Genomic DNA, 56,314 nt, shown 5'->3' on the forward strand with positions numbered 1-56,314 from the left:
GACATGATCGTGCAGGTCATTCTGATGGTCGGCGTCTTCCTCGCGGTCGGCTTCTCCTCGGTCGTCTCCGACCCCGCACTGGCCGGCGCGGTGTCGATCCTGATCAGCGTGCTGGTGATGGCCGGCTACCCGGTGATCTTCGAGACGGCGACGCGGGGACGCAGCCTCGGCAAGCTGGCGCTGGGCCTGCGCGTCGTGAGCGACGACGGCGGCCCCGAGCGCTTCAGGCAGGCGCTGTTCAGGGGGCTGGCGGGGGTCCTGGAGTTCTGGACCTTCTTCGGCGCGCCCGCGCTCATCGCCTCCCTGATCTCGCAGCGGGGCAAGCGGCTCGGTGACGTGTTCGCGGGCACGATCGTCATCTCCGAGAGGGGGCCGAGCGGGAGTTCGCAGCCCGTGCTGATGCCTCCCGCGCTGGAGGGATGGGCTCGCACGCTGGAGCTCTCGCAGCTGCCAGGAGAGGTGGCGGGGGCGGCCAGGCAGTATCTGGTGCGCTGGCACGACCTGTCGCCTGCCGTCCAGCACGAGATGGGGGTGCGCATCGCCACGCAGGTGGCGGCCTATGTGACGCCACCGCCGCCGCCCGGGGTGCCCGCGCACGCCTATCTCAGCGCGGTGCTGGCCGAGCGCCGGCGGCGCGACCAGGCACGTTATCCACAGGCCCCGCAGGGCCACGGCGTTCGTCCACAGGCTGTGCCCCACCCTCAGCCCGGACCGTACGGCCAGCCGTACGCTCAGCCCCATGCCCCGCAGGTCTCACCCCCGCAGGTCTCACCCCCGCAGGCGGCTCCGCCGAGCTCCTCCCCGCCGCCGCCCCCCGCTCCGCAGCCGCGCACCACGCCGGGAGGGTTCGCGCCTCCGCAGTGAGCACCTTCGCGGAGACCACCTCCGAGGAGACCGTCTCTGTGGTGAGCGCCTCCGTGGTGAGCCGCGCGCCGCTCTCATGGAGACGGCGCGCGGCCCCGCGTCAGAACGGCAGCTGCGTCTGGGTGTTCAGGATGCTCAGGCGCACCTTGGCCGCCGGGTCGGTCAGCTTGTCCGAGATCCGCAGCACGTCGAATCCCTTCTGGATGTCGCTGCTGTAGATGAACCCGTTGTAGTAGTACGCCGACCACGAACCGCCGACGGAGCGCGGCTTCAGCGGTCCCCTCTCGAAGTAGCCGATCTCCTTGGGCGCCGAGGAGTCGGTGAAGTCCCAGATCGAGACGCCACCCTGGTACCACGCCTGCACCATGATGTCCTTGCCCTTGACCGGGATCAGCGACCCGTTGTGCGCGACGCAGTTCTCCGACGAATCCTGGTGCCTGGAGATCTTGTAGTAGCTCTTGTGGACCAGCTCGCCGTCCACGATGTCGAAGACGGCGTCAGCGCCGCGCTTTGCACCGATCGTCGCGTTGCAGGTGGCCGAGGCGCCGCCGCCGAGCTCGTCGGTGAAGACCACCTTCGTGCCCGTGTTGTTGAAGGTCGCCGAGTGCCAGAAGGCGAAGTTCTCGTCGGTCACGGTCGCGGTGACCTTGGGCCGCTCTCGGTCGGAGATGTCCATGAGCACGCCGTCACCCATGCAGGCGCCGGCGGCCAGGTTCTTGGAGGGGAAGACCGTGATGTCGTGGCAGCCGCTGGTGGGCAGGAGCAGGCCGCTCTGCTGCTCGTTTCCGCCCTCGGGGAAGAGCACGGGCCTGGAGACCACCTTGGCGTCCTTCGGCTTCTTCAGCGGCACCTTGACGATCGAGATCCGGTCGTGCGGCGGCTTGCACTCGGGGTAGATGTCGGCCGGCATGTACGACGAGACGTACAGGTACACCGACTTGCCCGACTTGTCCGGCACCAGCGTGTGGGTGTGCGACCCGCAGGCCGTCTCGACCGCCTTGATGTACTTCGGCCGCGACTTGTCGCTGATGTCGAAGATCCTGATGCCCTCCCACGACTTCTTGCTCGTGGGCGTGCCGTAGTCGCTCTTGCAGGAGTCGCTGTCGCGAGGGTCGTCCACCGACAGGAAGAGCAGGTCGCCCTTCACCGAGACGTCGTTCTGCGCGCCCTCGCACGTCACCTGACTGACGACCTTGGGCTTGGCCGGATCCTTGATGCTGTAGATGGTGAAGCCGTTGTAGTTGCCCTGGTAGGCGTAGTCGCCCTGGAAGGCCAGGTCCGAGTTGAACGCGTCCGGGCCGGTGAACGCGCCCTTCTTGGGCAGGTTCGCCACGTGCTCGACGTTGGCACTCTTGAGAATCTTGTCAGCCGACTCCGCCTGTGCCGGCATCGTCGCCGCCACCAGAGTCAGGGCCGCACCGGCCAGCACGAGCACACGGCCGAGTCTGGACGCCACCGGGACCTCCCATCGTGGGTTGATGATCAGACTCGACCCACTATGTCACTACGTGTCCCGGAGCATGTCGCTTGATACCTTCCTGATACACCTGCCCTACTTGACCTTCCTGTACTCCAGGTCGAAGTCGTGCTGCCATGACGTGCCGTCCTGCGACATCTCCCATGAGCAGGTGATGGAGGCGCCGTCCTCGCTGAGCGCGCCGGTGAACCGCTGGTTGAAGCCCGGCGCCTCGCGCCAGATCCGCCACACGCCGTCGGCGAAGGTCATCCGGTAGACGCGGTGGACGCCTCGGCCGTCGGCGTAGAGCATGGTGAACTCCTCCGACGCGTCGTCCAGACCGATGATCGCCGAGACGGGGAAGGGCGAGTTGGCCAGCCATTCGGACGGGGCGTCCTCGGGGAGCTCCGCGTCCGTGCGCTGGAGCAGGAAGGCGCCGCCCTCCATCCACTCGACCACGCTTCTGCCGCCGGCGGTGGGTGTGTCACCCACGGTCGCCCAGATCTCCCATTCGCCCACGAGGGCGTTCAGCCGCTGGAGGGCGGGGTGAGGTTCGCGCATCGCTTCGACTCCCTTCGTCGCTCCCATTCACGCCGCTCCCCCTCACGATGTCGACCCCTGCGGCACGCACATCGGCCGCAGGGGTCGTCAGGTCACACCGCTGGATCAGCGGCCGTGCTCGGGGTACGAAGGCTGCGTCTGGGCGTTCAGGATGTCGAACTTGACGCTCTTCGCCTGGTTGGTACGGGGATCGTTGATGCGCAGGACGTCCAGGCCGAGGTTGAAGTCGGACCCGTAGATGTAGCCGTTGTAGTAGTAGGCCGACCAGAACCCGCCGCTGAGCGGCGGAGCGGTGGTGTCAGGTCCACGCTCGAAGTAGGCGATCTCCTCGGGACGCGACGAGTCGGTGAAGTCCACGACCGAGATGCCGCCCTGGTACCACGCCTGCACCATGATGTCCTTGCCCTTGACCGGGATCAGCGAGCCGTTGTGCGCGACGCAGTTCTCGGTGTCGGCCTGGTGGCGGGCGATCTTGAAGTAGCTGCGGAACTGGAGCTGGCCGCCGACGAGGTCGTAGTAGGCGTTGGCGCCGCGGTTCGGGCCGATCGCCTCGTTGCAGGTGGCGCGGGAGCCGCCGCCGAGCTCGTCGGTGAAGATGACCTTGGTCCCGGCGTTGTTGAACGTGGCCGAGTGCCAGAAGGCGAAGTTCACCTCGTCGCGGACCGTGGTGGTGACGACCGGGCGCTCGCGGTCGGAGATGTCCATCAGGATGCCCTCGCCCATGCAGGCTCCGGCGGCGATGTCCTTCTCCGGGTAGGCGGTGATGTCGTGGCAGCCGGAGGTGGCGGACTTGCCGTTCGGGTACGGCAGCGGCACACCGGCGAAGCCGCCGTCGTCGGGCACGCCGTCGCCGTTGGTGTCACGGGTGGGCGGGAACAGCACCGGGGTGCTCAGGACCGTGGCCCCTGCGGGGTTGTCCAGCGGCACCTTGACGATGGAGATCAGGTCGTGCGGCGTCTTGCAGTCGGGGAAGTCCGCCGCAGGACCGTAGGAGGAGATGTAGAGGTAGACGTGCTTGGCCGCGTCGGCGCCCTTGCCCGGCACGATGGTGTGGGTGTGGGAGCCGCAGTTGGTCTCGACGGCCTTGACGTAGACCGGGTTGGCCTTGTCCTTGACGTCGAAGATGCGGATGCCCTCCCACGACTCCTTGATCCGCGCGCTCTGGCCGGTGCTCTGGCAGGAGTCGTTGTTCCTTGAGGAGTCGACGGAGCCGAACAGCAGGTCGCCGTAGACGGAGACGTCCATCTGGCCACCGGGGCAGACCACGCTGCTCACCAGGGAGGTGCGCTTCGGGTGCTTGATGTCGTAGATGGAGAAGCCCTGGTAGTTGCCGACGTAGGCGTAGTCGCCCTGGAAGGCCATGTCGGTGTGGATGTCGGCCAGGGCGGCCGGCTTGGGCACGTTGGTGACGTGCTCGATGTTGGCGCTCTTGGAGATCTGGCCAGGGGCGGGGATGTCGCTGGCCTGGGCCGGCAGGGCGGTGATCGTTAACGCGACGGCGGTGCCGAGCAGGACGAGGGCTCTACGGGGGATGAACACTCACGTTCCTCCGATAAGGGGGACATAAATGTAAAAATGGTGACGCCCCGATCTCACTCTCAGCTAGCACGCAGTACGTCAAATGTTATTGCGCTTTGCCATCTGTTAGATGATCACGATTCTGGTTTACAGTTCGCTCTCTCGACTCACGGAGGTCAGGTGCGCGCCGCGCTCGTTGTCATCACCTGTACGGTGGTCGCCCTCTCGGGCTGTAGCGGAGACAGCAGGGCCGCCGCGCCCACGGCCGACTCGACGGCTCCGGTGATCGCGCCGGGCAGACCGGGCGAGCCCGCCAGGACGCTGTCGCCGGGCGAGGCCGTCACCGCGGTGCCCTCCCCCACCGCGAACGCGGTGGACGTGTCGTTCATGCAGAACATGATCATCCATCACCGCCAGGCGCTCGACATGGCGATCCTCGCGCCGACGAGGGCCAAGTCGGAGAAGCTGAAGGGGCTGGCCTCCCGCATCAAGGACGCGCAGGGCCCCGAGATCCAGTACATGACCACCTGGCTCCAGGAGCAGGGCCAGAAGGTGCCCGAGCACCACGCGGCGCACGAGGGGATGCCGGGCATGGCGACGCCCGAGCAGATGGAGGCGCTCAAGGCCGCGTCGGGCGTGGAGTTCGACCGGCTCTTCCTGACCATGATGATCGCCCATCACCACGGAGCGATCACGATGGCGACCAAGGTGCTCGGAGAGGGCGCCCACCAACGGATCTCCGAGCTCGCCAGCGACATCGGTGTCGAGCAGACCGCGGAGATCCGCCGCATGCAGGAGATGCAGGCGGCCCTGTAGACGCCCCGCGGGGCCTGCGAGGGCGAAGGCGGCTCCCTGGTGCGGGAGCCGCCCCGAGGACCTCAGTGACCGCGTTCGCGGTACCTGGACTGGGTCTGGACGTTCAGCCGGTCGAACTTCACGCCTCGCGCCTGGTTGACGCGCCGGTCGTCGACCCTGAACACGTCGAACCCGCGGAAGATCTCGCTGCCGAAGATATAGCCGTTGTAGTAGTAGGCCGACCAGTAGCCGCCGAGCCTGAGCTGGGTGTCGGAGATCGGGCCCCGGTCGAAGAAGGCGATCTCCTGCGGGTTGGCCGAGTCGGTGAAGTCCCAGACCGACAGCCCACCCTGGTACCAGGCCTGGACCATGATGTCGCGGCCCTTGACCGGGATCAGCGAGCCGTTGTGGGCCACGCAGTTCTCGGTGTTCGTCTGGATCCTGGAAATCTTGTAGTAGCTCTTGAAGACGAGCTTCTTGCCGACGATGTCGAGGATCGCGTCGGCGCCCCTGGTCGGGCCCTCGGCCGCGGTGCAGCGGGCCTGGGTGCCGCCGCCGAGCTCGTCCGTGAAGACCACCTTGGTGCCGGCGTTGTTGAAGGTCGCCGAGTGCCAGAACGCGAAGTTCGTGTCTCTGACCGTGTCGATGACCTTGGGATTCTCCCTGTCGGAGATGTCCATGAGCACGCCGTCACCCATGCAGGCGCCGGCGGCGAGGTCCTTCTCGGCGTAGACGGTGATGTCGTGGCAGCCGCTGGTGTCGGCGAGCAGGTTGGGCTGCTGGGTCCTGTCGTTGCCGCCCTCGGGGAAGATCACCGGCATGTTGACCACGGCGGCCGCGGTCGGGTTGCGGACGGGGACCTTCACCACCGAGATGCGGTCGTGCGGCGGCTGGCAGTCGGGCAGGTTCGCGGCGGGGAAGTAGGAGGAGACGTAGACGTAGAAGGCGTCACGCGACTTGCCGGGCACCAGCGTGTGGGTGTGCGAGCCGCAGTTCGTCTCGACCGACTTGACGTACTTCGGGTTGGCCTTGTCGCTGACGTCGAAGATCCGCAGACCCTCCCACGAGCTCTTCACACTCGGTGACTGACCCGTGCTGGCGCAGGAGTCGTCCTTCATCGAGTCGTCGACGGAGGTGACGAGGATGTCGCCGTAGATCGTGACGTCCATCTGGCCGCCGGGACAGCTGACCGTGCTGACCAGCCTGGGGCGCTTCGGGCGGCTGATGTCGTAGATCGAGAAGCCGGTGTAGCTGCCCACGTAGGCGTAGTCACCCTGGAAGGCGATGTCGGTGTTGATCTGCACACCGGCGGGCAGATCGAGGTGGGCTTCGTGCCGGATGTTGTCACTCTTGGTGATCTCGTCGGCGGCCGAGGCGGGGACGGGGACCAGGGCGATCGCCACCACGATCCCTGCCACGAGGGAGGATAAGCCACGCAATCTCATGGAGCCTCCAGAGACGGAAATGCCCTGGATTATCCATGTCGTTCAGCGATCAACCAAGTGATTGTCCGGGAACTGTCACGCGAAATCCGGTACGTCAGGAGCCCGTGCGCCAGGAGTGCAGGTAGTCCTCCTGGTCCGCGGTCAGCCGGTCGATCTCGATGCCCGTCGCGGCCAGCTTCAGCCGTGCCACTTCGACGTCGATGTCCTCGGGCACGTCGTAGACGCCCGGCGCCAGGTTCAGCCGCTCGGCGGCCAGCCAGGCGACGGCCAGGGCCTGGGCGGAGAAGGACATGTCCATGACGGCGGCGGGATGCCCCTCGGCAGCGGTCAGGTTGACCAGCCGTCCTTCGGCCAGCAGCAGCAGGCGGCGGCCGTCGGCGAGCACGTACTCGTCGGTGTTGGGCCGCACGCCCTGGTTGAGCGAGACGGCCATCTCCTCCAGCGCGCGTACGTCGATCTCCACGTCGAAGTGGCCCGCGTTGGCCAGGATCGCGCCGTCCCTCATCAGCGCCAGGTGCTCGGCCCTGATGACGTCGCGGTTGCCGGTGACCGTGATGAACAGGTCGCCGACCAGGGCCGCGGACTCCATCGGCCGCACCTCGTAGCCCTGCAGCGAGGCGTCGAGCGCCTTGACAGGGTCGATCTCGGTGACGATCACGCGGGCGCCCAGGCCCTTGGCCCGCTCGGCGACGCCGCGCCCGCAGTAGCCGAACCCCGCGACGATCACCGTGCGCCCCGCGAGCATGAGGTTGGTGGCGCGCATGATGCCGTCGAGCGTGGACTGGCCGGTGCCGTACCTGTTGTCGAACATCCGCTTGGTCCGGGTGTCGTTGACCGCGACCATGGGGAAGCGCAGCGCGCCTTCGGCGGCCATCTGGCGCAGGCGGATGATGCCGGTGGTGGTCTCCTCGCAGCCGCCGCTGACGCCTCCGAGCAGGTCGGTGCGCTCGGTGTGCAGGATGTTGACCAGGTCGCAGCCGTCGTCGAGGACCAGGTCGGGTGCCAGGTCGAGCGCCTGGTGGATGTGGCGGTAGTAGGTGGCCCTGTCGACGCCCGCGCGCGCGTGGACCGCGATGTCGTAGGACCTGAGCGCCTCGGCGACGTCGTCCTGGGTGGAGAGCGGGTTGGAGGCGGCCAGCGCGATCTGCGCGCCGCCGGCCTTGAGCGCGCCCATCAGGACGGCGGTCTCGGCGGTGACGTGCAGGCACGCGGCGATCCTGAGCCCCTCGAGGGGGCGCTCCCTGCCGAACCGCTCCCCGATCGCCGTCAGCACCGGCATCGCGCGGCCGGCCCAGGCGATCCTCCGCTCTCCCACAACCTCTCCTCCATCCTCTACGGCACAGCCAAGTCGAGCCCACCGTGGTCACCGGTGACCGTCGGTCCATCACGCCACTCCAGCGCGACTCTGGTCCTCGCCGTCACGCCGCCCCGCCCCCTCGTCGAGCGAGGGCGTCATGGGCACGTGACGGCGGGCCAACCGCACCCCCGCTGGGCGGCGCGCCTTCGACGGAAGGACCACACGACCGCGCAGGCGTGGCCGCGGCCTGCCGTCACGGACGTGGTGGGCCGGACGGGGTGGGCCGGATGTGGGCCGCCGGATGTGGGCCGGATGTGGCACGGCGGCGGGCGACCAGAGGACGCCCGCCGCCGCGATGATCGAAGGGATCAGTACCGGTAGTGCTCCGGCTTGTACGGGCCCTCGACGTTCACGCCGATGTACTCGGCCTGCGCCTTGGTCAGCGTGGTGAGCTTGACGCCCAGCGCGTCGAGGTGCAGGCGGGCGACCTTCTCGTCCAGGTGCTTGGGCAGCGTGTAGACGCCGATCGGGTACTCCTCGGTCTTGGTGAAGAGCTCGATCTGCGCGATGACCTGGTTGGTGAAGGAGTTGGACATCACGAACGACGGGTGGCCGGTCGCGCAGCCCAGGTTCATCAGGCGGCCCTCGGCGAGCACGAGGATGGAGTGACCGTCCTCGAAGACCCACTCGTCGACCTGCGGCTTGATGTTGTTCCTGACGATGCCGGGCGTCTTGGCCAGGCCGGCCATGTCGATCTCGTTGTCGAAGTGGCCGATGTTGGACACGATCGCCTGGTGCTTCATCCTGGCCATGTGGTCGGCCGTGATGATGTCGAAGTTGCCGGTCGTGGTCACGAAGATGTCGGCGATGCCGACGACCTCGTCGAGCGTGGTGACCTGGAAGCCGTCCATGGCCGCCTGCAGCGCGCAGATCGGGTCGATCTCGGTGACGATGACGCGGGCGCCCTGGCCGCGCAGCGCGTCGGCGCAGCCCTTGCCGACGTCGCCGTAACCGCAGACCACGGCCACCTTGCCGCCGATGAGCACGTCGGTGGCGCGGTTGAGGCCGTCGATGACCGAGTGGCGGCAGCCGTACTTGTTGTCGAACTTCGACTTGGTCACCGAGTCGTTGACGTTGATCGCGGGGAAGAGCAGCGTGCCGCTCTTGAACATCTCGTAGAGGCGGTGGACACCGGTGGTGGTCTCCTCCGTCACGCCCTTGATCTGCTCAGCGATCTTCGTCCACTTCTTCTCCTCGCCGACCGTGCGGGTGAGCAGGTCGATGATGACGTGCCACTCCTCGGGGTCGCTCTCGGTGGCGGAGGGGACGGCGCCGGCCTTCTCGTACTCGGCGCCCTTGTGGACCAGGAGCGTGGCGTCGCCGCCGTCGTCGAGGATCATGTTCGGGCCCTCGCCGCCCGGCCAGGTGAGCGCCTGCTCGGTGCACCACCAGTACTCCTCCAGCGTCTCGCCCTTCCAGGCGAAGACGGGGACACCCTGCGGGTTGTCGACGGTGCCGTTGGGGCCGACGGCGACGGCCGCGGCGGCGTGGTCCTGGGTGGAGAAGATGTTGCAGCTGACCCAGCGGACCTCGGCGCCGAGCGCGACGAGCGTCTCGATGAGGACGGCGGTCTGGATCGTCATGTGCAGCGAGCCCATGATCTTCGCGCCGCGGAGGGGCTGGGAGGCCGCGTACTCCTTGCGAACCGCCATGAGGCCGGGCATCTCGTGCTCGGCGAGCCGGATCTCCTTGCGGCCGAAGTCGGCAAGTGAAAGGTCGGCGACCTTGAAGTCCATCTGTTTACCCCTCGCGAAACGAAGTTGTCGCCGTCGAGTCTAGGTGGGGCCGTTTCGTGTCGCATCCCGAGGGGGTGGAATCTTCCACAAGAATGTAAGGATGCGCATCACAGAGGCAGCCAGGCGGTTGGGGATGTCCCCTCGCATGCTCCGTTACAGGGAGGCGCTCGGGCTCCTGCCGCCGGTCAGGGAGCGCGGAGCGCACCGCAGGTTCAGCGAGGACGACCTCACGGCGGTGGCCCAGGCGGTGGAGCTGGAGCGGCGTTTCGACGTCTCGCCCGCCGAACTGGCCTTCGCGCTACGGGCGCTGAGCGAGCCTGGGGTGGCGCAGGCCGTACGGGATCTGGGGCTGCGGATCGGGCGGCTGCAGGCTCCGAGGCGGGCCCTCGACTTCGAGAAGGAAAAGGCGCTGCGATTGCTGCAAACCAGAGGCCCTCGCAGGCCGTCCAACGGAGTATGAAAGAGCTCATCCTCGCCACCGCCCTCGCCCTGACGCCCGCCACGGCCGCAGGCCCCACCGTGAAGGTCTACTTCTCCGCCGACCTCGGCATTCCCGGCAAGGTCGTCGCCGTCAGCAGGAAGGCCCCCGACACCGGGGTCGCCAAGTTCGCCGTCCAGCAGCTCATCAAGGGCCCTACCAAGGCCGAGCGCAAGCGCGGGTTGCACTCGGAGCTCGGCCGTCAGATCAAGGGCAGATCGGACTGCGGCGCCGACTTCCAGCTGAAGATCAAGCACGGCACCGCGACACTGCGCTTCTGCCGCACGGTGATGGGGCTCGGCGTCGGCGGCGACGCCCGCATCCTGCACACGATCGACAGGACGCTGCGCCAGTTCGCCAGCGTGAAGAAGGTCGTCACCCTGGACAAGGGCGGCCGCTGCCTGTTCGACCAGACCGACGCGGGCACCTCCTGCATCACCGGCCACGAGTAGGGCCTCGTGGCCGGGCTCGCCTGACGGGGCCTACTTGACGGGGGCCCTGTCGAGGTCGGGTTCGAGGTAGATGACCCGCGCGATCGGGACCGCGGCGCGGATGCGCTGCTCGGCCTCGTCGATGCCGCGGGCCACGTCGGCCGCCGTGTCGTCGTGGTCGACAGCGATCTTCGCCGCCACCAGCAGCTCCTCGGGGCCCAGGTGCAGCGTGCGCATGTGGATGACGCGCGACACATCGGGCGTCCCTTCGAGCGCGGACCTGATCTGCGTCTCGACGTCGGGCGAGGCGCCCTCGCCCAGCAGAAGAGACTTGGTCTCGATGGCCAGGATGATCGCGATGATCGCGAGCAGGACACCGATCATCAGGGTGCCGATGCCGTCCCAGACGCCGTCTTCGGTGATCACGGCCATGGTGACGCCGAACAGGGCGAAGATCAGGCCGAGGAGTGCGCCCAGGTCCTCCAGCAGGACCACCGGCAGCTCGGGCGACTTGGAGTGGCGGATGAACGAGACCCAGCCCTGGTTGCCGCGGACGTGGTTCGACTCCTTGATGGCGGTCCTGAAGGAGAAGATCTCGGCGATGATCGCGAAGATCAGTACGCCGAACGCCCACTGCGGCGACTCCACCTTGTGCGGGTCGCTGATTTTGTGGATGCCCTCGTAGAGCGAGAAGACCGCGCCGATCGTGAACAGCACGACCGCGACGACGAAGGCGTAGAAGTAGCGCTCACGGCCGTAGCCGAACGGGTGCTCCTTCGTGCGCGCCCGCTGGGCGCGCTTGCCGCCGAGCAGCAGCAACGCCTGGTTGCCCGAGTCGGCCACCGAGTGGATCGACTCGGCCAGCATCGAGGAGGAGGTGGTGAACAGGAAGGCGACGAACTTCGCGATGGCGATCGCTAGATTCGCTACCAATGCCGCAACGATCGCTTTGGTCCCACCGCTCGCGCTCAACGCATATCTCCACTCGTGCCACTGAAAATCCCGGGAAGGGGATCCTATTGGGAAGTTCGCGACTTTAGCTCTGTGATAGCCGTCACCGGCGTCGGATCGATGCCATACCCAAGAGCGAGGTAAGCACTCGCATAGTCGCCGAGCTCGATGAGGGTGGCCAGCCTTTCGAGCGGATGGGCGCCCTCCGCGGCCAGCTCGCTGACCGGCACGTCGCGGTCCTCGACCACCCTGAGCAGGGAGATCGGCCGCTCCTCGGGCTCGCGCAGCACGACCAGCCTGATGGTGCGGCCCGCGCTCTCGGCGAAGATGTCGCGCTCGGCCAGCGGCCCTTCGACCACGCCCAGCTGGTTGTGGCCCGCCTCGGGAAGCGCGCCCCACTGGGCCGGGTACTTGGCGTTCTCGTGCAGCTGGAGCGCCAGCCGGTGCGCCGCGACCGCAGTCAGCGGTGTGGCGCCCCAGATCACCGGCACGCTCTCGGCCAGCTCCATCGCCAGCGCCTTGCCGGGGTTGACGAACGACTCGCTCGAGGGACGGCAGCGGTTGGCCATGTCCTCCAGGCCCTTGGCCACGCCCTCGAACAGGTCGGGATCCGTCTGGACCAGCCCCAGCGCGCCCGCCGCCGCGACCAGCGGCACCGCCATGCCCCAGAGGTTGGCCCGCGAGGGCCCGTTCGCCTCCACGGGGACGAACAGCGCGGACGCCTGCGTGGCGATGGCGTGCAGCGGTGAGTCCTGCGCTCCGACCGCGAGCAGCGAGGAGCCCCGCCGTACGGCCTCGGCCGCCACCGCGAGCGTCTCCGCGGTGCGCCCCGAGCACGACACCGCCATGACCAGGTCGGTGGCGCCGACCCAGCCAGGCAGCCTGCCCGACCGCACGGTGATGACGGGAAGCGGCGCGCCGTACCCGCAGATCACCGCCAGGATGTCGCCGGCGAGCGCCGCCGAGCCCATGCCGGTCACCACGATCGCGCGCGGCCTGCCGTCCTGGGCCAGCCGCGCGATGTCGGCCTCGCCGGCGTTGCGATGAGCGGTGCGCACCTGGGCGGCCGCGGAGGCGACCACGGGCAGCATCGCGCCCGGGTCGCCCGCCGACAGCAGAGCCTGGTCGTCGAGCCGCTCGGGCTCCCAGATCACGGCTTCCGCGCCTCGTCCACGAGCAGGACGGGAATGTCATCCCTCACCGGGTAGACCAGGCCGCAGCCGGTGCAGGCCAGCTCGTCCGCGTCGAGCTCCGCGCGCAGCGGGGACTTGCACGCCGGGCACGCCAGGATCTCCAGCAGCCAGTCGTCGATCTTCACTGTTCAGCTCCTCACAGCAGCGAGGACTTCGTCCCTGATCGCTGCCATCTGGCTCTCGTCGGCCGCCTCGGCATTCAGCCTGAGCAGCGGCTCGGTATTGGACGGACGGAGATTGAACCACCAGCCTGACCCCGTCACTGTCAGGCCGTCGAGCTCGTCGACCTCGCCACGGCCCGCGAACTGCTCGCGAACCTTCACCAGGGCCTCGCGCTGGTCGGCGACGGTGCTGTTGATCTCGCCGCTCTCGGTGTAGCGGGAGTACGGCGCCAGCACCCGCGACAGCGGCTGCTCCTGCTCGCCGAGAGCGGCCAGCACGTGCAGCGCGGCCAGCATGCCCGAGTCGGCGAACCAGAAGTCGCGGAAGTAGTAGTGGGCCGAGTGCTCCCCGCCGAAGACCGCTCCCGTGCGGGCCATCTCGGCCTTGATGAAGGAGTGGCCGACGCGCGTGCGCAGGGGCACGCCGCCGTGCTCGGCGATGATCTCGGGGACGGCGCGCGAGGTGATGAGGTTGTGGATGACCGTCGAGCCGGGATGCTTGGCCAGCTCGCGAGCGGCGACCAGCGCGGTGATCGTGGAGGGCGAGACCGACTCGCCGCGCTCGTCGATCACCCAGCACCTGTCGGCGTCGCCGTCGAAGGCCAGCCCCAGGTCGGCGCCGCCCTCGAGCACGGCCCTCTGCAGGTCGCGCAGGTTCTCCGGCTCGATCGGGTTGGCCTCGTGGTTGGGGAAGGTGCCGTCGAGCTCGAAGTAGAGCGGCGTCACCTCGATCGGCAGCCCCTGGAAGACGGCGGGCACGGTGTGGCCGCCCATCGCGTTGCCCGCGTCGACGGCCACGCGCAGCGGCCTGATGCCCGACAGGTCGACCAGCGTGCGCAGGTGCTCGGCGTAGCCGGTGAGCAGGTCTTTCTCGATCGTGCTGCCCGGCTTGCCCGCGGGGATACCGTTCTCGAGATAGGCGGCGGCCCTGTCGCGGATCGCGGTCAGCCCGGTGTCGGTGCCGACGGGCACGGCCCCCGCGTGGCACATCTTCATGCCGTTGTAGCGCGCGGGGTTGTGGCTCGCGGTGAACATGACGCCCGGCAGGTCGAGGCTGCCGCTGGCGTAGTAGAGCAGATCGGTGGAGCCGAGCCCCGCGTCGATCACGTCGGTGCCCCTGCTGGTGGCGCCGCGGATGAACGCGTCGGCCAGCGCGCGCGAGGAGACGCGCATGTCGTGGGCGAGGACGGCCTGGGCCGCACCCGTCACGTCCGCGAACGCCGCCCCCACGGCCTCGGCGGTCTCCTCGTCTAGCTCCTCAGGCACCACGCCGCGCACGTCGTACGCCTTGAAGATCTTGGAGAGATCGCCCACTCGCCCGTCCCTTGGTGGTCGCCTGTCTGACTGAGACGAGCCTACTAGCGCTCCCGGTGGGGTTGGGCGGAGCGAAGGACACGCAGGTGACCTCGGCGGCCCACCTCGACGCCCTGACCGACCGGCTCCGTGCCGCCGGACGGCGCGGGGCGCGCCGCCTCACGGACGGCGTTGGCCAGCGCTTCGAGATCGTCGGTGCTCGGGCTGCCGCCGTCCGTCGGCAGGCGGACGACCTCCCACCCCCTGGGGGCGGTCAGCCGTTCGGCGTGTTCGGCGCACAGGTCATAGCAATGTGGCTCGGCGTACGTCGCCAGTGGGCCGAGAACCGCGGTCGAGTCGGCGTATACGTACGTGAGCGTGAAGACGGCAGGCTGACTGCAAGCAGTGCGGGAACAGCGACGGACGGGGCTCACGGAGGGACCGTATCCGGTAAGAGTGCGAGGCGCCACTACCTGAGCGCTCTTAACGAGCGTGTCGCCACAATTCGGACACCTGTCACAGCGTTTACACCCACCTGTACCGATGGGGGCCCTGATTGGGTGCGTCCGAAAGCTTAAGCTTGAGTGGTGACACCGACGCGTGGTCCCCGGCGGCGTGACCGCCATGGTCGCGGGCTTCGCGGTCCGCTGGCCCCCTCCTACGTCCCCATCGCCCGCTCACGCAGCGAGCGCTTCGACGACCTGGTGCTCGACGCGGTCGACAGGCTCAAGCCGCAGTGGGGCAAGCAGTTGGCGGCCGTGGAGTTCGCCGTGGAGGAGGTGCCTCCGGTCAGCGAGCTCGGCGACGGCCCCGGCCGGCTCGGCTCCGAGCCGATCCCGTTCGGCAGGGCCGACACCGCCTCGGGCGCCGATCCGGCCTCCGTGGTGATCTACAGGCGACCGCTGGAGGCTCGGGCCCGCGACCGCGACATGCTGGGCGCGCTCGTCCACGACACGGTCGTCGAGCAGGTGGCCACGCTGCTCGGGCTGTCGCCCGAGACGGTCGACCCCGGCTACGACGAGCGCGGCTGAGCGCCGGGCAGGCCGCCCGTCAGGGCAGCACGACGGCGGGGTCGTCGGTGTAGGTGGGCAGCAACGTCCAGATCCTGCCCTGCGACAGCGGCTGGGCGGTGATCAGCGTCCCCGCCCGGGTCCGTTCGCTCGTCACCCGCCCGCCGTAGACCTGTCCCGACACCGGCGTCACCACCAGGCCCGTGCCCGCCTTGACCTTCACCACCTTGGTGCGCGAGGCCGGGACGTCCACCGTGGCCGTGCCCACCTTCACCCGTCCGGGACCGCCCACGGCGGTGAGCACCAGCGACGAGCCCTTGCCGTTGTCGGCGACGGCGCCGCCCAGGTCGAGCGGCGGCGTCCCCGCGCTGAAGGCCACGTCCACCGAGGTGGAGATCACCATCCCGGCCACCACGGGCACGTCCGAAACGAGCTCCACCGCGGCCGCCTGGCCGTCGAGACCCTTGGTCAGCTCCATGACCGCCACGGTTCCGGCGATCACATCGAGCGTTTCACGCCCCTTCATCGCATAACTGCCGTCCGTGGTCACCGCCCGCACCCGGACGACGGCGTCCAGGTTTCCCGGCGCGGCCACCAGGAGCTCCCGCTTCCCCTCGCCCGAGGGGATCCCCGGCACCACGACCCGCGTGGCGGGAGGGGCCGAGGCTGGCAGCCAGTCCACCCCTCGCCCGTCCATCACCGCTCTCGCCGCCACCGCGAGCCTGCCGGTGCTCGTGGTCACGCCGACCGCGACCACGGTGGCCGAGGGGGCGAGCTGGTTCAGGTCGAGTTCGACGTGTGCCCCGGGCTTGACGGTGATCCCCCGCCCCGCGTCGCTGGGCACGGGTCCCTCGGCCGAGTAGACCAGCACGTCGGCCAGCGCGGGCGCGGCGTCGGCGTTGGTCAGGTGCAGCGTGACCCCTGCGGCGGAGGGGCCCGGCCCGATCAGCCACGTGGTCCCCGCCGGCTCGGTGCAGCGCACCCCGGCCAGGCCGCGCGAGCGCCCCTTGGCCGTCTTCGTGCCGAACGACGCCTCCAGGCCCTGCGCCGCCTTCCCCGTGGCCTTCACCACGACGGGCCCGTCTCCCTTGACCGGCTCGCGCCAGAGCTTGCCCGGCTCCTTGACCTGGGCGGACCCGACGGTCACCGTCCCCTCGCCCGGCGCGCTCAGCACGGCCACCTCGGCGCCGCGAGGCGCGGGGCACACGGCCACCACCGACTCCACGGCGACCTTCTGCGGGCCCTTCGCGAGAGGCGCCTCCTGTGCGGGGCGCGTCAGGAAGGCCAGGCCGTACAGCGCGCCGAGCGCGATCAGGACCAGCGCCACGAGGCCGAACCTGTTCTCCACGAACCCCTTCATCGGGCCACCGCCACCACGAGCGGATCGGCCGTGCGGGCGCCGGGCGCGGCCAGGACGAGCACCAGAGCGGTGAGCGCGGCCTGCGCCCACAGCATGGGCACGCGCAGCGGATCCTCCGGCGGCGCCTTCACCCGTGCGGGCGGCTCGACCAGGCGCCACACCCCTTCACCCTCCGTCAGGCTCAGATGGGTGAGCTGCGGCTGGGAGTCGAGCGCGCTGGTCACCTCGGGCGCCGGTCGCACGACGGCCACGTGGGTGATGCCGAGGGCCGCCAGGGTGGCGGCGTCGGTGCCGCCGCGCCCTGCGACCAGGCCTGCCGCCGCCCTTGCCACCTGGTCACGGGCCTGCCGCGGCACCGGGAGCTCGGCCTCGCCCAGCAGGGGCGTACGGCGGTGCAGCACCGTGAAGGAGTCGCCACGCAGCAGGAGGGTCCTCGACCCCTCGGCCAGCGCGGGCATCGGGTCGGGCGTCGAGCCGCTCAGCGGGCCGCGCGTGCCCGAGGCGATCCAGAAGCCGGCGGCCAGCACGGGCGTGCTGAAGGCGACGGCGACCGCGACCACCGCGACCAGCCTGCGCAGCCCACCCGCCGCCCGCAGTTCGGCCAGCCGGTGCGCGGTCAGCGCGACCAGCACGAGCAGCCCCGTCGCGGCGAAGGCCAGCGGGATGCCCGGCCACGCCCTGGCCGCCTCGCCTCCCGCTGCCGAGGTGACGGTCACCCGGCTGACCAGGATCGCGGCGAGCACGCCGTACACGGCCACACCCCAGCCGATGGCGACGATCATGCGCTGGCGGCGGAAGAGCAGGGCGGCCAGCGCCGTCGCGATGAGCCCCGCGGTGACCCAGAACGGCGGCAGCCCAGGCCCTCCGGGGCTGAAGGTGAGCAGCGCGTGCGGCGGCAGCGCGGGGTCGATCAGCGACGACCTGTGCAGCCCGGCCTCCAGGAGCAGCTGGCCGGGGTGGTCGGCGAAGCCGCGAAGCCAGGGGTAGAGCAGCACCGGTGGTACGGCCAGCGCCGTGGCCAGCTGCCGCACCCTGCCGAAGGCGATCATGGCCAGCACGCCGAGGACCGCGAGCAGCACGTAGACCAGCGGAGCGAAGGCGGTGCCCACGGCCAGCAGCAGGCCGAGCCCCCAGCCCGCGCGGCGGGCCCGGCGCGGCTCGGCCGACAGCAGCTGCACGCCGAGGCCCGCGTAGACCGGCAGCAGCACGAAGACCACGGCGGTGCCGAGCCTGCCCGCCGCGATCGCGCCGGTGGCGACGGGGAGCAGCGCGTAACTGGCCGCCAGCCAGATCCTCGCAGGAACGGCGGGGATGATCGTGCGGGTGGCGAGGTAGGCGGAGGCGCCGGCCAGCGGGACCGAGCCGAGCAGCAGCACCGAGACCCCCAGCCACGTCTCGCCGAGGAACAGCGTGGACACGGCCGCGACGACCGCCACGTACGGCGGCGCCCACGCGCTCGACCCCAGCCCCGTGTCGTGGAAGCCCTCCAGGTAGAAGCGCCACAGGTCGGCGGCCTGTCCGACGACCGGCACCAGCGCGCCGCCGCCCAGCAGCGGGCCGCCGAGCACGTCGCGCTCGGCGACCAGCGCGACCACGGTCAGCGCCAGTGTGAGGAGCACGCCGGGACGGCTGAGGAAACGCCGGAGGAAGCCCGCGTCGTCCGGGATGAGGTCGTCCTCCTCGCTGGGCGGGGCGACGACCGCGTGGTGACGGCCGGCCGACTCCACGGGGCCCTCCCCCGCCAGGAAGCCCTGCACCAGATCGGACAGGCGGCGATAGGCGGCTCCGCGCGGAGTCAGCAGCTTCTTTATCGCGAAATATCCCTGTTTTCGGCCGTGTTTGCGGGCGCGTCTCGCCTTGATCAGGCGCCCCGGATGCAGCAGCACCGAGCCGAGGGCCGCCACCTCGTCGTAGGCGTTGGCCGGCTGCTTGGCCACGACGAACAGCAGCGTGGCCATCATCGAGCCGAGCACGTTGCGCACCAGCGCCCAGAGCATCGCGGTGAACGGCAGGTTCGCCATGACGACGAACATCGCGTTGCGCCGGTCGAGCCGTCTCGGGTGGTCGCCGCTGGCGGTGATGCGCCGCCTCCTGCGCGCCGCCGCCTCGGCGTGGTACGCGACCGCACGCCGGACGTTGACGACGCGATGGCCGGCGTTGCGCACCCGCCAGCACAGGTCGAGATCGTCACGGAACAGTTCGAGTGAGGGGTCGATGCCGCCGACCCGCTCCCACACGTCGCGGCGCACGAGCATGCCCGCCGACGAGACCGACAGCACGTCGCGGTCGCCGTCGTACTGGCCCTGGTCGTACTCACGCGCTTCGAGGCCCGTGTCACGCCTGCCCGACCTGTCGACGGTGACGCCGACCTCGACCAGCAGCTTGCGGTCCATCCAGTCGCGCAGCTTCGGGCCGAGCACCGCCGCCTTGGGGTCGCGCTCGGCGGCCATCAGCAGGTGCAGGAGCGCGTGCGGATCGGGGGCGCAGTCGTCGTGGAGCAGCCAGATCCACTCGTCCTCGGCCGCCTCGAGCTTGCCGAGAACCTCGGCGACCGCCGCGCCGAAGCCGGTCGAGCGGGAAAGGCGCAGCACGTTGCCCGCGCCCAGCGCGCGTTCGAGCAGGTCGGCCGAGCCGTCGCGGCTACCGTTGTCGGCGCCGACCACCCGGTCGGCGGGGCGGCTCTGCCCCAGCACCGCACCCAGCGTCTCACCCAGCCAGCGGGCTCCGTCGTGAGCCACGACGATGGCGGTGACGAGCGGTGCGGACATCGGCGCGGCTCCAACCAGGGGGATGATCAGCGCCGGACACCATAACAGTCGAAAGGGTCACGCGGCAGACAGCAGCCGCCGCGTGACCCTTGTGAATATTCCTAGACGGCCGCCTTCTTGATCCTTCGGCGTTCCCGCTCGGACAGCCCACCCCAGATGCCGAACCGCTCGTCGTGCTCGAGTGCGTATTCAAGACACTCGGCCCGCACCTCGCAGGAACGGCACACCTTCTTGGCCTCTCTGGTGGAGCCACCCTTCTCCGGGAAGAACGCCTCAGGGTCAGTCTGCGCGCACAGTGCACGCTCCTGCCAGCCGAGTTCTTCAGCGTCAAGCTGTTCCTGTGCGATGACCACCAACTCGGTCACTGCACACCTCCCTGCCGCCCGCCCGCAATGGAGCCCCCCATGAACGCCTCCTTCATACCCACCCTGGAGGCGTAACAACATGGCTGTAATTACACGCGCGTGCCGTAGGTAACGTCAAGCGGCATGCCGGTATCCGGGGAAAGACCCTCTCGCCCCGGTGTGCTTGCCATGTGCTGTTCGGGACCGGCCGAAACCGGATTCCATGGCCTTGACGTGACTTCATCAACGCTGTCAGCGGTCGGAACCGTACCAGGGCAGGCTTGACGCCCGCCCAGGGCCCACCTTCTCTCTATCCCGTGTTGACCGAAGTCTTACCGGCGCGGATCGTTCGGCGTGTAGATCGCCGTGGGGTCGATCGGGTCGTCACCAGGGCGGTAGCCGCTCTGGTCGAACCTGAGCGTCGAGTCCGCGTGCGGCCCCTGCTGGTAGGGGGTCGCCGGCGGGGTCTGCGGGTGGCCGAACGGGTCGTCGTACGACTGCTGGTACGGCTGCGCGGGGTCGAAGTGCAGTTGCGGATGGGTGCCCGCGGTGGACTGCTGGTAGGTCTCGGCCTGCTGGTAGGCGTGCAGCATCTGCTGCGAGCGCGGGTCCACGGGCGGGTCGGGCTCGCCGTAGTGCGGCTGGGCCTGCTGGGCGTACTCCTGAGCCGAGTAGCCGGTGAAGGGGCTGCCGCCCTGCGGTTCGAAGGCGGGAGGCTGCTCGTAGTAGGGCTGCTGAGACTCCTGCGGCTGGTACGGCGACCCCTGCCCCGCCTCGGACGGCTGGTAGCCGTCGGCCGCCCGGTAGGGCTCGGACTGCTGCTGGTAAGGCTCGGGCTGCTGGTAGTGCTCGGGCTGCTGGAAGGACGAGCCCGGCGCGGTGTCGGCCGGCTGGTAGGGCTGCGGCTCGTAGACGTTCGGCGTGCTGTGCGACGGCGTGTAGGCGTTGGGCAGGCTGTCGGCGGGCACGTAAGGGGCCGGCTGGTACTCCTGCGGCGGCGCGTACCCGTTGCTCGGCAGCGTCTCCGAGGGGGTGTAGCCGCTCGGCTCCTGCTGACCGTAGGAGCCCTGCTCCTGCGGCGCGTACGAGCTCTGCTCCTGCGGAGCGTACGGGTTCGGGTCCGCGGCGTAGGCGTTCTGCGGCGTCTCGGCCGACGTGTAGGCGGCAGCCTGCGGCTCGGGCTGCTGCACCGGCGTGGGCGCGGCGGGCAGGGCGGGCAGCTCGTGCCTGGGCGGCTGGTAGGCCCCCTGCTGGGGCGCCTGGGGCGCCTGGGCCTGGGACGAGTGTCCCTGGGCGGCCTGGTGGCCCTGCTGGTGCGCCTGGGAGTGCTGCGGCGGCTGGTAGGCCTCGTTGCCGTAACCGTGCTGCTCGTAGCCCTGCGGGGCCTGGCTCTGCGGCTGCTGCTCGTAGCCCTGCTGCTCGTGACCGCGCTGGTCGAAGCCCGGCTGCTGCTCGTAGCCCGGCTGGCCGCCGTAACTCGGCGGCTGCTGCGCGTAACCGGCGCCCTGCGGTGCCTGGCTCGGCGACTGCTGGCTCGGGGGCTGGTGACCCGGGGCCTGCTGGCTCGGGGCCTGCTGGCTCGGCGGCTGCTGGCCGTACTGCGGCTGTGCGGGGGGCTGCTGGCCGTACGGCTGGCCGCCCGTGGCCGGCTGCTGCACCGGCGGCTGCTGGGCGTAGCCCTGCTGGGGGTACTGCTGGCCGTACCCGCCGAACGCGGGGGCGGCGGGGCGTGCGGTGATCACCTGCGGCAGGAGGTAGACCAGCGCGAGGGCGGTGAGCGCGAGGGTCGGCACGCCCTGCACCACGAAGGAGAGCAGGCTCATGAAGCCCATCCCCGAGAACAGACCGAGGAGCAGCGCGATCGCGCCGAAGAAGGCGCCGGCGGCCAGCGTGCCCGCCGCGCCGTAGGCGACCGTCTTCGCCTTGGGCGTCGGGTCGCCGAACCTGGTGACCAGCACCACGGCGCCGACCGCGAGGGCGGCGGCGACCGGACTGGTCAGCTCACCCTGCACCAGGCGCGCGCGCACCAGCAGGGAGGTCATGGTCCCCGACTCCGCGACCAGCATCTGCAAGAGCGCGATGAGAACGTTTCCCGCCGCGACCGCAAGCATGATCCATGCAGCCGGCTCTCTGAGTCGGCTGACGTCTATTTTGCTCACTCGTTACCCCCAGCTGGTGGCTTACCACCCGAGGGGAGTTTGCCACATACCTGACTTTGGTGGCGGGAGTCCCAGCAAGCTCATCTATCCCAATAGTCCCCGATCAGCTCTAATACACGGAAATTTCAGGACAACAGGAAGGGAAGGCTGCCTCTCCAGACAGGTTGTCGGAGGGGGGTGGAAGACTGGCCGCATGCGTATCGTGTCCCTAGCCGGTGGCATCGGCGGAGCCCGCTTCCTGCGCGGCCTGCGTGCCGCCGTCCCCGACGCCGAGATCACCGTCATCGGCAACACCGGTGACGACATCACCCTCTTCGGCCTGCGGGTCTGTCCCGACCTCGACACCGTGATGTACACGCTCGGCGGCGGCATCAACGAGGAGCAGGGCTGGGGGCGTGAGAAGGAGAGCCACGTCGTCAAGGAGGAGCTGGCCGCCTACGGCGTCGAGCCGCAGTGGTTCGGCCTCGGCGACCGCGACTTCGCCACCCACATCGTGCGCTCGCAGATGCTCGAGGCGGGCTACACCCTCTCCCAGGTCACCGAGGCCCTGTGCGACCGGTGGCAGCCGGGGGTGCGGCTGCTGCCGATGAGCGACGACCGCTGCGAGACCCACGTCGTCATCACCGACGAGCAGGGCCGCCGCGCCGTCCACTTCCAGGAGTGGTGGGTGCGCCTGCGCGCCTCGGTCCCCGCCGAGTCCATCGCGCTCGTCGGCGCCGACACCGCCGCACCCGCCCCCGGCGTGCTGGCCGCCATCGAGGCCGCCGACTTCGTGATCCTCCCGCCGTCCAACCCGGTGGTGAGCATCGGCACCATCCTGCAGATCCCCGGCATCCGCGAGGCTCTGACCGGCAAGACCGTCGTGGGCGTCTCCCCCATCATCGGCGGCGCGCCCGTGCGTGGCATGGCCGACGCGTGCCTGACGGCGATCGGCGTGGAGACCAGCGCGCAGGCGGTGCTGTCGCTCTACGGGTCCGACCTGCTCGACGGCTGGCTCGTCGCCCCCGAGGACTCCTCGGTCGCGCTCGAGGGGGTGCGGGTGGAGGCCCGTCCGCTGCTCATGAGCGACCCCGACGCCACCGCGGAGCTCGCCCGCGCCGCCCTCGCCCTCGCCCAGGAGCTCAGCCGATGACCCGCCCCGCTTCCTCCTCCCCCCAGGGCTTCCAGGTCTTCGGCGTCCACGGCATCGGCGAGGTCCGCCCCGGCGACGACCTCGCCGCGCTGCTGAAGGCCGCGCTCCCGCCTGGCGAGGAGCTGCGCGACGGCGACATCCTCGTCATCACCTCCAAGATCGTCAGCAAGGCAGAGGGGCGCGTCCGCCAGGGCGCCGACCGCGCCGACGCCATCGCCGAGGAGACCGAGCGCGTCGTCGCCAGGCGTGGCGACACCGTCATCTCGCAGACCCGCCACGGCTTCGTCATGGCCGCCGCGGGCGTCGACGCCTCCAACACCGAGCCCGGCACCGTGCTGCTGCTGCCCGACGACTCCGACGCCTCCGCCCGGCGCGTCAGGGCGGCGCTCGGCGGCCGGGTCGGCGTCATCATCTCCGACACCTTCGGCCGCCCGTGGCGGCACGGCCTCACCGACGTGGCCATCGGCGCGGCGGGCGTGCGCCCCCTCGAGGACTTCAGGGGCGGCACCGACACCCACGGCAACCCGCTCAGCGCCACCGTCACCGCGCTGGTCGACGAGGTCGCCGCCGCCGCCGAGCTGGTCAAGGGCAAGCTCGACGGCGTGCCCATCGCGGTCGTGCGCGGCCTCGGGCACCTGGTCACCGACGACGACGGGCCCGGCGTCAGGCCGCTGATCCGCCCCGCCGACGAGGACATGTTCCGCTACGGCTCGCGCGAGGTCGTCTTCGCCCGCCGCACGATCAGGCAGTTCTCCGCCGACCCCGTCGACCCCGAGGCCGTACGGCGGGCGGTGGCGGCCGGCATCGCGGCCCCCGCGCCGCACCACACCACACCGTGGCGTTTCGTCCTGGTGGAGTCGGCCGACACCCGGCTGAGGCTGGTCGACGCCATGCGTGAGGCCTGGATCGCCGACCTGAAGGGCGACGGGTTCAGCGAGGAGTCCATCGCCAAGCGGATCCGCAGGGGCGACGTGCTGCGCGAGGCGCCGTACCTCGTGGTGCCGTGCCTGGTGATGGAGGGCTCCCACACCTACCGCGACGACCGCCGCAACGCCTCCGAGCGGGAGATGTTCGTGGTGGCGATGGGGGCGGGCGTGGAGAACTTCCTGGTGCAGCTGGCCGTGGAGGGGCTCGGGTCGGCGTGGGTGTCGTCCACGATGTTCTGCCGTCCGGTGGTCAGGCAGGTGCTCGACCTGCCCGACTCGTGGGACCCGATGGGGTGCGTCGCGGTCGGCCACGCCGCCGCCCCTCCCCGCGACCGCGCCCCCCGCGACGCCGCCGACTTCATCCTCACCCGCTGACACGCCGAATGCCCGCCGCCGTACGACGGCGGGCATTCGGCTCATCCGCGTCCGGGGTCCGCCTCACCCGGTGGCACCACCCATTCGGTCGGCTGCTGTGTGACTTCGGCGATCGTCTCGAAATCACGGTCGTAGTGCAGCACGGTCAGCTCCCAGGCCTCAGCGGTGGCCGCGATGAGCAGGTCGGCGATCGACGGGCCCCGATGCTTCCCGCTCTTCGCCAACGACTCCTGAATCTCACATGCACGCTGCCAGCCCCTGTCGGGAATCGGCATCCACGGAAACCCGGCGTCGAGTTGGCTCTTGATCTGCGCGTAATCGGCCGGACCGCGGGCAGAGTAGAGCAATTCGAGCTGGGTGGGCGCGCAGATCGACACCAATCCCTTGGTGATCAGGGGCTCGAGCCGGGCCCTGACCGGGGCCAGATGCAGCCGGGCCAAGGCACTCTTGTCACCGAGATAGGGGGTCACTTCCACAAGGCCTCCTCGGTCGCCGGGTCCAGCAGGTCCGCGAAGGCGCCTGCCGCGGCGAACTCGACGAACTGCTCCCTGGCCCGCTCGGCGATGATGTGCTGGAGGGCGGCGTCAACGGTGCTGCGGAGGCTGTCGGTGCCGAGGATGGCCTGAGCCTTCGCCGCCTTCGCGGCATCGATGTCAATCGTGGTCTTCGCCATCGAGACGTCCCTTCTCACCCGGCTGGGATATCCATCATACCCGGCCCCATATTCCCGAAGATGTGATTTCTGGATATCCAGCGAGCCGGTCAGACGACGGGGAGGGTGCGGCGGACGCTGCGGCAGACGCCGTCGCTGGCCGCCGAGGCCGCCAGCCGTTCGGCCGTCGGCGTGCCGTACTCCGTGGTGCGCTGCCGGAGTGGGCGGCCCGTCGGGGCGACCATCTCGGCGATCTCCGAGATGGTCTTGTACGAGCCGTTCTCCGACCCCGCCATGCGGCTGATCGTCTCCTCCATGAGCGTGCCGCCGAGGTCGTTCACCCCGCCCTGGAGCACCTCGCGGCACAGGTCGTCGCGGAGCTTGACCCAGGAGCACTGGATGTTGGCGATCGCCCCGTGCAGCAGGATCCTCGCCAGCGCGTGCACCGCGCGGTTCTCCCTGGCGGTCGGCCCGGGACGGGCGACGCCCGCCAGGTAGATCGGCGCGCTGTGATGGACGAACGGCAGCAGCACGAACTCCGAGAAGCCGCCTGTCTGCTCCTGCAACCGCCTGATCAGCTTGATGTGCTGCACCCAGTGCAGGTGGGTGTCGACGTGGCCGTACATCATGGTCGAGGTCGTCGGGATGCCCACGCGGTGCGCGGTGGTGATGACGTCGATCCACTCGCGGGTGGGCAGCTTGCCCTTGGTCAGCACCCAGCGCACGTCGTCGTCCAGGATCTCCGCGGCGGTTCCGGGCAGCGAGTCCACCCCCGCCTCCTTGGCGGCGGTCAGCCAGTCCTCGACGGACAGGTTCGTCCGGCTCGCCCCGTTGATGACCTCCATCGGCGAGAAGGCGTGGACGTGCATGTCAGGCGTCCTGGCCTTCACCGCGCGGGCGATGTCGAAGTAGGCGGTGCCCGGCAGGTCGGGGTGGATGCCGCCCTGCATGCACACCTCGGTCGCCCCCGCCTCCCAGCCCTCCTGGGCGCGGTCGGCCACCTGGTCGAGGGAGAGGGTGTAGGCGTCGGCGTCGGTCCTGCGTTGGGCGAAGGCGCAGAACCTGCAGCCGGTGTAGCAGACGTTGGTGAAGTTGATGTTGCGGTTGACGACGTAGGTGACGTCGTCGCCCACGCTCTCGCGCCTGAGGTGGTCGGCCAGGCGGGTGAGCTCCTCCAGCGCGTCGCCCTCGGCGGCGAGCAGGGCGACGGCCTGGGCGTCGGTGAGGCTCGCGGGGGCGCGCTCGGCCTGCCGCAGCGCCTCGGCGACGTCCCCCATGACCCCGACGCCAGGGGCCGGGGTCCGAGACGCCCCGAGGCCGCCGGCCGCCGTGGACAAGGCGGGCGTCTCCTGGGAGCCGCCTACCGCCGAAGAGGTGGGCGTCTCCTGCGGGAAGCCGTCCGCCAGGAGGGCGCCGGGGGCGGCGGGCGCGGCGAGGCGGTCACGCAGGGCGTCCCAGTCGCCGTAGACGTTGTCGAAGTCGTCGCGCCTGTCGTTCGTCCGCCCCGAGGTGTCCACCTCGACGTGCAGGTCCGTACGGCCGGCGGCCGCGAACCCCCCGTCGGGCTCCTGCCACGGACGGCCAACGAGCGGCGCGTCCTCGAGGGCGAGACCCGTCGCCGGGTCGGCCAGCGCCTCCACGTGCGCGAAGAGCCTGGGGTCGAGCCAGGGCTCCCCGGCCAGCACGTACTCCGGGTAGATCGTCAGCCGCTCCCTCAGGACGAACCCGGCCTCGGCCGTACGGGCGGCCAACTCGTCGATGTGCGGCCAGGGGCGCTCGGGGTTGACGTGGTCGGGCGTGAGGGGCGAGACGCCGCCCCAGTCGTCGATCCCCGCCCTGATCATGAGCGCGTACTCGGAGTCGACCAGGTTGGGCGGCGCCTGGACCCGCATCTTCGGCCCGAGCACCAGGCGCGTCACGGCGATCGTGGCCGCCAGCTCCTGGAGCGAGGCGTCGGGCAGCCCGCGCATCGCCGTGTCCTGCTTGGCGCGGAAGTTCTGGACGATGACCTCCTGGATGCCGCCGTACTCACGCGCCACCCGGCGGATCGCGAAGATCGACTCGGCCCTGTCCTCGATGGTCTCCCCGATGCCGATGAGGATGCCGGTGGTGAAGGGCACGTTGGAGCGCCCCGCGTCCTCCAGGACGCGCAGCCGTACGGCGGGGTCCTTGTCGGGAGAGCCGTAGTGGGCCGCGCCCTTGGTCTCGAACAGGGCGCGCGAGGTGGTCTCCAGCATCATGCCCATGGACGGCGCGACCGGCTTGAGCCGCTGGAAGTCGCGCCAGGTCAGCACTCCGGGGTTGAGGTGCGGCAGCAGGCCGGTCTCCTCCAGCACCCTGATCGCCATCGCGCGCACGTACGAGAGCGTGTCGTCGTAGCCGTGCGCGTCCAGCCACGTGCGGGCCTGGTGCCAGCGGTCCTCCGGACGGTCGCCAAGCGTGAACAACGCCTCCTTGCAGCCCATGGCCGCACCCTGCCTGGCGATCTCCAGCACCTCGTCCGGGCTGAGGAAGGCGTCGGGCAGCTTGCCTGGCGCGGTGGCGAAGGTGCAGTAGCCGCAGCGGTCCCTGCACAACCTGGTCAGAGGGATGAAGACCTTCTTGCTGTAGGTGATGACGCCGTTGCGACCGTTGGCGTCACGCACGCGTGAGGCGTGTTCCAGCAGGGCGTCGAGGTGCTCGTCCCTGGCCTGGAGCAGCACGGTGGCCTCGGTGAGGTCGAGCGCCTTGCCGTCACGGGCCCTCGCGAGAGCGCGGCGGAGGGCGGAATCGCTGACATAGGTCATACCGGCACATTAGCTGTTAAGCAAAGCTGAAGGGTGCTCCGTAGAAAGTCTCGATAGACGTAAATAGATGCAAGAGCAGATAATAAGAGGGAACGAAGGAGCACACCATGTCCTGGATCTTCATCCTCAGCCTGATCGCCGTTCTCGCCCTCGTCGGCCCGTTCTTCGGCAGCGACACCCGCGATGGAAGGGACTGGCGCAGGTCGCCGTTCAGAAGGAACGGTAGTCACGGGCGGACAGCCTAGGCCCGCGTGCGGGCGGCCTCAGCCCACTGAGCCCGACCAGCACGCAGGCCCTGTGCCTGTGCCCTCTGTACGGCTCCAGCAGCCGCATCATCTCCGCGTCGTCGGCCTTCTCGCCTGTCAGCGCCCAGCCCACGATCTTGGCCAGGTGGAAGTCCCCGACGCTCACCGCGTCAGCGTCACCGAAGCAGCGCTGCCGAACCTCCGCCGACGTCCACACCCCGATGCCGGGCAACGCCCGCAGCAGGCGGTCGAGCGAGGCGGAGTCGGCGGCGGCCTCCAGCTTGGCCGCGTGCCAGGCGGCCGTCGCGATCGTCCTGGCGCGCACGGCCTCGGCCCCCGCCCTGTGCCAGTCCCATGCCGGGATCTGACGCCACACCTCGGGCTCGGGCATCACCCTCATGCCCTCGGGTGCGGGGCCAGGGGGCTGCGTGCCGTACTTGCGCAGCAGGTACCGCCACGCGCGCCACGCCTCCCTGCCGACCACCTTCTGCTCGAGAACGGCTGGCACGAGCGCCTCGAACACCAGCCCGCTCCTGCCGATGCGCGGCACGGCGAGCCCCTTGAGCACCTCGTGGTGCACGGTGAAGCCCGACAGGTCGTCGTCGGCGCCGACGAGGCCGGGGAGTGAGTCGAGCAGCCACGAGGCCCCCGCGCCCCACGCCTGGCCGCCGTGCCTGGTGAGGCGGAGCGTTCCTGGGCCGTCGGGCGTGCGTTTGGTCATCCAGAACGCGCCGTCGCCCGTTCGCCGCCAGGTGGGGTCGTATCCGCCATGCTGGTGGGGGCCCAGCAGCGCGGCCAGGTCGACGGGCATCTCGTAGCGGCGCTCGCGCACGTTTCCAGTCTGCCCGCCGTACCGCATGAGCAGGTCAGGCGTCGCTGGAGAAGCGCACGGCGCACTCGGGCAGGATCACGCCGGGCCAGACGCGCGCGCCCGCCTTCAGCTCGTTGCCCGCGCCGACGGTCGCGCCGTCGCCGATCACCGCGTCGCGCACCTCGGCGCCCTTGGAGATCCTGGCGCCGAGACCGACGAGGGAGTCGACCACGGTCGCCCCCGCCTCGATCACGCAGTCGTCGCCGAGCACGCTGCCGCTCACCGTGGCTCCGGCCTCGACCACGGCCCGCGCCCCGACCACGGAGCCGCCGTCGACCTTGGCCTCGGGCGAGACGACGGCGCCTTCGAGCGCCAGGCGTTCACCGGTGGGCCCGGGGAGCGCGGGCGAGCTCAGCCTGCCCAGCACCAGGTCGCGTGAGCCCTTGACGAAGGCGGCGGGGGTGCCGACGTCGAGCCAGTAGCTGCTGTCGGCGTATCCGAGCACGAGAGCGCCCGAGTCGATCAGCGAGGGGAACGTCTCGCGCTCGACCGACACGACCTGCCCCTCGGGGATCGAGTCGATCACCGAGCGGGTGAAGACGTAGCACCCGGCGTTGATGCGGTTGGTCACGGGATGGGGGGTCTTCTCCAGGAAGGCGGTGACCCGCCCGGAGGCGTCGGTCGGCACGCAGCCGAAGCGCGTGGGGTCCTCCACCTCGGTCAGGTGCAGCGTGACCGCGGCCTCGCGGACGACGTGCTGCCTGACCTGGTCGCCGACGTCGTGCCCCGAGAGGATGTCGCCGTTGAGGATCAGCACAGGATCGCCAGGGCCCGCGCTCAGCGCCTGCGCGGCGTTGCGGATCGCCCCACCCGTGCCGAGCGGTGTCTCCTCGGTCATGTAGACCAGCTCGAGACCCAGCGAGGATCCGTCGCCGAAGACCGGCTCGAACATCGAGGCCTTGTAGGAGGTGGCGAACACGATGCGCCGCACGCCGAAGGAGCGGGCCTGCGCGAGCTGGTGCGCCAGGAAGGGAACCCCCGCCGTGGGCAGCAACGGCTTGGGCGTGCCCAGCGTCAACGGACGCAGGCGAGTGCCCTGGCCCCCGACCAGGAGAATCGCCTCGAGGTCTGGCAAAGAGCTCTCCATCACCCCGTGAGGTTACCCAACTATTCGATCGCGCGTTGATACGACTGCAGATGTGCCTGGGCGGAGGCGTCCCAGCTGAACTCTCTCGCCCTCGCGAGACCCGCCGCGGCCAGCTGTTCGCGCCGGTCGGGCGCGGCCAGGAGCTGCCCGAGCGCGGCGGCGATGCTGTCGGGATCGGGCTCGGTGTAGGCGACCGCGTCGCCCCCCACCTCGGGCAGGGAGGTGCGGTGCGTGGTCAGCACGGGCGCGCCGCAGGCCATCGCCTCCAGCACCGGCAGCCCGAATCCCTCGCCGCGCGAGGGGAAGGCCACCACCAGGGCGCCGCCCAGGAAGCCGGGCAGGTCGGCGTAGGACAGATAACCGGGGCGGACCACCTTCACCGTGGCCTCCACCTCGCTGACGGCCGCGTCGACGTCGTCCTCGTGGATGCCGCCGACGATGACCAGCGCGGGTGGGTTCTCCAGGCGCTCGACCGCTCTGGCGAAGCCTCTGATCAGGTTCGGCACGTTCTTGCGCGGCTCGAGCGCGCCGAGGAAGGCGACGTACGGCTGGCCGTGCAGGGCCAGCCTGTCGGCCACCCTTCTGCTCTCCAGCTCGGTCGGCGCGTGGAAGATCTCGTGGTCGACGCCGTGGTAGGCGACGTCGATCCTGGTCGGGTCGGCCGACAGCACCCTGATCAGCTCGTCCCTGGTCGCCTTGGACGGCACGATCACCCGCTGCGCGTGCCGTACGGCGGTGCGGGTGGCCGACCTGAAGAACGACGCCTTGACCGTGGCGTGCCGCTCCTGCTCGGTGAACCAGGTGACGTCGTGGACGGTCACCACGGTCGGCACCCCGGGGCGCAGCGGCATGGAGTAGTAGGGCGTGTGGATCACCTGCGCGCCCACCCGCTGAGCGATCACCGGCAGGCCTGTCTGCTCCCACGCCAGCCTGGCGCCCGTGTTGGCGATGGAGACGGGACCTTGCACCACCCTCGCGGATGGGGCGATCCTGCTGTACCTGTCGGCGTCGGCCCGCTGGCAGACCACACTCACGTCGGCGCCGGCCCGGTGGAGCCCGCCGACCAACCCATCGACGTATCGGTTGAGCGCGCCGCGGTCGGCGTGTACGGCCGCCGCGTCGATGAGCACTCGGGGCATCACGAAAGATCCCTCCCCAGAAGACCCTCGTCCGACTCCAACCCTACGACCCGGTGGGGCAAATCACACGGGATTACGGTCCACTGTGGCTCTCGCGGCGGCTCCAGCCGCGGCGGCGCAGATGAGGTCGGCCAGGATGATCACCATGCGGGAGCACAGCGCGAGGGCGATCGCCGAGCCGCGGTCGAGGACGGGCGACAGCACCGCCACCATGGCCGCCTCGCGCACCCCCGCCCCCGCGGGCACGACGAAGGTCATGATGCCCAGGCACCACGTCAGCGCGAACGCGCCGATGGCGAACAGCAGCCCTCCCGAGGCCCCCATGTCGGCGGCCAGGAGGAACAGGTGCACGCCGTAGGCGCCCCATCCGGCCAGCGCCCACGCCAGCGCCGTGAGCATGCCCCTGCGGCTGAGCGGCCTCTCGAGCGGCTCGCGCCTGAGCCTGCGCAGCCCGAAGCCGATCAACGCGTTGATCACCTTCGGTTCGAGGAGCACCAGGAGCACGGGGATGAACAGCAGCGCCCATCCGAAGCGGTCCCAGCCGAGCGTGACCAGCGTGACCAGCAGCCCGGTGGCCAGCTGGATCGGCATCATCAGGAAGAAGGCCGTCGCGCTGCGCGGGCGCGGCACGCCGAGGTCCTTGCCCATCTCCATCTGGGCGAGCACGGGCCAGACCGCGCCGGGGATGTACTTGCCGAGCTGGCCGACGAAGAACACCTTCGCCGCGGGCCTGAGCGGCAGCGGCGAGCCCAGGTCGGCCAGCAGGGTCCGCCACGTCATCATGGCCGCGAGCAGCGCGACGACCACCGAGACGAGCGAGCCTGCCAGCATCGGCCAGGTGAGCATGGCGAACCCGGCGACGACCGCGTCCCACTGCGAGGCGACGACCCAGGCGCCGAACCCGAGCGCGACCAGCAGGAAGCCGAGCCGTACCGCCTTCTTCACAGCCGCTCCGGCGGCTGCGGCAGCGCGGCCCCCGCGGGCGTGCGCGGCCGCTTGGTGGCCACCCACAGGTAGGTGGGCACCAGCGGCAGCATCAGCTTGAGCACCGCCCGCGGCGTGCGGGCCAGCACACCCTGCGCGATCCTGCCGAGCACGCCGGGGAACAGCTCGCCGCCCGCGAACGCCGAGGGGGTGGCCAGCACGGGGAAGGTGTAGTCCCACACGTAGAAGGCGCGGGTCATCTTCCTCAGCCCCCGCCTGGTGCGGAAGCGCTCGTAGTAGTGGTCGGCCCTGCCGGAGGCGCGCACGTAACGGTCGGCCAGCGAAGCGGGCAGGTACGACAGGAACGGCAGCTTGTAGTGCGGCTCCATGATGCCGAGCTTGTTGCCGAGCCCCAGGTAGAGGACGCCGTCCTCGGACAGCACCCTGTGCATCTCGGCCACGACCGCGTCGGGGTCGACGACGTGCTCGTAGATGTGGTTGAAGACCAGCACGTCGACCGAGCCGTCGGGAAAGGGCAGCGCGGTGCCGTCGCCGCAGATGAAGGCGACCCGCTTGCCGAAGCGGTCGGCGGCCTTGCGCAGGCCGGGCACGTCGATGTCGATGCCGAGCGTGCGCCCCGCGCCCGCGGCCGCGAGCTCGTCGGCGATGAACCCCGCCGAGCAGCCGACGTCGCCCACGGTCAGCCCCTCGAGCGGCCCGTGGAAGTGCTCGAGCACTGCGATGATCTTCGCGGCCTTACGCCTGCGCTTGGCTTCGTCGAGCATCGCCGGCTGGAACTCGGAGTACTCGAGCTGCTTCTCCTTCACCACGTCCCCGATCCTCTCAGGCTCGAAGGAGTGTGTCGGTGTAGGTGCGCCAGAACGGCTCGGGATCGACGGCCCTGACGCCCGCTCTCAGCCGCTCGGGGTCCTCGTAGAACCGCTCGATCGCCTTGCGCAGCGCCTCGACGTCATCGGGCTCGACCAGCAGGCCGTCGACGCCGTCGCGGACGTTGTCGGCCAGCGCGCCGACCCTGGTCGCGATCACCGGCACCCCGTGCTCGTGCCCGAGCCACACGTTCTGGCTGGCCGTGGCGTTCCTGTACGGCAGGACCAGCGCGTCGGCCCGGGCGAACAGCGCGGGCACCTCGTCGGCGGCCACGTAGCCTGGACGCAGCTCCACCCTGTCGCCGATGCCCAGCTCGGCGATCAGCGCCCTGGTGTCGTCGAGCCCGCCCCAGAACTCGCCCGCCACGGTGAGCCCCACGCCTGGAGGCAGCGCCCTGAGCAGCAGGTCGAGCCCCTTGTACGGCCTGACGATGCCGAAGAAGAGCAGCCTGTGGTGCGTGCCCTCTGCTCTGGCGGCGCTCCTGGCGGGCAGGTGCGGAGGGAGCGCGGCGGTGCTGATCGGCCTGGTCGTGAGCGACCCGGCGAGACCGGCCTGCTGATCGGAGTGGGTCAGCACGCCGTCGACCCGCTTGAGCAGCGCCTTCATCAACGGCTCGTCCCACGGCTTGCGCTCGTGGGGCAGGACGTTGTGGCAGAGCGCGATCGTCCTGGCCTTACGCCCGATGCCGGACAGGATGCCGAGATAGGCGGGGACCTGTACCGGGCTGAGCACCGCGAGGATCACCAGGTCGGCGCTCCTGAGCCGCCGCCCCGCCGCCACCCAGCCGTCGGGCCTGCGCCAGTCGAGCCGCCTGTGGGTGCGCGGGTACGGCTCCCCCTCGGGGACGTCGATCGTCTGCTGCCCCGGGTAGAGGAAGGAGGGGTACTGCGCCTTCCACGACTCGATCACCACGTCGTGGCCCATGGCCGCGAGCCTGTGGGCCAGCTCGGTGGTGTGCTGCGCGCCCCCGCCCTTGTAGGGGTAGGTCGGGCCGACGATCGCGATCCTCATTCGCCGCGTGACCTCACGATCAGGTCGGCCAGCAGCGCCACCGAGCCGATCAGCATGCCGGACAGCACGATCATGATGGTGTTCGTCGGGATGTAGAAGGGCGTCCGCACCATGTCGGTGACGAACTTGACGAACCCGATGCCCACCAGCCACAGGGCGGGGGGCATGAGCACCTTGAGCGGGTTGAAGTACATGACCATCCGCAGCACCTGCAGGATGTAGCGGTAGGCGTCGCTGACGAAGCTGAACTTCGACTTGCCGGCCCGCTTGGCGTACTCGATCGGCAGGTAGTAGACGTCGTGCTGGTTGGACAGGAACGACAGCGTGATCGTCGTGACGCACGAGAAGCCGGGGGGCAGCAGCCTGAGGTACGGCCTGGCCACCGACTTGCGGAAGGCCCTCAGCCCGGAGTTGAGGTCGGGGATCTTCTGCCCTGCCAGCTTCTCCGCGATCTTGCGGATCACCCACTTGGCGGGCACCCTGAGGAGCTTGTGCGAGCCCTCCTCGGTGGTGCGCGCGCCGACCACCTGGTCGACCGTCTGGTCCTTCTCCAGGATCTGGACCAGCTCGGGGATGCGCTCGTTCGGGTAGGTCATGTCCGCGTCGGTCCAGACCACGATCTCGCCACGCGCCTCCTGCGTGCCGATCCTGCGGACGGTGCCCGAGCCGCCGTTGCGGTGGAAGGCGCGGATGCGCATGTGCGGGAAGCGCGGCGCGGCCTCCTCGAGCCTGGCCAGCGTCGCGTCGGTGGAGCAGTCGTCGACGGCCACCAGTTCGTAGGTGTAGCCGCTTGAGTCCATCGCCTTGGTGATGCGTTCGACCTCGTCAAGGACGTGGTCCTGCTCGTTGTAGCAGGGCAGGACGATCGTGACGTACGGCGTAGCTTCCACGGCGGATCCAGTCTTGGGGGGCTCAAGCGTGCTCACGTGGGACGAGGGTACCCTTCCCTGTCACGCCCCGGTTCCACTCGGTCAAGATGCTCCGCCGGCTACACGGCGATGAGCGAGGGACGCACGGCGGGCTTGGCGGCGTCGAGAAGAGCGTGAAGATCACCTGGGTCCGAGGTGACGATGGCGGCGTTCCACCGGATCGCCGTCATGACGACCGTGGCGTCGACGACATCCGAGCTGCCTGCCTTTCCGCACAGCTTTCCCGCTTCGCGCCCCATGGCCTCCGTCATGTCCACGATGTCGCAGCCGAACAGCAACCGCGCGAGAGACGCCTGCCTCGCCGAGCCCCGCCACACCTGAGCCAGCACCGGCACGGGAAGGATCAGGTCCCTGCCCTCCTTGAGCGCCTGCCGGTGAAGGTCCCACATCTCCGAGTCATTGGCCTCGGCCGCGATGAGTGCTCCTGCGTCATACACGATCGGCCACTGGGGGTTAGCCGCCCTCATCCCGCCAACCTTTCAGTTACTGTCTGCGCGGACATCTCAGCATCTGCTGCGGCAAGCCGGGCAGCTGCGGCTGCCTGCCGCTCCGGTGTTATCTCGCCGTGTTCGGCTTCCCACTCGCGCACCGCTGCCAGGCCCGCCTCCCTGCGGATGACGTGACCGGCGGCCTGGGTGAGCCACGCCGAGACGCTCAGCCCTTCGCGCTCCGCCAGTCTGGCGACCTCGTCCAGGGTCTCTTCGGGAAGCGAGATGGAGATCTTCTTCACAGCCATCATGCGACCACGGTAGCACCGCGACGCGATCAGGGCAGGGACATCCAAACATTGACCGCCAGGCGCCAGGTGCCGTCAGGCGGCTTCACCAGGGAGCGTTCGTCCTGGCGGGTGTCGAGGGCGATGACGTGTCGGGGCGGGCCGTACCCGGAGAGCTGGCCGGGCTCCGCGGCCAGCAGCACGGGCGTCCGCCCCGCCCTCCTGACGCCCTCGATCAGGCGCAGGACGTCCCCGCTTGACGGGGTGTCTCCCGACCGCGGCCTGCGCACCTGGGCCGTCGGTATCCCGCAGGTGCCGCGGACGACCTGGGTGAAGCGCTCGGCCGTGACGCGCTCGACGATCAGCACCGAGGCGTCGGAGGGGATGCTCGCGCACAGGTTCTCGACGGCCGCGCGCTCGCCCCTTTCGATCGGGGTGAAGGCGGTGCCGATGGAGGTGAAGGCCACCGGCGCCAGGAGCAGCACGACGGCGGCGCCGCCGAACCAGCGCGTGCCGCGCCCGCCGCGCCCGAGCCGCTCGCGCGTCCAGGCCAGCCCCCAGACGGCCAGCATGATCAGGCCGGGGATCACGACGGGCACCAGGCGGCGCGAGGCCCACGGATGGTCGGGGGTGATCTCGGGCTTGAGCAGCGTGGTGACGGTGGTCCAGCCGATGACGGCCAGCGGCAGCAGCCACTCGAACGGAGCCCCTTCGCGCAGCAGCCGCCTGACCAGCACGACGGCCGCCAGCGTGGCGAAGACCACGACGGGCACGCCGACGTACCAGATCACCCAGTAGAGGGAGTCCTCGAAGTAGAGGCGTTCGCCGTCGACGGGCAGGCCGTTGTTCTTCTGCGTCACCCGGAGGAACTCGTAGGTCAGCCAGTCCTCTTCGGTGATGGGTTCGCGGCGGACGGTCTGGACCCACGGCCGTACGGCCAGGCCCAGCATGACCAGCGCGACCAGGCCCGCGCCGATCTCGGGCAGCCGTCTGGGCAGGCGCAGCCCTGACAGCCTGCCCGCCATGGCGGTGCCGACGGCCGTCAGCACCACCACCACGGCGCAGATGATCAGCAGCGGGCCCACCGAGCGCGACAGATACTCCAGGTACGGGCCCGCGAAAGCCCAAGCGGCCACGAATCCGAGCCCCACGCCCGCCGCCAGGCCCGCCAGCAGCGAGAAGCCGCGGCGCAGCGCCAGCAGCAGGCCGCCGAAGGCCAGGACGGGCAGGACGTCGCGCAGCGCGTCGATGCGCACCAGCACGGCCAGCCCGAACACCAGCCCGGCCACGACCCTCTCCCAGCGTCCCGCGCCGTCGCGGAGGGCGCCGTGGAGGAGGGCGACGCCGCCGAAGATCAGGATCAGGGAGGCGATCTCGCTGAAGGTCGCGCGCGAGGTGTAGAGGATGGGCATGCTGATCGCGAAGGTCAGCGCCGCGAGCGCGGCCCAGCGGGCGCCCGCCAGTCTGGCGACCGCTCCGGCCAGCACGAGCGTGGCCAGCGCGCCGAGCACGGGCGGCGTGAGCAGCAGCCCGCCCAGCCACTCCCCCGCCGCGTACAGCATCGGCGGGCCGGGCAGGAACTGCGGCACCACGGCGCCGTCTGCGTCGTAGAAGCCCATGCTGCGGAACCACAGCGCGGGGTCGTCGCCGCCGAACGCCTCGGCCTGTCGCGGGATGGGCAGGGAGCCGTGCCTGGCGATCCAGATCGCGTACTGGGCGTAGGTGGCGGGGTCGCGGCGGACGATCAGCTGCTCGCCGTGCATGACCAGGTTGAACACCAGCGAGAACAGGGCGACGCCGAACACCCCGCCCACCTGCCGCGCGGTGGCGTCGAGGTCAGGCAGCCGGGTGAGCGCGACCCTGCACAGCACCACCAGGACGGCCGCGCCGAGGATCACCGTGGGAAGCGGCCTGAACCACCCGGCCAGCAGGAGCGGCAGCCCGGCCAGCAGCCAGGAGGCCACCGCGAGCGCGGGCAGCACGGAGGCGACGGCGAGCACCCTGCCCGCCGACGGTCTGCGCGTGCGTTCGAGCCAGGCGAGTCTCATCGGTGATCGCGAGAGTATCCAACGCCGCCGGCGGCCGGGCGCCGCAGCTGCCGTGGAAGCCGGTAGCGTACGGCAGGCGTCGGGCTGCGCCCGGCCGTGGCCTGGGCGTCGGGACGGGGAGGGCACGCGGGGTGAAAGCCGGGCGGTCGGCCTGGGTACGGCAGCAGGCCATGACGGCGAGGGACACCGCGGTCGCGACATGGCGGTCGAGCGAGGGGTGGCGGCAGGCCACGGCGGCCAAGGTGCTGCGGAGGCTGCGGAGACACCGCTGGTTCGTCGGCGTGTTCGGCGTCGGCGCCCTGCTCAGGCTGGTCACCATGCTGGGCTACAGGCCCGCGCTGTGGTTCCCCGACTCCTACACCTACATCGTCACCGTCTTCCACCTGCGTCCGGATCTGGTGCGGCCCGCGGGCTACTCCTTCTTCCTCAAGCTGCTGCAGCCGTTCCAGGGATTCGCCGCCGTCACCGCCGTGCAGCACCTGCTCGGCCTGGCCACCGGCGTGCTGATCTATCTGGCCGCGCGCAGGGTGCCGAGGTGGGCAGCCACGCTGGCGGCCGCGCCCGTGCTGCTCGACGCCTACCAGATCGAGCTCGAACACCTGCTGGTCTCCGACGCGCTGTTCACCTTCCTGGTCGTCGCCGCGGTGGTGCTCGCCATCCGCAGAAGGCTCACCTGGCGTACGGCGCTGGCCGTCGGGCTGCTGCTCGCCTGCGCCTCCCTCACCAGGACGGTCGGCCAGCCGCTCATCGTGGTGCTGTGCGCCTGGCTGCTGCTGCGCAGGAGGATCGCGCTGGCGGGCATCACCGCGGCCGCCGCGCTCCTGCCGGTGCTCGCCTACGGCCTCTGGTTCCACGCCACCTACGACAGGGTCGGCATCGTCGGCGCGAACGGGGTCTTCCTCTACGCGCGCACGATGTCCTTCGCCGACTGCGGGACGATGGATCCGCCGCCCGACCTGGCGGTGCTGTGCGACCCGCGCCCGCCGGAGGACAGGCCGCCCTCGCAGGAGTACATCTGGGCCAAGGACGCGCCCCTGGTGAAGCTGCCCGACATCACCTTCTCCGAGGCCAACGACGATCTGGCGGGAAGGTTCGCGATGCTGGCCATCCGCAGCCAGCCGCTCGACTATCTCGGTTCGGTGTTGTCGGAGCTGGCGCGCACGTTCACGCTGGGCAGGCCCGTCTATCCTGACGCGGAAATCTACGCATACTACGAGTTTCCTGTGAAACCGCCCGCGCCGCCCGGCCGATATCCCGCTCAAGTCGGCGCGGAATTCGCACAAAAATACGAAAAGGGCCCGATCGGAACCGCGATCGTGGAGCCGTTCGCGGGCTGGATGCGCGCCTACCAGGACGTCGTCCGCCTGCCCGGCACCGTGCTGCTGGTGCTGCTGGCAGTGCCGCTCGCCGTCGCGATCAGGCGCAGGAGCTATCAGGGCGCGTGGCTTCTGCCCTGGTCAACGGCGTGGGTGCTGCTGCTCGTGCCGCCCGCGGTCGCCGAGTTCGACTACCGCTACACGCTGCCCGCCGTACCACTGGCCTGTCTGGCTGCGGCACTGAGCACCAGGCGCGTAACGTAAAGTTTTTCACGTCTACATTCCACGAAATGTCCGGCTCTGAGTATGCTCTGGGACTGGATCATCACGCCCGGGTCACGACCTTTTGGGTCGTTCTTGGCTCCCGCAACGCTTGCGGTGTCCTAGTCTCGTGGCGCGATGAGCGATCGACCGAGCCAGCACGACGCGGGCTCCGAATCTCCGGACGAGGAGGCCGTTGTGCGAAGCAAGCCGACTGCGGGCTCCACGCCGACTGGGTGAGGAGATCGTATGAGCAACCACAGGAGCGGTGGCGTCCAGGACCGTCTGGTGGCGCCGACCTCCCCCGGTTTCCGGTCCTCCAGGAGAGCCGCCGCCTCGGCCCCGCCCCCTCCGCCCCCTCCGAGGGAGCCGCGAGGACGCAGGAGCGGCGACGACGGGCGCAAGAAGCTGAGCGGCCTGGCCTGGACGAGCATCGCCCTGACCGGCCTCGTGGTCGCCGGGTCGCTGACCGGCTACACCTTCTACCGCACCGCGCTGGCCGGCATCGTCACCAACGACCCGGGCACGAAGATCATCAATCCGCGTCCCGCGAACGCCACCGGCGCGCTCAACGTGCTGATCGTCGGCTCCGACACCCGCCACGGCGCGGGCAACGCCAGGTACGGCCAGGCCGACTCCAGGATCGACTCGGGCAAGCGCACCGACACGATGATCCTCATGCACATCTCCCCCACCAGGGACAAGGCGCAGCTCATCAGCTTCCCGCGCGACTCGATGGTCCAGATCCCGCAGTGTGAGGCCGAGAAGAGCAAGACGGTCCTCCCTGCCACGCGCGACATGATCAACTCGGCCTACAACCGCGGCGGCATCGCCTGCACGATCACCACGATCGAGACGCTGACCGGCATCCGCATCGACCACAACGTCGAGGTGGACTTCAACGGCTTCAAGGCCATCGTCGACGAGCTCGAGGGCATCGAGGTCTGCCTGAACAACGCGGTCGACGACAAGAACTCCAAGCTCAAGCTGCCCCGCGGCAGGTCGACACTGAACGGCGAGCAGGCCCTCGGCTACGTCCGCCTGCGCGCCTACGGCAACGGCAGCGACCTCGAGCGCATCAAGCGCCAGCAGCTCTTCGCCAGTCAGGTCGTCAAGAAGATCACCACGGGCGGCGTCCTGTCCAATCCGACCAAGCTGCTCGGCCTGATCCAGGCGGCCTCCTCGTCGGTCACCATGGACAAGAAGCTGGCCGACGACCCCAACAGACTTCTGGAGATCGCCCAGAGCGCCCGATCGCTGACCGCGAGCAAGGTGCAGTTCTACATGGTTCCCGTCCTGCCCGACCCCACCGACTCCAACAGGGTCATCTGGGACCCGGCCCGCGCGCCCAAGCTCTTCGAGGCCCTCAAGAACGACACCGTGCTCCCTGAGCCCGCGCCCACGGCCAAGAAGTTCGTACCCAAGGTCGAGCAGGTCAAGATCCAGGTGATCAACGGCACGACCACGCCAGGCAAGGCGGGCGAGGTCGCCCAGCAGCTGACCGAGCTCGGATTCGACGTGGTCGGCACCGGCAACGCCCTGACCGCCGCGGGCACCAGCCAGCCCAAGACCCTGCTGCTGTACGGCAAGCGCGACACCACCGGCCCCGACTACGCCAGCGTGCTCGCCTCGAAGCTGTCGGGCACCAAGCGTCCCTCCACCAGGGGCAAGGTCAAGGTCACCAACCCGCAGCCGTTCACCGCGGCCGGCACCACCCAGACCGTCGCCGACAAGGGCGCGGACAAGGGCGCCGAGAAGGCCCCGGTGATCCAGCTGCTGATCGGCGACGACTTCACGGGCGTCCGCACCGAGATCCCCGAGTCCATCAAGGAGACCGGCATCTCCGCCGACACCAAGAACATCTGCGCCTGACCTGACCCGTCGCCCATGGGTGGAGATGAGCGGTACTTGACTGCTTTATGCGGAGCTGGTCAACCTCCGGATTCCCTGTGGATTCCGTCCGTTTCTCCAGTCTCCACCGCGACATCGGCCCCACTGGCCGTTAGGGTTGTCAGATCGCGAAGGCGAGTCGGCGCCTTGCCAGCCGTGTGCAAGCCGCCCTCGCTAACGTGGCTAGCGACCCCCGGCCCCGAGAGATAGCTGAGCGTCTCCCCCGTGAGTGACACCCGATCGTCCTTCCCGGTTTCGGCCCCCAGGAGCAACGGCAGCCAGAGCGCCGCCTCCGAGGCGCCACCTGCCGAGACGGAGAGGGTGGGCGCCCCGTGGCCGCAGGTGGCGCCGGCGCCGCAGGGATGGGGCGCGCAGGCGCCCGAGGCCTCCTTCTGGGGCGCCGAGGGCGCGCAGGACCGTCCCGAGGCCCAGCCCGAGGAAGAGCCCAAGGCCGCGCCGCGCAAGCGCGAGCCCTACCTCGACAACGTCAAGTTCCTGCTGATCGCCCTCGTGGTCGTGGGCCACTCGCTGGTGCCGACGCTCAACGCCGACTCCTCCAAATCGCTCTACATCTTCATCTACACCTTCCACATGCCGCTGTTCGTCATCGTCAGCGGCTACCTGTCCAGGAACTTCTGGAACTCCAACGCCAAGACGAACAAGCTCGTCGACACCTTCGTCGTGCCGTACGTGATCGTGGAGGTCGGCTACGCCGCGCTGCGCTTCTCCCTCGGGCAGAAGTGGAGCCTCACGATCATCGACCCCGCCTGGCTCAACTGGTACCTGCTCGCCCTGCTGTTCTGGCGGCTGTCCACCCCGGTGTGGAAGCGGATGAAGCATCCCGTCCCCGTGGCGATCGCCATCTACCTGTTCGCCGGGTTCTCGCAGATCTCCGGCGACTTCAGCATGGACCGCTTCTTCGGCCTCCTGCCGTTCTTCGTGATCGGCCTGGTCATGCAGCCCGAGCACTTCGAGATGCTCAACCGTATGTGGGTGAAGATCCTCTCGGCCGTGACGCTGCTGGGCGCTGCGGGGGTGGCCGTCTTCCTCGGCCACAGCAAGTACTCGCTCAAGCCCTTCTACTTCAAGCACAGCTTCCAGGACATGGACCTGTCCTGGTACATGGGCCTCGGCCTGAAGATGGGGCTGCTGGTCGCCTCGCTGGCGATGTGCTTCGCCTTCCTCGCGCTGGTGCCGCGCGGCGAGACCTGGTACACCGACCTCGGCACCCGCACGCTCTACGCCTATCTGCTCCACGGCATCCCCGTCCTGATCGCCAAGGAGCAGGGCTGGCTCGACCTGCCGTGGCTGCACGGCCCGCTGGGAGTGCTCGCGATCAGCGCCAGCTGCTTCGCCCTGGCGATCGTGCTGTGCCTGCCGGAGACGCGCACGGTGTTCAAGTGGGTGCTCGAGCCGCGCCTGACCTGGCTCTACCGGCGTCCCTCGGGAAGTTAAACGGCAGTTCCCCCCGCATTCACGCAGGTGATGGCATAGCCGCGCACCATCGCCTATATGCGCGTTTGCGTCGCAACAACCCTCCATCATCCCGAGGACGCCCGGATCATGCACAGGCAGATCAGGGCGCTGCTCGACGCGGGCCACGAGGTGACCTACGTCGCTCCTTTCACCCATTTCAACGTCACACCCATCCCGCCGATCACCGCGGTCGACGTCCGCAGGGGCGGCCGAGCGCGGACGGCGCTGAGGCGCGGCGTCAAGGACGCCGACCTGCTGATCCTGCACGAGGCCGAGCTGCTGCTCGCGCTGCCCTACCGGCATCCGCCCGTCGTGCTCGACGTGCGCGACGAGCCGAGAAGCGCGCTCGGCCGCAGACTGGTGGCCAGGGCCGGACGGCTGCACCACGTCCTCGAACCGGCGGCGGCCGAGGCCACCCAGGTCGCAGACTCCCCTCTGCCCGTGGGCGACACCCGGGTCGTCCACCTCGGCAGGCTGACCACCGCCAAGGGCGTCAACGAGCTGATCGAGCTGGCGGGGCGGCTGGCGCCGCACGGGATCAGGCTCGACCTGATCGGCGCCGCCGACAGGGAGGTCAGGCCGATCCTCAGGGACGCCCAGCGGGTGGGCCTGCTCGACTGGTTCGGCTACGTCCCCAACAGGCACGCCCTGCGCATGGCCGAGGGCGCCCTGGCGGGGCTCTGCCTGTGGCGGGAGCCGTCCTCCAGGCCGCCCACCAAGGTCCTCGACTACATGGGGCGCGGCGTTCCCGTCGTCACGACGCCCGCCGCCGCCGCTGTGGTGGAGGAGGCGGGGTGCGGGGCCGTCGTGCCGTACGGGGACGTGGAGGCGGCCCTGGGGGCCGTCCTTGATCTCAGGGAGGACCCGGTACGGCGGACGGCGCTGGCGGCCAACGGGCACGCGCTCGCCCGCCTGCGCCACCACTGGCCCGACCAGGCCGCCTCCTTCACCGCACGGCTGGAGTCGTGGGCAGGTGTCGCCCACGAACTGGCCGTCTGAGGTGACTCATGGCCGCTGGAGGTCGCGGTCTTGACGGAGGAGGGCGAGCGGCCGGTCATCGCGGCCACCTCCACGAGGGAGAACCCTTCGAAGTAGACGAGCGTGAGGAGCTCGCGGTGCTGAGGGGACAGCCGCGCGAGCGCGTCCCTGAAACGCCCTGGTGGCCTTGACGAACGTCTCCTGGGCGAGGTCCTCGGCCAGGTGGGGATCGCGGGTGCGGCGCAGGAGACAGCCGCACACGAGCGGCCAGTGCTCGCGATACAACTCCTCGATGATGCTCGCCTCCACGTGGTTTCGGCAGTCACATCATCTGGAGACGTGGACGGCGGCGCGATGGTCACATGTACTGGAGGCATGGCTTCGCATCTGATCCAGGGACGTACGATCACCATGCCCGTGAGGGTGACCGACGCCACCGTCTGCAGCGCCATGTACCCCGTCCGCGCCGACGCGGCCCGGGCCGTGATCGCCTATTCCGGCCTCGACGTGGCCGAGGTCCTGCCCGGCAAGGCCGTCTGCACGCTGGTGTTCGTCGAGTACCGCGACAGCGACCTCGACTCCTACCACGAGTTCGGCGTCACCTTCCTGGTCAGGCCGCCCGACGCCTCCCGGGCCAGGAGCACGGGGCTGGCCACGCTGAGGAACGCGGGCGCCTTCGTCCACTGGCTGCCGGTGGACCAGGGCTTCACGCTGGAGGCGGGTCGCACGCTCTGGGGCTTCCCCAAGGAGCTGGCCGACATCGAACTGCGGCTGTCGTCGCCGTACAAGCGCTGCATCCTGCGCAAGGACGGGCGGCTCGTGGTTGACATGCTCGTCAGGCCGGGGGTGCCGGTGGCCGGAGCGGCGGCGGCGACCCCGCTGACCGCCTACACCCACCAGGACGGCGTCACCAGGCGCGTGCCCGCCAAGATGTGGGCGCGAGGGATGCGGGTGCGCCCAGGAGGGGCGCTGATCCGCCTGGGCAACCACCCGATCGCCAAGGAGCTCAGCGAGCTGGGCCTGCCCAAGCGCGCGCTGATGTCCACGACCCTGCGCGCCTCCATGACCTTCGGTACGGCGGAGGCCGCCTGATCACACGATCGGCGGACGGCCCAGCTTCACCATGCGCCAGGCGGTGCGCCAGGCCATCGGCCTGCGCTCGCCGGCGGGGGTGCGAAGACCCTCGACGAACCCCTGGAACCACGCCTTGATCGCCACGCCCGAGCGGCGCTCGCGCACCAGCGTCAGCACCACCCAGTCGAGCAGGTAGAGCGCGGCCAGCGGCCACGGCAGGTTGCGGCGCGCCAGCCACACCCTGTTGCGGGCGTTGAGCCGGTAGAACTCCGCGTGCCTGGTCGGCGGCACCTGCGGGTGGTACATGACCGTCTCGGCGTCGTACTCGATCCGGTAGCCCTCGCCCAGCAGCCGCCAGGCCAGGTCGGTCTCCTCGTGCGCGTAGAAGAACCGCTCGGGCAGCCCGCCGACCTGCAGGAAGGCCGACCTGCGGATCGCCGAGGCGCCGCCGAGGAAGGTGGTGACGGGTGAGGAGCGCTCGGGGTCACCCGCGCGCAGGCGCGGCACGTGGCGGCGCTGGCCGATGCCGCCGTCGGGGTCCATCACCCTGAAGGAGATGACGGCGAGGTCGGGCTCGGTGGCGAAGCGGTCGCGCACGTGCGCGACGACCTTCTGGTTGGCGTACCAGCCGTCGTCGTCGAGGAACAGCACGACGTCGCCCGAGCACTCCTCGACCCCGCGGTTACGACCAGCGGGAATACCGGTGTTGTGGGCCAGCCGCACGGTTTTCACCGACGCCGCGGAGCCGTCGGGCGGTGTCGCCGTCACGTCGGGAACGTCGGCCCCGTTGCCCACGATCACCACCTCGACGTCGCCGTCGACCTGGTTGAGCGCGGACTCGACCGCCCGGTTGAGCTCGGCGACCCGGTTGCCCATGGTGAGGATGACGCACGAGATCTTCAACGGGTCATCGCCTGGACGCGTCGAGAGCACGAGCGGAGCATTCTTTCATGATCACCGAGTCTGCTGGGGTGTGCCATATCCGGATTGGTGAAGACAAGAGTATCGGAACCGTCAGTGAACCCCCACCGAACGGAGGGCGTCTGATCAATTCGACGGGTGCGGCGCCCCGACGGTTCCGGGTCACGCTAGCCGCCTGGAGGCCAGGATGCTCACCAGATGGAGGATCACTTGAAGTGCGGCCGCCACGGCGCAGGCCACGACGAGCACCTTCGAGGCGGTGAGATCGCCGAGGACCAGGTCGATCACGGCCGCGACCAGCGCGAGCAGTGACAGCTCGATCGGCTGCACGATCCGGTGGAACTTCGTCGCCCCCAGCACCCGCCGGCCGAGTCCGAGCAGGCCGGAGCGGATCTGCCCAGCGGAGTCCTCGGTGGCGGTCTTCAGACCGCCCTTGGCCCGTGCCACGTCCACGAGGTCGGTCTCGGCCTTGATGAGGATCGCGCCGAGCGCGGCGGCGAACCCCAGCACGGTGTACCAGTCGGGCAGGACGCTCGAGGCCCGCCAGCCGAGGCCCGCCAGCAGCGCGGCCTCGGTGAAGTAGGCGCCGACCCTGTCGAGGTAGACGCCGGTCAGCGAGGTCTTCCCTGTCCAGCGGGCCAGCTCGCCGTCGGAGCAGTCGAGGAGCAGGTAGACCTGGACGAGCAGGGCGGCGCCCACCGCGGCCCACAGGCCTGGCAGCGCGAGCACCACACCCGCCACGACGCCGGCGGCCGTCATCACCCAGGTCAGCTGGTTGGGCGTGACCGACGTCCTGGTCAGCAGCCAGGTGACGCGCAGGGAGAGCCTGCGCATGTAGAGCACGCCGGCCCAGTGCTCGCCGTTCCTCCGCTCGAGGTGGCCGGCGGGCTGGGCGACCGCCCGCAGCTCAGCTACCGAAGGCCCGGACATAGCTCTCCACCCGATCGCGAACCTCTGACTCGGAAAGCCTCAGGTGCTCGAGGATCGTGTAGCGACCTGGACGAGTGGAGGGCGCCAGCATGACGGCCTCGGTGAACTGCTCCACGCTGAGGCCGATGTCGCCGGGCGTGACGGGCAGCTGGTGCTGCCTGAGGCAGTCGACCACCTGCGCCAGCCTGCCCTGGTCCTCCCTGAGGAAGAAACAGAAGGCGGCACCGATCCCGGCGAGCTCGCCATGGTTGGACGTGCCGGGGAAGAGCTGATCCACGGCATGAAGGATCTCATGATCTCCGCCACTCGAGGGACGCGAGGAGCCGGCGATCACCATGGACATGCCCGACAGGATCAGCGACTCGGCCAGAACGGTCAGGAACGCGTCGGACTCGATGGAGTCCTTGCGGCCGATCAGCGCCTCGGCCGAGGTGCGCGCCATCGAGCAGGCCAGGCCGTCGATCGGCTCGCCCCGCTCGACGTTGGCCAGCTGCCAGTCCTCGATCGCCGACAGGTTGCTCACCACGTCGCCCACGCCCGACCTGACGAGCGCGTCGGGAGCGGCGCGCACGAAGTCGAGGTCGACGAGGATGGCCAGCGGCATCGGCACCCCGAAGGAGCCCTTGCCGCCCTCGTAGACCAGCGAGGCGGTCGGCGAGCAGATGCCGTCGTGGGAGAGGTTGGTGGCCACGGCCACCATCGGGATCCCCGCCAGGGAGGCGGCGTACTTGGTGGCGTCGATCGTGCGGCCTCCGCCGACGCCCACGACCACCTCATAGGCGCCCTTGCGCAGGTCGGCGCCGAGCGAGACGGCGGCGTCGACCGAGCCGTCCGCGACGCGGAACACCTCAGCCTCGGAGAGGGTCAGCGCGATGAGACCCTCGATGTGGTCACCCTGACCGGGGCCGACCGCGACGGCGACCCTGCCTGAGGTGGCCACCCTGCTGTCGGCCAGGAGCGCGCCGAGCTGCGCGACCGCGCCCCGCCGTACCTCGATGGTGAGGGGCGCGGGCAGCATCCTCGCTAGAAGCGGCATCTAGCCTCCCCTAGTAACGAGCGGCGATGTCGCGGGCCTTGTTCAGGTCGTCGTGGTTGTCGACCTCGACCCACTCGACCTTGCCGATCGGCGCGACGTGGATCTGCTCGCCGCGCTCGACCATCTCCTGGTAGCCGTCCTCGTAGTAGAGCTGAGGGTCGCGCTCGAAGGTGGCCTGCAGGGCGTCGGCGAGCTTCTGCGCGGCGCCGGGGCGGATGAGGGTCGCGCCGATGTACTCGCCGTAGGCGTCGGCGGGGTCCATGAGCTTGGTGATGCGCTGGAGCGAGCCGTCGCGCAGGGTCACCTTCATCTCCTCGTCGGCCAGCGACTTGACGTCGTCGACCGCGAGCAGGATGTCGCTGGTGACCGGAGCCGACAGCAGCGTCTCCTCGACCGAGACCGGATGCACGGTGTCGCCGTTGACCAGCAGCGCGCCCTGCGCGAAGTGCTCGCGCGCGCACCACAGGGAGTAGGCGTTGTTCCACTCCTCGGCCTTGTCGTTGTGCACGAGCTCGATCTTCACGCCGTAACGCCGTTCGAAGTCGGCCTTGCGCTCTTGTACGGCCTGCGCCGCGTATCCGACCACGATCACCACGTCACGCAGGTCGACCGCCGCGAGGTTGCGCAGCGAGATGTCCATGATCGTGGTTTCTCCGTCGACCGGCACGAGCGCCTTGGGCAGCGTGTCGGTGTACGGCCGCAGGCGTCGTCCGGCCCCGGCGGCCAGCACCATTCCCAGCAACGTGCACTCCTCAGTCGAGCATGACTACGTAAGACCCCAAAGGTTAGTTGCCTGGAGGGCCTGATCGTGTAATCCGGAGCGAAGGAGCTCGGCGGGAGTGAGCGAGGATCAACCCGATGCCAACGAGCGCCGAGCGGTCGCGACCGTCAAACACGGGCGAAGGAGCTCGGCGGGAGTGAGCGAGGATCAACCCCATGCCAACGAGCGCCGAGCGGTCGCGACCGTCAAACACGGGCGAAGGAGCTCGGCGGGAGGCAGCGAGGATCAACCCCATGCCACCGCCCACAGGGCTTCAGTCGGCGGTCCCCGTCTCGGCCGCGTCCACGCCGGAGCGGGGGGCGGCGAGCCAGCACGTCATGGATTCCCAGCCGAACAGGCACCACAGGTAGACGGTCAGCAGCACGCACACCGCGGTCATCTGGCCGATGATCACACCGGCCGCCACCACCAGCATGCGTCCGTCCCATCCGAGACCCGCGGTGGCCAGCCAGTGCGGCGGGTAGACGCGCTGCCTGATGCGATAGACCAGGTCGTAGTGGTGGAAGGCCATCGCCCCGAGCAGCGCGAAGATCATCACCGGGTGCAGGTCGTGGCCGAAGCAGACGGCGGCGACGAAGACGTACTCGGTGGTCCGCAGGATCGGAGGGACGAACCAGTCGAGCCTTCCGTCGTGCGGGTGCGAGCTGCCGGGCCCCGCCAGCAGCAGCGCCACGGCGGGAGCGAACACGGCCAGCCCGTCGGTGCCGCCCACGCCGACCAGAAGCAGGATGCCGGTGACGAACGCCCCCGCGATCGCGGGCGGCAGCGGCGGCAGCTGGCCCGCCACGAGCGCGCCCATGCCGCGCGAGAACGGCCCGTCGTCGCGGTAGGCGACCACGGTGCTGCGGGGTACGGGAACCATGTGGACCGAGATCATGAGGTGGACCTCGCGATCCTGCCGACGAGTTGGTAGAGCAGGGCCAGCCCGCCCCATGCGAGCAGCGCGGTGAAGGTCACCTTGGCGTTGAAGAACGCGGCGGTGATCGCGATCAGCGCCATGCGTTCGCCGATCGGCAGGACGATCATCTTCTTGAGCCAGCGGGCGACCGTCTCGCGCTCGAGCCGCTGCGCGAGCCCGAGCACTCCGCGCCGTGGCACGGCGGAACGGCCCACGTCCTCCGACTCCAGCAGCGACCTCGGCGGCCTGGCCCACGTGGCGCCGACGCGCCTGGCGTCGGCCACCGCGCCCTTGTAGGAGAAGTCGACCATGTGCCTGAGCATCTGGAGGATCATCGCCGCCACCGCCATCCGCCAGATGCCCTCCGGGCCTCCGTTGGCGGCGTCGTGACCAGCGGAGTAGCCGATGGCGAGGCCGACGTAGACGATGTACTCCTTCAGCCTGTCGGCCATCGCGTCGACCCAGGCGCCGAGGCGTGAGAACGTGCGGGTGTAGCGGGCGAGCTGGCCGTCCACGCAGTCGAGCACGAACGACAGCAGCACCAGCGCCGCGCCGAGGATCTGGGCGCCCCTGGTGCCCTCCGAGAACCACACCGCCGCCAGGACCGCGAGGCCCACCGAGATGCCCGTCACCGCGTTGGGCGTCAGCTTCAGCCTCGCGGCCAGCCGGACCAGGTGCGGCGACCACGAGCTGACGAAGAAGGTGGCGAAGAAGCCGTCGTCGACCTTGACCGCGGTGTCGAGCCGTACCTTGGCCTCGTCCACGTCGGACAGGCGGGTCACGGCCAGGTCGGCGGCCGGCTGGGCGGCCACCCTGTCGGCGTGCAGCGGTCCGAGCTGGGCGGCGCGCACGCCCACGCCCGAGCGGACGAGGCCGACCAGCAGCAGGTCGATGGCCTCGATCGGGGTGACGGGGCCGAGGCGGCCGGTGTCGGCGAGCTCGGCCAGCTCGTCGGCGATGTCGGCCAGGGTGCCGAGGGCGGCCTCGCCGACCTGCAGCACGCCCCTGAAGGTGGCGTTGGCCTCGGGCACGAGGTGGTAGGAGCTGCCGGCCGCCACGACCCTGCCGTTCTCGACCCTGACGGGCGGGCGCAGCGGCCCGACGGTGGCGTCGGCGCTGACCAGCGCGCCGGTGTTGCGCGAGGGGTGCTCCACGAGCACGGCCAGCGCCTCGGTGTGGGCGACGAGGTCGGCGGGCAGCAGCACGAGCGTGCCCGTGGAGATGCGCGCGATCTTGGCCACTCCGCGCAGGTCGGCGCCGAGGCCGCCGCCCTGCGGCACGACGTGCACGTCGCGCACGGGCAGCATCAGCAGCTGGTCGTTGACCCTGTCGAGCAGAGTGCCGTCCGCGCACGACAGCCGGGCGGCCGGAGTGGTGGCGAGCACCACGGCCGCCGCCGTGAGGCCCTCTCGGGTGGTGGTGGATTCTGGCACGCGCGGTTCTCCTTCGGATACGAGGAGTGCGTTGCCCAGCGTAGCGACCACCTGACCGCAAATCACGAGTGCGCGGCCGCGACGCGCGTGACCGTTACGCTCGCTATATGAAATCTGGGCTGCGCACTGTGGGAGTGCTCCTCGCGGGGGGCGTCGGTCAGCGTGTCGGGCTCGGCACCCCGAAGCAGCTCATCAGGATCGCCGGCCGGTCGATCATCGAGCACACCCTCGCCCTGTTCAACGCCTCGCCCGAGATCGACGAGATCATCGTGCTGATGACCCCGGGTTTCACGGCCGAGGTCGGCGAGCTGGTCGCCGCGCGCGGTTTCGGCAAGGTGAGCCACGTGCTGGAGGGCGGCGCCACCCGTTCCGAGACCACCTGGCGGGCGCTGCGGGCGCTGGGCGACGCCGAGTGCAACGTGCTCCTCCACGACGCCGTACGGCCGCTGCTGGAGCCCCGGATCATCACGGAGTGTGTCGAGGCGCTGAAGGAGGCGAGCGCGGTCGAGGTCGCCATCCCGAGCTCGGACACGATCGTCGTGACGGCGCAGGGCCCCGGCGGCGAGGTCGTCAGGGAGGTCCCCGACCGGTCGCGGCTGCGTCGCGTCCAGACACCCCAGGGCTTCAGGCTGTCGGTGATCCGCGAGGCGTACGAGCGGGCCTTCGCCGACCCCGGGTTCGCGCTGCGGCCCGCGACCGACGACTGCGGCGTGGTGCTGCGGTACCTGCCAGAGGTGCCGATCGTGGTCGTGCCGGGCAGCGAGCGCAACATCAAGGTCACCCACCCCGTCGACGTGCACATCGCCGAGCGGCTCTTCCAGCTGGCGGCCTCCGCGGCTCCCCTGCCCTCGCAGGACGCCCTGCGCGAGGTGCTCGGTGGCAGGAGCGTGGTGGTCTTCGGCGGCGGTCACGGGATCGGCGCCGCGGTGGCCGAGCTCGCGCGCGGCCACGGCGCCGTCGTGCGCGCCTTCTCCCGCTCGCTGGACGGCGTGCGCGTGGAGGACGCCGCCTCGGTCGCCAAGGCGCTGGCCGAGGTGGGCAGCGTCGACTTCGTGGTGAACGCCGCCGAGGTGCTGCACGTGGGCAGGCTGGTGGAGGCCTCGGAGGCGGTCCTCGCCGGGGCCGTGGACGTCAACGTGCTCGGCCCGGTGAACGTGGCACGCGCCGCCCACCCCTATCTCAGGGAGAGCGGTGGCGCGTTGCTGTTCTACACCGCGCCCGGTCCACGGCGCGGGCAGGCGGGACACGCTCTCTACTGCGCGACCAAGGCCGCCGTCGTCGAGCTCACGCGGGCGCTGGCCGACGAGTGGGAGGGTGAGGGGATCAGGGTGAACTGCGTCAACCCCTGTCGTCCCGGCACGCCGGTGGGCGCCTCGGGGCAGGAGCCGCACGCCCTGCCTTCGCCGCGCGCGGTCGCCGTGACCTCGATAGGGGTGCTGGCCTCGGGCCTGACGGGTCAGGTCGTCGACGTCCTCGCCGACGACGAGTGACCCGGCCCCTGGTGGAGGGGCCGGGTCGGCGAGGTGGCAGGAAGGTCAGCGCGGGGGTCTGGCGAGCTTGCGAGGGCTGGTGAGGAAGCCCCAGCCCCACGACATGTGCATGGCCGCGTAGACGAACGGCAGCGCGAACCTGGCCCGCGCGGGCAACCCGCTGCCGGTCACCATCGAGCCGCCCGTGATCGCCAGCACGTACCCGCCCGGAATGATCAACGCGAGCGGGAAGAACGGCGAGACCAGCAGCCCTGCCGCGATCGCGACCACCGCGGCGGGCGGGGCGAGGTAGCGCAGGTTGATCGTGCCCTCGTGGGTGCGCGCCACGACGCGCCGCCACCTGCCGTAGTGGAAGTACTGCTTGGCCAGGGCCCGCAGGTTCGGCCTCGGCCGGTAGGTGACGCGCATCCTGGGCTGGAACCACACCAGGCCGCCGCTCTCGCGGATGCGGTGGTTCATCTCCCAGTCCTGGGCGCGCTGGAAGTGCTCGTCGTAGCCGCCGACCCGTTTCAGGGCCGAGCGTCTGAACACGCCGAGGTAGACGGTGTCGGCGGGGCCCGCCGTGCCGCCCACGTGGAAGGCGGCCGAGCCGACGCCGATCTTGGAGGTCATCGCGCGGGCGACGGCCTGCTCGAAGGCGGTGACGCCCTCGGCCGCCATGACGCCGCCGACGTTGTCGGCTCCGGTCTCCTCCAGCGTCTCGACCGCCACCCTGAGGTAGTCGTCGGGCAGCATGGCGTGCCCGTCGACCCTGGCGATGATCTCGTGGCGGGAGGCGCCGATGGCGGCGTTGAGCGCGTTGGGGGTGCGCCCGGTCGGGTTGGCCACCACGGTCACCCTGGGGTCGGCCGCCGCGATCGCGTCGGCCACCTCCTGGGTGCGGTCGCGTGAGGGCCCGACGGCGAGCACGACTTCGATGGGGCCTGGGTAGGCCTGGGCGAGGATCTGGTCGACGGCCTCGCGCAGGTGCCGTTCCTCGTTGAGGATCGGCATCACGACGGAGATCGCCGGCCAGGCGCGCGTCTGAGGGAACGCGGGCTGCGCGGGCGAGTCGGGGAACTGCTTCATGGCGGGCCTCACGCTACTGTACGACGAGGGGAGGAGAGCAATCCCTGCGGTGTTTGGAGGGGTGCCTTGGAGGAGGATGACGCGGGCGTCGTCGTGGGCGGTGACGCTCCAGGGAGCGTCAGGCTCTCCGGACGCCGACCTCCGCGTAAACCCGGCAGGGGCGCGAGGGCGAGGCGGCGCAATCTGATCGTCGCCGGATCCATGTCGGCGCTCGTCCTGGCCGGCACCGGCTGGGTGTGGGCGACGCCGCAGAAGATCGGCTCGGTCGACGCCGGGCTCAGCGGCACCGAGCAGGCGCCGCACGGGGCGATGAACATCCTGCTGGTCGGCGTGGACAAGCGCGACGACCTCACCCGCAAGGAGCAGAACAGGCTCAAGCTCGGTCGCGAGGTGGGCGAGCGCACCGACACGATGATGCTCATCCACCTGTCGGAGGACCACCGCAAGGTGACCGTGGTCAGCCTCCCGCGCGACACCTGGACGACCATTCCGGGCAAGGGCCAGCACAAGATCAACTCCGCCTACCAGTTCGGCGGCGCGAAGCTGGCCCGCCAGACCGTGCAGCAGGCGACGGGGCTGCCGATCACCCGGTACATCGAGGTGAACGTCCTCGGCTTCGTGAACGTGGTCGACAGGCTCGGCGGGGTGACCGTCTGCACGCCTGTGCCGATCAACGACCCCAAGACGGGGCTCGACCTCGCCGCGGGCACCCACGCGCTCGACGGCGCCAAGGCGCTCGGCTACGCCCGCACCAGGGCGACCGCCCGCTCCGACCTCGACCGCATCGACCGCCAGCAGCAGGTCATCTCGGCCATGCTGAGCAAGGCGCTGTCCAACCCCGCCAACCTGATCTCCTTCGTCAACTCCTCGCTCGCCACGATCAAGGTCGATCCCGACGACGGGCTCGTGCCGCTGGTCGAGCAGCTCAAGGACGTCTCGCTCGACGATGTGAAGTTCGCCAGCGTGCCCCTGGCCGACGTGAACTTCAAGACGCCGACGGGCGAGTCGGCCGTGCTCTGGGACAAGGCGCGGGCCGCCGACCTGTTCCGGCGCATCGCCGCCGACCAGGACCTCGCCAAGCCCGTGCCGAAGCCGTCCGTCAAGCCGACGCAGTCGCTCAGGACCGTGCCGCCGGAGCAGATCACGGTCAAGGTGCTCAACGGCACGCTCATCAGCGGGCTCGGCGCGCGCACCAAGGCGGGCCTGGTGGACGCCGGGTTCAAGGTGCCGGGCGAGCCGGGCAACACCACGCGCAAGGACTTCGCGAAGACCGTCGTGCGCTACGGCGAGGGCATGGAGGCGTCGGCGAGGACCGTGGCCGCGGCCATCCCCGGGGCCGAGCTCAAGCGGACCGACGTCAAGGGCATCGAGGTCGTCGTGGGCCAGGACCAGCCGAAGGTGGGCAGGCCCAAGACGGCCACGTCGCCGTCCACCTCACCCTCTCCGCAGGTCACGCCCACCACTCGGACGGCAAGCCAGAACATCTGCAAGAAAGACGGATAACACGGCGCTTCTTGGGCAGTTTTCTACCATGGTGGTCAGGTCATGGACGGATGGTCGTTTCGCGCTGGTTCAAGCAATAGGTGACCTGGATATGGCGGCCGTCCCCCTGCTACGTGAGGAGCTCGACCAGGTTCTGGCGCCCATGCACGGCCCCCAGCTGGCCATCGACCTGACCGAGGTGCCGTTCTGCGACTCGGTGGGCCTGGGCCTGCTGGTCTCGACGCTGACCAGGGTCAAGGAGATGCACGGGCGGCTCATCCTCGTGGTGGGCTCCGGCATGATCCCGCATCTGCTGGCGATCACGAACCTCGACCGCCACTTCGAGCTGACCGACACCGTCGACGGCGCCCGCCAGACCCTCGCCGCCTGACCCCCGCCACGCGCACGCGATCTCCATCCGCCAGGATGGTGACGCGTCGACACTGGAGGGGGTCCCGATGAGGCTTGGCGTGATGTTCGACCGCGATCTGCCGCCCGAGCGGCTGGTCCCGTTCGCGCGGGCGCTCGACTCGAAGGTCGACGACCTCTGGGTGGTGGAGGACCTGGGCTGGACCGGCGGCCTCACCTCGGCGGCCACCGCGCTCGCCGTCACCTCGCGGCTGCGGGTCGGCCTCGGCATCGCGCCCGCGCCGCTGCGCAACCCCATGCTGCTGGCGATGGAGTTCGCCAACCTGGCCAGACTCTTCCCCGCACGCTTCGTCGGCGGCGTCGGGCACGGTGTGCAGGACTGGATGCGCCAGGTCGGCGCGGCCTCGCCGTCCCCGCTGAGGCTGCTGGAGGAGACGATCACGTCGGTGCGGGCGCTGCTGCGCGGCGAGACGGTGACCGGCGGCAGGCTCGACGGCGTGCGGCTGGTGCACCCGCCTGCGGTGGTGCCGCCGGTCGTGGCCGGGGTGAAGGGCCCCCGCTCGCTGGCCCTGTCGGGCAGGGTGGCGCAGGGCACGATCCTGCCCGAGGGCTTCGGTCCAGGCTCGATCTCCCCGATGCTTGAGCAGATCTCGCCTTCGGGCGAGCACGAGCTGATCGTCTTCACCCACCTGTGCGTGGGGGACACCACCGACCTGGAGGGGCAGAGGGCGGGCGCGGCGGAGTTCCTGTCGGTCGACCCCTCCGAGGTGTTCGCCGCCGAGGGCACGTCCGCGCAGGCGGCCGAGGCCGTCAAGGCGCTGTGGGCCGCCGGCGCGGACACCGTCGTGCTGCGCCCCGTCGGCGACGACCCGCTCGCCCATGTCGAGAAGGTGCTGTCCGCCCTGTGATCGCTCTGGACGATCGGCCGATGGCAGATCGTCCGGATGGCCGATAGCACCGAGGGAGATCGGCGACACGATCGCTGTCATGAAGCGGATGACGGCACTGACCGTGGCGGGGCTGATCAGCCTGAGCGCCTGCGGTTTCCAGCTCGACAGGACCGAGCGGCACGAGGCCCGAACCTTCCCTCTCAGCGCGACGGCACTCACGATCAAGGTCGGCCTGGGCGGCCTGCGTGTGGTCCCAGGCGACGCCTCGGGGGTGAAGGTGGAGCGCTGGCTGCAGGGCGTGGCGCAGAATCCAGGCAGGTCGAGGTGGGAGCTGGCCGGTGGCACGCTGGCGCTCGGCACCGACTGCACGGTCGTGTTCGACACCTGCGCCGCCCGTTACACCGTCCACCTGC

General features: G+C 70.1%; 53 protein-coding genes and 2 pseudogenes (2 of these 55 running past the window's edge). 17 read left to right on the top strand and 38 right to left on the bottom strand.

The window, feature by feature from the left end:
* On the top strand, positions 1 to 864 hold the 3' portion of the coding sequence (locus ABFX50_RS01020; protein ID WP_346142441.1) for an RDD family protein. The gene continues 84 nt to the left of window position 1, outside the view; the window shows 864 of its 948 coding nt (coding positions 85–948); the start codon falls outside the window, past its left edge; the stop codon is at positions 862 to 864.
* 100 nt (positions 865 to 964) lie between these two features.
* Here the strand turns inward: ABFX50_RS01020 and ABFX50_RS01025 are convergent, their stop codons facing one another.
* From ABFX50_RS01025 to ABFX50_RS01040, 4 genes are all read right to left on the bottom strand, one after another.
* A complete protein-coding gene (locus ABFX50_RS01025) occupies positions 965 to 2,320 on the bottom strand; it encodes an LVIVD repeat-containing protein (protein WP_379504657.1) in 1,356 nt (451 codons plus the stop codon).
* Positions 2,321 to 2,416: 96 nt separating this feature from the next.
* Positions 2,417 to 2,881 carry a hypothetical protein gene (locus ABFX50_RS01030; protein ID WP_346142443.1) on the bottom strand — a complete coding sequence of 155 codons (465 nt, stop codon included), beginning with the start codon at positions 2,879 to 2,881 and terminating at the stop codon, positions 2,417 to 2,419.
* Between the two features lie 105 nt (positions 2,882 to 2,986).
* Positions 2,987 to 4,420 carry an LVIVD repeat-containing protein gene (locus ABFX50_RS01035; RefSeq protein WP_183649975.1) on the bottom strand — a complete coding sequence of 478 codons (1,434 nt, stop codon included), beginning with the start codon at positions 4,418 to 4,420 and terminating at the stop codon, positions 2,987 to 2,989.
* A gap of 155 nt (positions 4,421 to 4,575) precedes the next feature.
* Entirely contained in the window at positions 4,576 to 4,788 is a 213-nt protein-coding gene (locus ABFX50_RS01040; RefSeq protein WP_346142445.1) for a hypothetical protein, read from the bottom strand.
* Here ABFX50_RS01040 and ABFX50_RS01045 point away from each other — a divergent pair.
* Complete coding sequence (locus ABFX50_RS01045) at positions 4,787 to 5,215, top strand: DUF305 domain-containing protein (protein ID WP_346142447.1); 429 nt, start codon at positions 4,787 to 4,789, stop codon at positions 5,213 to 5,215. The two genes, ABFX50_RS01040 and ABFX50_RS01045, sit on opposite strands and share 2 nt — an antisense overlap.
* A gap of 62 nt (positions 5,216 to 5,277) precedes the next feature.
* On the opposite strand, the gene ABFX50_RS01050 is transcribed toward ABFX50_RS01045, so the two are convergent.
* From ABFX50_RS01050 to ahcY, 3 genes are all read right to left on the bottom strand, one after another.
* Entirely contained in the window at positions 5,278 to 6,639 is a 1,362-nt protein-coding gene (locus tag ABFX50_RS01050; protein WP_346142449.1) for an LVIVD repeat-containing protein, read from the bottom strand.
* A 94-nt stretch (positions 6,640 to 6,733) separates the two neighbouring features.
* Positions 6,734 to 7,954, bottom strand: a complete 1,221-nt coding sequence (locus tag ABFX50_RS01055; RefSeq protein WP_346126037.1) for an adenosylhomocysteinase — start codon at positions 7,952 to 7,954, stop codon at positions 6,734 to 6,736.
* 350 nt (positions 7,955 to 8,304) lie between these two features.
* The gene (gene ahcY, locus ABFX50_RS01060; RefSeq protein ID WP_346142451.1) at positions 8,305 to 9,732 is read right to left on the bottom strand and encodes an adenosylhomocysteinase; all 1,428 of its coding nucleotides are present in this window, start codon (positions 9,730 to 9,732) and stop codon (positions 8,305 to 8,307) included.
* A 100-nt stretch (positions 9,733 to 9,832) separates the two neighbouring features.
* On the opposite strand from ahcY, the gene ABFX50_RS01065 reads away from it, so the two are divergent.
* Together ABFX50_RS01065 and ABFX50_RS01070 are read left to right on the top strand one after the other, a co-directional pair.
* A complete protein-coding gene (locus ABFX50_RS01065) occupies positions 9,833 to 10,192 on the top strand; it encodes a MerR family transcriptional regulator (RefSeq protein WP_183649984.1) in 360 nt (119 codons plus the stop codon).
* Positions 10,189 to 10,662, top strand: coding sequence for a GerMN domain-containing protein (locus ABFX50_RS01070; protein WP_346142454.1), 474 nt, complete (start codon positions 10,189 to 10,191; stop codon positions 10,660 to 10,662). The genes ABFX50_RS01065 and ABFX50_RS01070 overlap by 4 nt, the downstream gene beginning before the upstream one ends.
* 30 nt (positions 10,663 to 10,692) lie before the next feature.
* Here ABFX50_RS01070 and ABFX50_RS01075 read toward each other — a convergent pair whose 3' ends face one another.
* The 5 genes from ABFX50_RS01075 to ABFX50_RS01095 are packed head-to-tail and all read right to left on the bottom strand — an operon-like array spanning position 10,693 to position 14,673.
* Positions 10,693 to 11,613 carry a cation diffusion facilitator family transporter gene (locus ABFX50_RS01075; protein WP_346142456.1) on the bottom strand — a complete coding sequence of 307 codons (921 nt, stop codon included), beginning with the start codon at positions 11,611 to 11,613 and terminating at the stop codon, positions 10,693 to 10,695.
* A 44-nt stretch (positions 11,614 to 11,657) separates the two neighbouring features.
* Positions 11,658 to 12,746 carry an SIS domain-containing protein gene (locus ABFX50_RS01080; RefSeq protein WP_346142458.1) on the bottom strand — a complete coding sequence of 363 codons (1,089 nt, stop codon included), beginning with the start codon at positions 12,744 to 12,746 and terminating at the stop codon, positions 11,658 to 11,660.
* Entirely contained in the window at positions 12,743 to 12,910 is a 168-nt protein-coding gene (locus ABFX50_RS01085) for a Trm112 family protein (protein ID WP_183649995.1), read from the bottom strand. The genes ABFX50_RS01080 and ABFX50_RS01085 overlap by 4 nt, the downstream gene beginning before the upstream one ends.
* A 3-nt stretch (positions 12,911 to 12,913) precedes the next feature.
* A complete protein-coding gene (locus ABFX50_RS01090; protein WP_346142460.1) occupies positions 12,914 to 14,260 on the bottom strand; it encodes a phosphomannomutase/phosphoglucomutase in 1,347 nt (448 codons plus the stop codon).
* Positions 14,261 to 14,304: 44 nt separating this feature from the next.
* Complete coding sequence (locus ABFX50_RS01095; protein WP_183650001.1) at positions 14,305 to 14,673, bottom strand: DUF3499 domain-containing protein; 369 nt, start codon at positions 14,671 to 14,673, stop codon at positions 14,305 to 14,307.
* 153 nt (positions 14,674 to 14,826) lie between these two features.
* Between ABFX50_RS01095 and ABFX50_RS01100 the strand changes: the two genes are divergently transcribed.
* A complete protein-coding gene (locus tag ABFX50_RS01100; protein WP_346126043.1) occupies positions 14,827 to 15,270 on the top strand; it encodes a metallopeptidase family protein in 444 nt (147 codons plus the stop codon).
* Between the two features lie 19 nt (positions 15,271 to 15,289).
* Here the strand turns inward: ABFX50_RS01100 and ABFX50_RS01105 are convergent, their stop codons facing one another.
* From ABFX50_RS01105 to ABFX50_RS01120, 4 genes are all read right to left on the bottom strand, one after another.
* Positions 15,290 to 16,609, bottom strand: coding sequence for a DUF5719 family protein (locus tag ABFX50_RS01105; protein WP_346142462.1), 1,320 nt, complete (start codon positions 16,607 to 16,609; stop codon positions 15,290 to 15,292).
* On the bottom strand, positions 16,606 to 19,377 hold the full coding sequence (locus ABFX50_RS01110; RefSeq protein ID WP_346142463.1) for a glycosyltransferase: 2,772 nt from the start codon (positions 19,375 to 19,377) through the stop codon (positions 16,606 to 16,608). Before ABFX50_RS01110 ends, ABFX50_RS01105 begins: the two co-directional genes overlap by 4 nt.
* Before the next feature lie 101 nt (positions 19,378 to 19,478).
* Positions 19,479 to 19,733 (bottom strand): WhiB family transcriptional regulator, encoded by a 255-nt coding sequence (locus ABFX50_RS01115; RefSeq protein WP_221241942.1) that lies wholly within the window; start codon positions 19,731 to 19,733, stop codon positions 19,479 to 19,481.
* A gap of 320 nt (positions 19,734 to 20,053) precedes the next feature.
* Positions 20,054 to 21,793, bottom strand: a complete 1,740-nt coding sequence (locus tag ABFX50_RS01120) for a hypothetical protein (protein WP_346142465.1) — start codon at positions 21,791 to 21,793, stop codon at positions 20,054 to 20,056.
* A 280-nt stretch (positions 21,794 to 22,073) separates the two neighbouring features.
* On the opposite strand from ABFX50_RS01120, the gene cofD reads away from it, so the two are divergent.
* Positions 22,074 to 23,012 carry a 2-phospho-L-lactate transferase gene (gene cofD, locus ABFX50_RS01125; RefSeq protein WP_346142467.1) on the top strand — a complete coding sequence of 313 codons (939 nt, stop codon included), beginning with the start codon at positions 22,074 to 22,076 and terminating at the stop codon, positions 23,010 to 23,012.
* The gene (locus ABFX50_RS01130; RefSeq protein ID WP_346142469.1) at positions 23,009 to 24,313 is read left to right on the top strand and encodes a coenzyme F420-0:L-glutamate ligase; all 1,305 of its coding nucleotides are present in this window, start codon (positions 23,009 to 23,011) and stop codon (positions 24,311 to 24,313) included. The genes cofD and ABFX50_RS01130 overlap by 4 nt, the downstream gene beginning before the upstream one ends.
* Before the next feature lie 41 nt (positions 24,314 to 24,354).
* Here the strand turns inward: ABFX50_RS01130 and ABFX50_RS01135 are convergent, their stop codons facing one another.
* The 13 genes from ABFX50_RS01135 to ABFX50_RS01195 all read right to left on the bottom strand — a co-directional run bounded on the left by ABFX50_RS01135 (position 24,355) and on the right by ABFX50_RS01195 (position 37,608).
* Complete coding sequence (locus ABFX50_RS01135; protein ID WP_346142470.1) at positions 24,355 to 24,789, bottom strand: PIN domain nuclease; 435 nt, start codon at positions 24,787 to 24,789, stop codon at positions 24,355 to 24,357.
* The gene (locus tag ABFX50_RS01140) at positions 24,780 to 25,004 is read right to left on the bottom strand and encodes a type II toxin-antitoxin system VapB family antitoxin (RefSeq protein WP_346142472.1); all 225 of its coding nucleotides are present in this window, start codon (positions 25,002 to 25,004) and stop codon (positions 24,780 to 24,782) included. The genes ABFX50_RS01135 and ABFX50_RS01140 overlap by 10 nt, the downstream gene beginning before the upstream one ends.
* A gap of 71 nt (positions 25,005 to 25,075) precedes the next feature.
* Positions 25,076 to 27,751 carry a bifunctional FO biosynthesis protein CofGH gene (locus ABFX50_RS01145; protein WP_346142474.1) on the bottom strand — a complete coding sequence of 892 codons (2,676 nt, stop codon included), beginning with the start codon at positions 27,749 to 27,751 and terminating at the stop codon, positions 25,076 to 25,078.
* 210 nt (positions 27,752 to 27,961) lie between these two features.
* Positions 27,962 to 28,828, bottom strand: a complete 867-nt coding sequence (locus ABFX50_RS01150; RefSeq protein WP_312895632.1) for a DNA-3-methyladenine glycosylase family protein — start codon at positions 28,826 to 28,828, stop codon at positions 27,962 to 27,964.
* Positions 28,829 to 28,862: 34 nt separating this feature from the next.
* A complete protein-coding gene (gene manB / locus ABFX50_RS01155; protein WP_428834678.1) occupies positions 28,863 to 29,942 on the bottom strand; it encodes a mannose-1-phosphate guanylyltransferase in 1,080 nt (359 codons plus the stop codon).
* Between the two features lie 32 nt (positions 29,943 to 29,974).
* Positions 29,975 to 31,093, bottom strand: a complete 1,119-nt coding sequence (locus ABFX50_RS01160) for a glycosyltransferase family 4 protein (protein WP_346142476.1) — start codon at positions 31,091 to 31,093, stop codon at positions 29,975 to 29,977.
* Positions 31,094 to 31,156: 63 nt separating this feature from the next.
* Entirely contained in the window at positions 31,157 to 32,038 is an 882-nt protein-coding gene (locus ABFX50_RS01165) for a lysylphosphatidylglycerol synthase domain-containing protein (protein ID WP_346142478.1), read from the bottom strand.
* The gene (locus ABFX50_RS01170; protein WP_346142480.1) at positions 32,035 to 32,847 is read right to left on the bottom strand and encodes a class I SAM-dependent methyltransferase; all 813 of its coding nucleotides are present in this window, start codon (positions 32,845 to 32,847) and stop codon (positions 32,035 to 32,037) included. The genes ABFX50_RS01165 and ABFX50_RS01170 overlap by 4 nt, the downstream gene beginning before the upstream one ends.
* 13 nt (positions 32,848 to 32,860) lie before the next feature.
* Positions 32,861 to 33,916, bottom strand: a complete 1,056-nt coding sequence (locus tag ABFX50_RS01175) for a glycosyltransferase family 4 protein (RefSeq protein WP_346142482.1) — start codon at positions 33,914 to 33,916, stop codon at positions 32,861 to 32,863.
* A complete protein-coding gene (locus ABFX50_RS01180; protein WP_312895634.1) occupies positions 33,913 to 34,806 on the bottom strand; it encodes a glycosyltransferase family 2 protein in 894 nt (297 codons plus the stop codon). The genes ABFX50_RS01175 and ABFX50_RS01180 overlap by 4 nt, the downstream gene beginning before the upstream one ends.
* A gap of 98 nt (positions 34,807 to 34,904) precedes the next feature.
* On the bottom strand, positions 34,905 to 35,312 hold the full coding sequence (locus ABFX50_RS01185; protein WP_346142484.1) for a PIN domain-containing protein: 408 nt from the start codon (positions 35,310 to 35,312) through the stop codon (positions 34,905 to 34,907).
* The gene (locus ABFX50_RS01190; protein ID WP_346142486.1) at positions 35,309 to 35,584 is read right to left on the bottom strand and encodes a ribbon-helix-helix protein, CopG family; all 276 of its coding nucleotides are present in this window, start codon (positions 35,582 to 35,584) and stop codon (positions 35,309 to 35,311) included. Before ABFX50_RS01190 ends, ABFX50_RS01185 begins: the two co-directional genes overlap by 4 nt.
* Positions 35,585 to 35,610: 26 nt before the next feature.
* A complete protein-coding gene (locus tag ABFX50_RS01195; protein WP_346142488.1) occupies positions 35,611 to 37,608 on the bottom strand; it encodes a hypothetical protein in 1,998 nt (665 codons plus the stop codon).
* Positions 37,609 to 37,739: 131 nt separating this feature from the next.
* Here ABFX50_RS01195 and ABFX50_RS01200 point away from each other — a divergent pair, with 131 nt between their 5' ends.
* The 4 genes from ABFX50_RS01200 (at position 37,740) to ABFX50_RS01215 (ending at position 43,550) form a co-directional block, all read left to right on the top strand.
* Entirely contained in the window at positions 37,740 to 39,188 is a 1,449-nt protein-coding gene (locus ABFX50_RS01200) for a hypothetical protein (protein WP_346142489.1), read from the top strand.
* Between the two features lie 246 nt (positions 39,189 to 39,434).
* Complete coding sequence (locus ABFX50_RS01205; RefSeq protein ID WP_346142491.1) at positions 39,435 to 41,057, top strand: LCP family protein; 1,623 nt, start codon at positions 39,435 to 39,437, stop codon at positions 41,055 to 41,057.
* Between the two features lie 243 nt (positions 41,058 to 41,300).
* Positions 41,301 to 42,530 (top strand): acyltransferase family protein, encoded by a 1,230-nt coding sequence (locus ABFX50_RS01210; RefSeq protein ID WP_346142492.1) that lies wholly within the window; start codon positions 41,301 to 41,303, stop codon positions 42,528 to 42,530.
* Between the two features lie 108 nt (positions 42,531 to 42,638).
* Positions 42,639 to 43,550: a glycosyltransferase gene (locus ABFX50_RS01215; protein ID WP_346142493.1), complete on the top strand. Its 912-nt coding sequence runs from the start codon at positions 42,639 to 42,641 to the stop codon at positions 43,548 to 43,550.
* Positions 43,551 to 43,585: 35 nt separating this feature from the next.
* On the opposite strand, the pseudogene ABFX50_RS51250 reads toward ABFX50_RS01215, so the two are convergent.
* Together ABFX50_RS51250 and ABFX50_RS51255 are read right to left on the bottom strand one after the other, a co-directional pair.
* Positions 43,586 to 43,759, bottom strand: a pseudogene (locus ABFX50_RS51250) (RNA polymerase sigma factor); the annotation flags it as partial.
* Positions 43,710 to 43,838 (bottom strand): annotated as a pseudogene (locus ABFX50_RS51255) (RNA polymerase sigma factor); the annotation flags it as partial. The pseudogenes ABFX50_RS51250 and ABFX50_RS51255, both read right to left, overlap by 50 nt.
* Before the next feature lie 66 nt (positions 43,839 to 43,904).
* On the opposite strand from ABFX50_RS51255, the gene ABFX50_RS01220 reads away from it, so the two are divergent.
* On the top strand, positions 43,905 to 44,621 hold the full coding sequence (locus ABFX50_RS01220; protein WP_183650069.1) for an acetoacetate decarboxylase family protein: 717 nt from the start codon (positions 43,905 to 43,907) through the stop codon (positions 44,619 to 44,621).
* On the opposite strand, the gene ABFX50_RS01225 is transcribed toward ABFX50_RS01220, so the two are convergent.
* From ABFX50_RS01225 to ABFX50_RS01250, 6 genes are all read right to left on the bottom strand, one after another.
* The gene (locus ABFX50_RS01225; RefSeq protein WP_346126063.1) at positions 44,622 to 45,506 is read right to left on the bottom strand and encodes a glycosyltransferase family 2 protein; all 885 of its coding nucleotides are present in this window, start codon (positions 45,504 to 45,506) and stop codon (positions 44,622 to 44,624) included. It lies immediately after the preceding gene.
* Between the two features lie 180 nt (positions 45,507 to 45,686).
* Complete coding sequence (locus ABFX50_RS01230) at positions 45,687 to 46,454, bottom strand: CDP-alcohol phosphatidyltransferase family protein (protein WP_346126064.1); 768 nt, start codon at positions 46,452 to 46,454, stop codon at positions 45,687 to 45,689.
* Positions 46,432 to 47,472: an iron-containing alcohol dehydrogenase family protein gene (locus ABFX50_RS01235; RefSeq protein WP_346143029.1), complete on the bottom strand. Its 1,041-nt coding sequence runs from the start codon at positions 47,470 to 47,472 to the stop codon at positions 46,432 to 46,434. Before ABFX50_RS01235 ends, ABFX50_RS01230 begins: the two co-directional genes overlap by 23 nt.
* A 28-nt stretch (positions 47,473 to 47,500) precedes the next feature.
* On the bottom strand, positions 47,501 to 48,232 hold the full coding sequence (locus ABFX50_RS01240; protein ID WP_183650078.1) for a phosphocholine cytidylyltransferase family protein: 732 nt from the start codon (positions 48,230 to 48,232) through the stop codon (positions 47,501 to 47,503).
* Positions 48,233 to 48,524: 292 nt separating this feature from the next.
* Positions 48,525 to 49,148, bottom strand: a complete 624-nt coding sequence (locus ABFX50_RS01245) for a DUF5941 domain-containing protein (protein ID WP_346142496.1) — start codon at positions 49,146 to 49,148, stop codon at positions 48,525 to 48,527.
* Positions 49,145 to 50,602 (bottom strand): CDP-alcohol phosphatidyltransferase family protein, encoded by a 1,458-nt coding sequence (locus tag ABFX50_RS01250; RefSeq protein WP_346142498.1) that lies wholly within the window; start codon positions 50,600 to 50,602, stop codon positions 49,145 to 49,147. The genes ABFX50_RS01245 and ABFX50_RS01250 overlap by 4 nt, the downstream gene beginning before the upstream one ends.
* Positions 50,603 to 50,709: 107 nt before the next feature.
* Between ABFX50_RS01250 and ABFX50_RS01255 the strand changes: the two genes are divergently transcribed.
* Positions 50,710 to 52,092 (top strand): SDR family oxidoreductase, encoded by a 1,383-nt coding sequence (locus tag ABFX50_RS01255; protein WP_346142500.1) that lies wholly within the window; start codon positions 50,710 to 50,712, stop codon positions 52,090 to 52,092.
* 45 nt (positions 52,093 to 52,137) lie between these two features.
* On the opposite strand, the gene ABFX50_RS01260 is transcribed toward ABFX50_RS01255, so the two are convergent.
* On the bottom strand, positions 52,138 to 53,160 hold the full coding sequence (locus ABFX50_RS01260) for a glycosyltransferase family 2 protein (RefSeq protein ID WP_183650088.1): 1,023 nt from the start codon (positions 53,158 to 53,160) through the stop codon (positions 52,138 to 52,140).
* Positions 53,161 to 53,226: 66 nt separating this feature from the next.
* Between ABFX50_RS01260 and ABFX50_RS01265 the strand changes: the two genes are divergently transcribed.
* The 4 genes from ABFX50_RS01265 to ABFX50_RS01280 all read left to right on the top strand — a co-directional run.
* Complete coding sequence (locus ABFX50_RS01265) at positions 53,227 to 54,663, top strand: LCP family protein (protein ID WP_346142503.1); 1,437 nt, start codon at positions 53,227 to 53,229, stop codon at positions 54,661 to 54,663.
* A gap of 28 nt (positions 54,664 to 54,691) precedes the next feature.
* Positions 54,692 to 55,033, top strand: coding sequence for an anti-sigma factor antagonist (locus tag ABFX50_RS01270; protein ID WP_183650093.1), 342 nt, complete (start codon positions 54,692 to 54,694; stop codon positions 55,031 to 55,033).
* 67 nt (positions 55,034 to 55,100) lie between these two features.
* Entirely contained in the window at positions 55,101 to 55,919 is an 819-nt protein-coding gene (locus ABFX50_RS01275) for an LLM class flavin-dependent oxidoreductase (protein WP_346142505.1), read from the top strand.
* Between the two features lie 79 nt (positions 55,920 to 55,998).
* Positions 55,999 to 56,314 carry the start of a DUF4097 family beta strand repeat-containing protein gene (locus tag ABFX50_RS01280; RefSeq protein ID WP_346142507.1) on the top strand. It continues 419 nt past the right edge of the window, so the window shows 316 of its 735 coding nt (coding positions 1–316); its start codon is at positions 55,999 to 56,001; its stop codon lies beyond the right edge, outside the window.

The sequence above is a fragment of the Nonomuraea recticatena genome, assembly GCF_039533245.1.
GTDB lineage: Bacteria > Actinomycetota > Actinomycetes > Streptosporangiales > Streptosporangiaceae > Nonomuraea > Nonomuraea roseola.

Bases quoted from the DNA above. Each gene is read 5' to 3' on its own strand.
- ABFX50_RS01030 (WP_346142443.1), bottom strand. From the start codon at position 2,881: ATGCGCGAACCTCACCCCGCCCTCCAGCGGCTGAACGCCCTCGTGGGC.
- ABFX50_RS01045 (WP_346142447.1), top strand. From the start codon at position 4,787: ATGCAGAACATGATCATCCATCACCGCCAGGCGCTCGACATGGCGATC.
- ABFX50_RS01040 (WP_346142445.1), bottom strand. From the start codon at position 4,788: ATGAACGACACGTCCACCGCGTTCGCGGTGGGGGAGGGCACCGCGGTG.
- ABFX50_RS01050 (WP_346142449.1), bottom strand. From the start codon at position 6,639: ATGAGATTGCGTGGCTTATCCTCCCTCGTGGCAGGGATCGTGGTGGCG.
- ahcY (WP_346142451.1), bottom strand. From the start codon at position 9,732: ATGGACTTCAAGGTCGCCGACCTTTCACTTGCCGACTTCGGCCGCAAG.
- ABFX50_RS01065 (WP_183649984.1), top strand. From the start codon at position 9,833: ATGCGCATCACAGAGGCAGCCAGGCGGTTGGGGATGTCCCCTCGCATG.
- ABFX50_RS01070 (WP_346142454.1), top strand. From the start codon at position 10,189: ATGAAAGAGCTCATCCTCGCCACCGCCCTCGCCCTGACGCCCGCCACG.
- ABFX50_RS01105 (WP_346142462.1), bottom strand. From the start codon at position 16,609: ATGAAGGGGTTCGTGGAGAACAGGTTCGGCCTCGTGGCGCTGGTCCTG.
- ABFX50_RS01110 (WP_346142463.1), bottom strand. From the start codon at position 19,377: ATGTCCGCACCGCTCGTCACCGCCATCGTCGTGGCTCACGACGGAGCC.
- cofD (WP_346142467.1), top strand. From the start codon at position 22,074: ATGCGTATCGTGTCCCTAGCCGGTGGCATCGGCGGAGCCCGCTTCCTG.
- ABFX50_RS01130 (WP_346142469.1), top strand. From the start codon at position 23,009: ATGACCCGCCCCGCTTCCTCCTCCCCCCAGGGCTTCCAGGTCTTCGGC.
- ABFX50_RS01145 (WP_346142474.1), bottom strand. From the start codon at position 27,751: ATGACCTATGTCAGCGATTCCGCCCTCCGCCGCGCTCTCGCGAGGGCC.
- ABFX50_RS01160 (WP_346142476.1), bottom strand. From the start codon at position 31,093: ATGCCCCGAGTGCTCATCGACGCGGCGGCCGTACACGCCGACCGCGGC.
- ABFX50_RS01175 (WP_346142482.1), bottom strand. From the start codon at position 33,916: ATGAGGATCGCGATCGTCGGCCCGACCTACCCCTACAAGGGCGGGGGC.
- ABFX50_RS01185 (WP_346142484.1), bottom strand. From the start codon at position 35,312: ATGAGGGCGGCTAACCCCCAGTGGCCGATCGTGTATGACGCAGGAGCA.
- ABFX50_RS01190 (WP_346142486.1), bottom strand. From the start codon at position 35,584: ATGATGGCTGTGAAGAAGATCTCCATCTCGCTTCCCGAAGAGACCCTG.
- ABFX50_RS01195 (WP_346142488.1), bottom strand. From the start codon at position 37,608: ATGAGACTCGCCTGGCTCGAACGCACGCGCAGACCGTCGGCGGGCAGG.
- ABFX50_RS01205 (WP_346142491.1), top strand. From the start codon at position 39,435: ATGAGCAACCACAGGAGCGGTGGCGTCCAGGACCGTCTGGTGGCGCCG.
- ABFX50_RS01215 (WP_346142493.1), top strand. From the start codon at position 42,639: ATGCACAGGCAGATCAGGGCGCTGCTCGACGCGGGCCACGAGGTGACC.
- ABFX50_RS01220 (WP_183650069.1), top strand. From the start codon at position 43,905: ATGGCTTCGCATCTGATCCAGGGACGTACGATCACCATGCCCGTGAGG.
- ABFX50_RS01230 (WP_346126064.1), bottom strand. From the start codon at position 46,454: ATGTCCGGGCCTTCGGTAGCTGAGCTGCGGGCGGTCGCCCAGCCCGCC.
- ABFX50_RS01235 (WP_346143029.1), bottom strand. From the start codon at position 47,472: ATGCTGCCCGCGCCCCTCACCATCGAGGTACGGCGGGGCGCGGTCGCG.
- ABFX50_RS01245 (WP_346142496.1), bottom strand. From the start codon at position 49,148: ATGATCTCGGTCCACATGGTTCCCGTACCCCGCAGCACCGTGGTCGCC.
- ABFX50_RS01255 (WP_346142500.1), top strand. From the start codon at position 50,710: ATGAAATCTGGGCTGCGCACTGTGGGAGTGCTCCTCGCGGGGGGCGTC.
- ABFX50_RS01260 (WP_183650088.1), bottom strand. From the start codon at position 53,160: ATGAAGCAGTTCCCCGACTCGCCCGCGCAGCCCGCGTTCCCTCAGACG.
- ABFX50_RS01270 (WP_183650093.1), top strand. From the start codon at position 54,692: ATGGTGGTCAGGTCATGGACGGATGGTCGTTTCGCGCTGGTTCAAGCA.
- ABFX50_RS01275 (WP_346142505.1), top strand. From the start codon at position 55,101: ATGAGGCTTGGCGTGATGTTCGACCGCGATCTGCCGCCCGAGCGGCTG.